Here is a 57,500-nt window from a genome sequence, read left to right as displayed (position 1 = left end):
CGAGTCGCATTACAAAAATATCTCACCTCACAGACAAGGAAATGATAAGCCCATGAACCTGATGACGTGGCTAACAGGAAAAACACTGGCGGAGCTGGTGAAAAAAGGGCAGTTGATCCCGCCAGAAATTAAGTTACCTGTGTATCCGGCCAGCCACTACAAAAAAAACTGGTATGAACAAGGTATTCCTCACGGAGGCGTTATTGGGCTTACGGCGATCATGATGACCATGACATGGATCGTCAGTATAAACATGGTTATTGCGCAGTTTGAGCTGCACAATAAAAAGCATCTGGAGCTGGTCTTCTTCCTGGCCGTGGGCTATATCGCTTTTCTTACCCCGTCAAATCAGCTGCTGCTTAAAGGAAGAATGAGCGGGGTCATTATTTACCGGTATGCGCTATTGCTGGCCATTATTTCCGTTACGTTGGCAACGTTCTGTACCCTGTCATCAGTATCCATGGGCGAGTTTAACGAAGTGCTCCTGCTGCTGTTTAGCTGGTCATTGCTGCTTTTTTCCCGCTTACAGATGAATACGTCTTTTTTCTCAGCATATGTTTATTTTTACCGGATAAAACGCGTTGTGCTGGAAAGCGAAAACGCGTCTGCTTAAATTTATTTCGCCATCGCCCGCTCGTTTTTCGCCCGCAGCTTCTTCGCCCGGCTTTCCAGGATCAGGTAGCACACCAGCGCCAGCAACAGGGGAATAAAATAGTAAAGCACGCGGTACGCGAGCAGGGCGGCGATAATCGTGCCTTGCGACGTATGTTCGCCCGCCAGCAACGCGATGAATACGGCCTCCAGCACGCCGATGCCTGCCGGAATATGCACGATGACGCCCGCGATACTGCTCACCAGCAGTACGCCCAGCACAAAGAAATAGTTCACATCCTGGCCCATCAGCAGCCAGATGATAGCGCCCATCGCCATCCAGTTCGCGCTGGAGAGCGCCATCTGCGCCAGCGCGAATTTCCATGATGGCAGCACCAGTTTCTGTCCTTTAATCGTCATATGCCGCCGCTTCGCAAAGGCGCAAAACCACAAATAGACCGCGATAATCAACAACAAAACGATACCGAGAATACGTAGCGTGCCTTCATCGATATACCAGTGGTCGGGAAGCTGGACAACGCCGAAGGTAAAAATGATGCCGCCAAGCAGAATATAGCCCAGCCAGTTAGTGGTAATGCTGAGCGAGAAAATGCGCGTGATAGTACTGCCGGGCAACCCGAGGCGAGAGTATAGTCGGTAACGCATCCCGATCCCGCCGACCCAGGTGCTGAGCGTCAGGTTAAAGGCATAGCAGACGAACGATACCAACATCACCTGCCGCTTCGCCAGCTTATGGCCGCAATAAAGCCGTCCAAGCAGGTCGTAGCAGCCGTACAGAAGATAGCTAACGATCACCAGTCCCACAGCGCTTAAAAGCGCCGTGCGGTTATAGTCGCGGATGACGGTCCAGACATCGCCCCAGTCGACCTTTTTAGCATAAACCACCAGCAGAACGACGACCGCAATAAAAAACAGCCAGGTCAGCACTTTTTTAGCCAGCCGCCAGCGCGGATGCGATTTAGCCATTAGGGCTTCACTCCTGTATTTTCTGGATCAACGCGATCCTGGGTTTCCATTTCTGGCTGGGCAGGCGGGGGAACCTGCGCCAGATGCGGGGTATGCGCAGGTAGCCAGCCGACCAGCGCCGGGAAATGACGTAAAAAGTGGAACGCCAGCACGCTTTTGGTCAGGTTCCACCAGGTGCGTTTTGGCAGCATAGACTCATCGACCTGCTTACAATCATTCACGATGATGCCTTGTAAATTATCGCGCAGGGTCTGGTTAAAGGTACGATCGTGAATGATCAGGTTAGCTTCAAGGTTAAGCGACAGGCTGAGCGGATCGAGATTACTCGACCCTACCGTGGCCCAGTGATCGTCCATCAGCGCCACTTTGCCATGCAGCGGACGGCGTCGGTATTCATAAACCTGCACGCCGCCCTTCACCAGATAGTTATAGAGCAACCGCGCGCCGACTTTGACTATCGGCATGTCTGGTTCCCCCTGGACAATCAGTTTTACGCTCACGCCACGGCGGGCGGCTTTACGCATTGCGTGGAGCAAGCGATAGCCGGGGAAAAAATAGGCGTTAGCGATAATCACTTCACGCTTTGCCTGGGTCAGCATTTTCAGATAATGACGTTCGATATCGTCGCGGTGCTCTTCATTATCCCGCCAGACAAACAGCGCCTGCGCTTCGCCGGGGTGACGGTTTTCTTCAGCCTGGTGATGGCGCTTCCACCAGCGGCGCGCGGGGCTTTGCCCCGGCAGATTCTCGACTTCGAATTGCAGGATATCGGCCACTACAGGCCCTTCGACCCGTACCGCGTAGTCTTGTTTCGCCTGCGGGCCGTAATCCGACATATGTTCGGCGGAGTAGTTAATGCCGCCGACAAAGGCAATACGATCATCAATCACCACAATTTTGCGGTGCATTCGGCGGAAGATATTAGTTCGCAACCCCAGTAGACGCGGGCGGGGGTCGTAATAGCGAAAAATCACGCCCGCCGAGGTTAATTCGCCGACAAACGCGTCGCTGAGATCGGGAGAGCCGTAGCCGTCGAGTAATACTTCGGCTTTTACGCCGCGCTGTGCGGCTTTTAGCAGAGCGGCATGGAGTTTTTTACCCACCTCATCTTCAAACAAGATAAAGGTTTCCAGAATGATTTTTTGCTGTGCCTGAGCGATAGCCTCAAACACGGCAGGATAGAACTGGTCGCCGTTTTCCAGTAGCTGAATTTGATTACCTTCACGCCAGCCGCATTTCATAGATGGATCTCCGCGCTAAGGGGGGCATGGTCTGATAAATGTCGCCAGTTCCGCAGCGGTAGCGCCGTAGGAGAACTGGCGTTCGCATTCTTGACGTAAATACGATCGAGTCGCAGCAGCGGCATACTCACCGGGAATGTGCGCGCCGGTCGGCCATGGGCACGGGTGAATATCTCCTCCAGCCCGGCCGCGTTTAATGGCGGGCCGGCCTTTTGCCGCCAGTCATTAAAGTCTCCGGCCACCAGCACCGGTTCTGATTCCGGCAAGGCATTCACCCATCCCGCCAGCATGGTTAACTGTGCCTGGCGGTGGCTCTCCCGCAGGCCGAGATGTACGCACATGACGTGGATAGGGCGGTTGAGCATGGGCGGCGTAATGCGGCAATAGAGCACGCCGCGTTTTTCGCTACCGCCGACCGAGACGTCGCGATTTTCATAATGTTCAATGGGATAGCGAGAAAGAACCGCGTTACCGTGGTGGCCTTCCGGATAGACCGCATTGCGGCCATAGGCGAAATCGCTCCACATGGTGTCGGCCAAAAATTCATAGTGGGTAGTGTCCGGCCAGTTTTCGATATGCAGCGGATGTACTTCATGCGCGCCCATCACTTCTTGCAGACAGACGATATCGGCGCCGACCGTTCTGACGGCGTCGCGCAGCTCCGGCAGGATGAAGCGTTTATTAAAGGCGGTAAAACCTTTGTGCGTATTAATTGTGAGCACTTTGAATGAAAAATTTCGCGTGTGTTGAGTCATTTTCTTCCTGTCCGCGTCACTATCCTGATTGAAATAGTGTAGTCGTCGTCACAAAAAGATGCGGTCTTACGGAATTTTCCGTAAAGTTCGGTACTCTGAATAATGAGAGAAAAATGCTTCAGGAGAAAAGCCATGAAGTGGCAACAACGCGTTCGTGTCGCAACCGGCCTCGGTTGTTGGCAGATTATGTTGCATTTACTGGTAGTGGCGATGCTGGTAATAGGCTGGATGAGCGGCACATTAGTGCGCGTCGGCCTGGGATTATGCGTGCTTTATGGCGTGACGGTACTGCTGATGCTGGCGTTGCAGCGCCATCATGAGCAACGCTGGCGCGATGTGGCGGATGTGCTGGAAGAGCTGACTACCACCTGGTACTTCGGCACCGCGCTGATTGTCCTCTGGCTGCTATCCCGCGTATTGCAAAACAATGTCTTGCTGGCGCTGGCGGGGCTGGCTATCCTGGCCGGGCCCGCCGTGGTCTCGCTACTGGCGAAAGATAAAAAGCTACATCACTTTGCGTCTAAACATCGCATACGCCGCTGACCCCGTGGTGGCCGCTATCACCAGTAGCGGCCACAAACTTCCCCAGACAATTCCCAGACTCGCATCCTTAAGATAAATTTGCTTGGTAATATCAGTAAAGTGGCGGATAGGGTTTATCCACGTCAGGTTTTGCAGCCAGACCGGCATGTTTTCCACCGGCGAGACATAACCCGAGAGCAAAATCGCCGGCATCATAAAGACAAAGACGCCGATAAACGCCTGCTGTTGCGTGGCGCAAAGCGATGATATCAGCAAGCCAAAGCCTACCAGCGACAGCCCGTAAATCACCATCGTGAAATAAAACAGCGCTAACGAACCGGCGAAGGGAATTTGGTATGCCCAAATGCCGATAGCCAGCACGATCGTGGCTTGGAAGGTCGCGACAATCAGCGCCGGCACCGCTTTACCAACGAAAATCTGCCAGGTGGTGAGCGGAGAGACCAGCAGCTGATCCAGAGTGCCTTGTTCACGCTCGCGGGCGACGGACAGCGAAGTGACGATCATCACGCCGATAGTGGTGATCATGGCGATCAGCGAGGGCACCACAAACCACTTGTAGTCCAGATTTGGGTTATACCAGTTGCGTACCACCAGTTCGCTATTGTTGGGCTTTGGCTTGCCGTCCATCAATGTCTGCTGATACTCCTTGACGATCTGTTGCAGATAATTGGCGGCGATTTGCGCGCTGTTGGAGTTACGTCCATCAAGAATGAGTTGCATCGGCGCTGGCTGGAAGGTATCCAGATTCCGCGAGAAATCCGCCGGGAAGCGTACCAGCAGCAGCGCTTTTTGCGTATCGATAGTCGGCTGGATCTCCTGCGGACTGTTCAGCAATAGCACATGGGTAAACGCTTTCGCGCGGGCAAAGCGCTGGGTAAGTTCTACCGAATGTTTGCCGTTATCTTCGTTATAGATGGCGATAGTCGCGTTAGTGACTTCAAGCGTCGCGGCGAACGGAAACAGGATGACCTGAATCAGCACCGGCAGAATCAGGATCGCGCGCGTTTGCGGTTCGCGTAAAAGCGATTGCAGTTCTTTGCGAATTAACGTCCATAAACGATGAAACATGCCCGTCCTCTCAGTCCAGTTTGTAGGCCTGATAAGCAAAGCGCATCAGGCATAATGCCGGATGGCGGCGTGAACGCCTTATCCGGCCTACGACGACTACATGGCCCGTAGGCCCGGTAAGCATAGCGCCACCGGGCAAAATACGAGCGCCAGAGTTAATCCAGCCGTCGTTTGGTTTTTAGCCACGTCAGGCCAATAAACATCACCGCCGAGGCGATTAAAAACAGTACGTTAACGCCTAACACGACCGGAATATTGCCAGCCAGAAACAGACTTTGCAGGGTGCTAACAAAATAGCGCGCCGGAATAATATAGGTCACCGCGCGGATCACCGCAGGCATACTGTCTATCTGGAAGATAAACCCGGACAGCATAATTGAGGGCAAAAAGGCGGCGTTCAGCGCCACCTGCGCGGCGTTAAACTGGTTGCGAGTGATGGTGGAAATCAACAGCCCCATCCCCAGCGTACTCAGTAAAAACAGGCTGGTGATGATAAACAGAATCACCAGCGAACCGCGATACGGCACGCCGAGAATAAACACCGATACCAGCATACAGAGCAGCATCGCCAGCATACCGAGAAAGTAATAGGGAATAAGCTTACACAGCAGCAGTTCAACACGCGTCACTTCGGTTGAGAGCAGCGCCTCCATCGTGCCGCGCTCCCATTCGCGGGCAACGACCAGCGAGGTGAGGATTGCGCCAATTACCGTCATGATAATGGTCACCGCCCCAGGAATAATAAAATGCTGACTGATCGCCGCCGGGTTAAACCAGTAGCGCGTCTGGACGTCGATGAGCGGTTCAAAGGTGTCGCCGCGATCTTCCGCCCGCTGCTGTTGCCAGATTTGCCAGATGCCTTCAACATAACCCTGAACGAAGTTGGCGGTGTTTGGCTCGCTGCCGTCGGTAATCACCTGAATCGGCGCGCTGTCACCGGCGCGCGCCATTTGCTGCGCGAAATCCACCGGAATCACCACCAGTCCGCGAATGCGTCCGGCCTGCATTTTTTCAATTAATTCATGGCGGTTATCGCTAATGGTCGCGTCGATATAGGGTGAACCGGTCATCGCATGAGTGAAATCCAGCGCCTCCTGGCTTTGTTGTTCAAGCAGAATCCCCACCCGCAGCTTGCTGGAGTCGAGGTTAATGCCGTAACCAAAAATAAACAGCAACAGCAGCGGGATCACCACCGCAATCAGCCAGCTACTGGGATCGCGCACGATCTGGCGCGTCTCTTTGACGCACAACGCACGCACGCGGCGCCAGGAGAGAGACTTACTCATGCGTATGCTCCTTATCCCAGTCATTGATGAGAGTGATAAAGGCCTGCTCCATCGTCGGATCGGCCTGTTGCTCATCGGCGGCCTGCGCTTTGAGATCGTCCGGCGTACCGCTGGCGATAAGCTTCCCGCGATAAACCAGTCCGATGCGATCGCAATATTCCGCCTCATCCATAAAGTGGGTCGTCACCATTACCGTGACCCCTTTTTCCACCATGCTATTAATATGCAGCCAAAATTCACGGCGGGTGAGGGGATCAACCCCGGACGTGGGTTCATCAAGGAATAAAATATCCGGTTCGTGCATCAGCGAGCAGGCCAGCGCCAGTCGCTGTTTAAAGCCCAGCGGTAGCGCATCGGTGGGATGCGACGCGATGCTTTTCAGACCAAACGCTTCACTCATACGCTGAATTTTTTCATTTTGCGCGCGGCCCCGCAAACCGTAGACGCCGGAGAAAAAACGCAGGTTCTGCTCAACCGTCAGGTTGCCGTAAAGCGAAAATTTTTGCGCCATATAGCCCAGATGCTGACGGGCTTTGCCGGAGCTGACTTTCAGGTCCATATCCAGCACCAGCGCCTTGCCGGATGTCGGCACCAGCAGGCCGCACATCATTTTAAAGGTGGTTGATTTACCCGCGCCGTTCGGGCCGAGCAGGCCAAAAATCTCGCCGCGTTGTACGACGAAATTAACATGGTCCGTGGCCGCGAAATCACCAAATTTTTTCGTCAGTTCCTGCGCTTCAATCACCGTTTCGCCGGCAGTGCCTTCAACCGTATGCAGGATTGAACCCAGCGGAGACTCCGAGGTTCCCGCTCCGCCAAGCAGATCGATAAACGCATCTTCGAAGCGCGGCGCGGTCTCATTGAGGGTGATTTCCGGCATTCCTTCGGCCTGACGAATATCTGCTGCGGTCGCCTCTTTTTTCAGGATCAGGCGTACCGAACGTCCCTGAATCATGCCGTCGCTCACCTGCGGCAGTCTGAGCGCTCTCTGTAGCAACTTACGGTTGTTTTCCTGTGGACTGCTCATCAGAAAGCTGCGCCCGGCCATCGTTTGCGTCAGCGCTTTAGGTTCGCCCTGATAGAGTAGCTCGCCTTCATTCATCAGCAGCACATCGCGACACTGTTCGGCTTCATCCAGATAGGAGGTGCTCCATAAAATTAGCATCCCGTCGCCCGCCAGTTCGTGGACCATTTGCCACAACTCGCGCCGTGAAATCGGGTCAACGCCAACGCCCGGTTCATCCAACAGCAGCACTTTCGGTTCGCCGACCAGCGTACAGGCCAGCCCCAGTTTTTGCTTCATCCCGCCGGACAATTTTCCCGCCAGACGGCCAGTGAAAGGGCCGAGGGCGGTAAACTCCAACAAACGGGCAAAGGTCTTTTCCCGTATCTCGCCGGTAACGCTGCGCAAATCGGCATAGAGATTAAGGTTCTCCATGACGGTAAGATCTTCATACAGACCGAATTTCTGCGGCATATAGCCCAGAACCGCGTGCAGCTCGCTGTCGTTTTGTATCGGGTCGAAGCCCAATACGGACTCGCTGCCGCCATCGGCTTTGAGCAGGCCTGCCAGCATACGCATCAGCGTGGTTTTTCCTGCGCCGTCCGGCCCTACCAGCCCGGTGACATAACCGGAATGAATGGTACAGTCGAGCGGCGCGACGGCGGGTTTATCCATTCCCGCAAAGCGCTTCGTCAGACCGTGCAGCGTAATAACGGCCTCACTCATGCCGTGCCTCGTCATTAAATTTCACCGTGACTGGCATCCCCTGGCGTAACGCATCGTCCGCATCGGTGACAATAATGCGCAGGCGATAGACAAGATCGGTACGCAGATCCGGCGTTTCGACGGTTTTCGGCGTAAATTCCGCGGTGGGCGAAACGAAACCAATCTTGCCGTGGTAAGGTTTGTCAGGACGACCGTCGGTATACAACAGAATGTCGCGCCCCGGTTGCGTCTGACTGAGGTTGCGTTCATCGACATAGGCGCGCACCCAGACGGGGCGGGTCAGCGAGAGCGTTAATACCGTGCTGCCGGCGTTCAGCATACTGCCAGGCTCGACCGCGCGGGTGAGCAAGGTTCCGTTGGCAGGCGCGATAAGCGTGGTGTCCTGCAAATCAAGCTGCGCCTGCGCCAGCTGGGCCTTTGCCTGTTCCAGGCTGGCTTTCGCCTGGGCGATATCCTGTTCACGATTACCGGTACGGTACTGGCTCAGTTTATCCTGCGCGGACTTCAGCGTCGCCTGTGCCTGATCGCGCGATGAGCGGGCGTTTTCCAGATCGTTAGCGGAAATGGTGCGGCTTTTCCACAATCCTTGCTGACGGTTATAAAAATTTTGCGCGTAGTCATAAGCGGCTTGCGCCTGTCTGACGGCGGCGGCGGCCTGGGCTATCTCTTCATCGCGATAGCCTGCCAGCATCAAATCATATTGCGCCTGCGCGACCGACACGCCAGCTTTCGCCTGCATTAGCGCGTTTTCGTATGGCGCGTGATCCAGTTCGCCGAGCACCTGTCCGGCTTTGATAGTATCGCCTTCATCAACATTCAGCGACGCCAGCCTGCCGCCGACGCGAAAGCTGATATTGACGGTACGGATATCGACATTACCGTATAGCGTCAGCCCATCGTCCTGCCGACTTTGATACCACCAGGTTCCACCGGCAATCACAGCGACGATCGCTGCGATTGCCAGTCCGATAACGACAGGTTTTTTCATCAGTCCAGACTCCTTTGCGTTAAACCGTGCAGAATAAGATCGATGTGGCAGGTTACCGTCTGGTAAATCAGCTCCGCTTTTTCTTCATCAAACTGCGGCCAGCCGGTACGTAACAGAATAGTTTCTTTGCCGAGACGGAACGCCAGCACTTCGCCCAGTAAGGCATGGGTATGCAAAATCATGCGCGTATCATTGGCGTCGCAGCCGGTATAAGCGGCAACCAATCTTGTCAGATGGGTGTGCAACGGATCGATAACCTGTTCATGAACCAATTGATAGGCCGACGTGGGTGAGAGCTGCTCGCGTGAAATAAATTTGCTCAGGTTAACGGTATCTTCCTGCGTCAGCAGCATAATCATGTTCTTGCAGGCGAGCAGAATGAGCTCGCGTATGGCGTCCCGGTCAGGGACAGGCTGGCTAAAAAGACGTTCCGCTTTTTCAGCATGGGGGCGAAATTTTTCGCCAAGAAAATCGGCAATCCACTGGGCGCAGGCGAGGTATAAATCCTCTTTTGAGCCGAAATAGTAAGTAATGGCGGCAATATTTTGCCCCGCCAGCGCGGCGATATCGCGCGTGGTGGCATGGAGGCCATACTCGCCAAACTGTGCCAGCGCGGCGGCAATGAGCTGACTTTTCGCCTGCTCGCCTTTGGTGGTCGTGGTAGGAATATTCATCACACGCCCTAATTTTTAATCAATCGATTGATTAAGATTATGACTCATGATGGCTCTTGTCCAGTGTGGTCGATTAATTTGTCTTTGCCACCATTCGGGATAATTTATGCGCCGCATCACAAAAACTGCTACACTCCGCCCCTTCATGACATTGTGGTTTTTGTCATTCCAAATTTGAGCATCTCCCTGAAAACTACACCGGCAACGGTCGGGGCGGTCCGGAGTAGTTATGTCTTTTGATTCCCTGGGATTAAACCCTGATATCCTGCGCGCCATTGCCGAGCAGGGTTACCGTGAACCTACCCCTATTCAGCAACAGGCGATTCCCGCCGTGCTGGAAGGCCGCGATCTGATGGCCAGCGCCCAGACCGGAACCGGTAAAACGGCGGGTTTTACCCTGCCATTGTTGCAGCATCTGATTACCCATCAGCCGCACGCTAAAGGTCGTCGCCCGGTGCGCGCGTTGATCCTCACGCCAACCCGCGAGCTGGCGGCGCAAATTGGCGAAAACGTTAGAGATTACAGTAAATACCTCAACATTCGCTCGCTGGTGGTGTTTGGCGGCGTAAGCATCAATCCGCAGATGATGAAACTGCGCGGCGGCGTGGATGTGCTGGTGGCGACGCCGGGACGTCTGCTCGACCTGGAACATCAAAATGCCGTGAAGCTGGATCAGATTGAGATTCTGGTACTGGATGAAGCCGACCGTATGCTGGATATGGGCTTCATTCATGACATTCGTCGCGTGCTGGCGAAACTGCCGGCGAAGCGTCAGAATCTGCTGTTCTCCGCCACGTTCTCTGACGACATCAAAGCGCTCGCCGAAAAGCTGTTGCGCAACCCGCTGGAAATCGAAGTGGCGCGCCGCAACACGGCCTCAGAGCAGGTAACGCAGCACGTGCACTTTGTCGATAAAAAACGTAAGCGCGAACTGCTGTCACAAATGATTGGCCAGGGCAACTGGCAGCAGGTGTTGGTCTTCACCCGCACCAAGCATGGCGCGAACCATCTGGCGGAACAGCTTAATAAAGACGGTATTCGCAGCGCGGCGATCCACGGTAATAAATCGCAGGGCGCACGTACCCGCGCGCTGGCCGATTTTAAATCCGGCGATATTCGCGTGCTGGTAGCGACGGATATTGCGGCGCGTGGTCTGGATATTGAAGAGCTGCCGCACGTGGTCAACTATGAACTGCCGAACGTGCCGGAAGATTATGTACACCGTATTGGCCGTACCGGTCGCGCGGCGGCAACTGGCGAGGCGCTGTCGCTGGTTTGTGTTGACGAGCATAAACTGTTGCGTGATATCGAAAAATTGCTGAAAAAAGAGATCCCACGCATTACGACGCCGGGCTATGAGCCCGACCCGTCGATTAAAGCGGAGCCGATTCAGAATGGCCGTCAGCAGCGCGGCGGCGGCGGCGGTCGTGGACGCGGACAAAATCAGGGGGGAGCGGGGCGCAGTCAGCAGCCGCGACGTCAGGATAGCGGGGCGGCGAAGGCGAAACCAAAACCGCGCACAGGCGAGGGGAAACCCGCTGGCGACAAAGCACGTCCGCCGCGTCGCCCGCGCAGAATCACGCCTGCCCAGTAAATTTTATCCGGCAACATGCCCGGTAGCGCGACGCTTACCGGGCCTACGGACTATGCAAATACGTAGGCCGGATAAGGTGCTTGCACCGTCATCCGGCAAAATACACATCGCGTTGCGAGCCGCCTTCCAGAACCGGTAAAAAAGGTACTTCCCGCCCCTGAAATGTGACACAATAGTGGCTGTTTATACAGTACTTCAGGTTTTCTCATGGCATTGACCGCTGCGCTGAAAGCGCAAATCGCCGCCTGGTATAAGGCGCTTCAGGACCAGATTCCCGACTTTATTCCCCGTGCGCCGCAGCGGCAGATGATTGCTGACGTCGCCAGAACGCTGGCCGGGGAAGAAGGGAGACATCTGGCTATCGAAGCGCCGACCGGCGTCGGGAAAACCCTCTCCTATCTTATTCCCGGTATCGCCATTGCCCGGGAAGAGCAAAAAACACTGGTGGTCAGTACCGCTAACGTGGCGTTACAGGATCAGATCTTTAGCAAAGATTTGCCGCTGCTACGAAAAATCATCCCCGATCTGCGCTTTACCGCCGCCTTTGGCCGCGGGCGTTACGTGTGTCCGCGAAACCTGGCGGCGCTCGCCAGTAGCGAGCCTACGCAGCAGGATCTGCTCGCCTTTCTTGATGACGAACTGACGCCTAACAACCAGGAAGAGCAAAAGCGCTGCGCCAGGCTGAAAGGGGATCTTGACGGTTACAAATGGGATGGTCTGCGGGATCATACCGACATTGCTATTGACGACGATCTGTGGCGGCGATTAAGTACCGATAAAGCCAGTTGTCTGAACCGCAACTGTCACTATTACCGCGAATGTCCATTCTTTGTCGCCCGACGTGAAATACAGGAAGCGGAAGTCGTGGTGGCGAATCACGCGCTGGTAATGGCGGCGATGGAAAGTGAAGCCGTACTGCCGGAACCAAAGCATCTGCTGTTGGTACTGGATGAAGGTCATCATCTGCCCGATGTCGCTCGCGATGCGCTGGAGATGAGCGCGGAAATTACCGCCTCCTGGTATCGCTTGCAACTGGATCTGTTCAGCAAACTGGTGGCGACCTGCATGGAGCAATTTCGCCCTAAGACCACGCCGCCGTTAGCGAATCCTGAGCGACTTAACGCCCATTGCGAGGAGGTGTACGAACTGATCGCCTCGCTCAATGCCATTCTTAATCTGTATATGCCCGCAGCGCAGGAGGCGGAGCACCGTTTTGCAATGGGCGAGTTGCCTGATGAGGTCATGGAAATCTGCCAGCGACTGGCGAAGCTGACCGAGACGCTGCGTGGGCTGGCGGAATCCTTTCTCAACGATCTCAGCGAAAAAACCGGGTCGCACGATATTGTGCGTTTGCATCGGGTGATTTTACAGATGAACCGGGCGCTGGGAATGTTCGAGGCGCAAAGTAAATTATGGCGACTGGCTTCGATGGCGCAGTCTTCAGGCGCGCCGGTGTCCAAATGGGCGACGCGTGAAATACGCGAAGGGCAGCTCCACGTCTGGTTCCATTGTGTCGGTATCCGCGTCAGCGAGCAGCTGGAAAGATTGTTATGGCGCAGCGTACCGCACATTATTGTCACCTCGGCGACACTGCGCTCGCTCAATAGCTTTTCGCGTCTGCAGGAAATGAGCGGCTTAAAAGAAAAAGCCGGCGACCGCTTTGTGGCGCTGGATTCGCCGTTTAATCATGTGGAACAGGGGAAACTGGTGATTCCTCAAATGCGCTACGAACCCACCATTGATAACGAAGAGCAGCATATTGCCGAAATGGCGGCCTATTTTCGTGAGCAACTGGAGAGCAAAAAACATCATGGTATGCTGGTACTGTTCGCCAGCGGGCGGGCGATGCAGCGTTTTCTGGAGCATGTCGCTGATGTGCGCTTACTCCTCCTGGTCCAGGGCGACCAGCCGCGTTACCGGCTGGTAGAGCTGCACCGTAAACGGGTGGAGAGCGGCGAACGCAGCGTGCTGGTTGGGCTTCAGTCTTTTGCCGAAGGGCTGGATCTTAAAGGCGAGCTGCTGACGCAGGTCCATATCCATAAAATTGCCTTCCCGCCGATCGACAGCCCGGTCGTGATCACCGAAGGCGAATGGCTAAAAAGTCTGAATCGTTATCCGTTTGAGGTACAAAGCTTACCAAGCGCGTCTTTTAATTTAATTCAGCAGGTAGGGCGATTGATTCGTAGCCACGCCTGTCGGGGAGAAGTGGTCATTTATGATAAGCGGTTGTTGACCAAAAACTACGGACAGCGTTTACTGAATGCCTTACCTGTTTTTCCGATAGAGCAGCCTGCCGTGCCAGACGTTATAGTAAAACCAAAAGCAAAACCTGCACGCCGCCGACGGCGTTAATGCTGTGAGCACACTTCAAGGAGCTTTCAATGGATTATCGCAAGATCATCAAAGAGATCGGGCGAGGTAAAAATCACGCCCGCGATCTGGATCTGGATACCGCGCGTGGTTTGTATACCCGAATGCTGAATGGCGACATCCCCGACCTGGAAATGGGCAGTATATTGATGGCGCTGCGTATTAAAGGCGAAGGCGAAGCCGAAATGCTGGGCTTTTATGAGGCCATGCAGAATCATACCATCAAACTGACACCGCCCGCAGATAGGCCGTTGCCGGTCGTTATTCCCAGCTATAACGGCGCGCGTAAACAGGCGAATTTAACGCCGTTGCTGGCTATCCTGCTGCATAAATTGGGCTTTCCAGTTGTAGTACACGGCGTCAGTGAAGATCCGACCCGCGTACTGACGGAAACAATATTTGCGCTGATGGGGATTGTTCCCACCCTACACGGCGGACAAGCACAGGCTAAACTGGACGGGCACCAGCCGATGTTTATCCCGGTGAGCGCACTCTGCCCGCCGCTGGAAAAACAGCTGGCGATGCGCTGGCGGATGGGCGTGCGCAACAGCGCACATTCACTGGCCAAGCTGGCGACGCCATTTGCTGAGGATGCCGCGCTGCGTTTATCAAGCGTTTCTCACCCTGAATATGTCCCGCGTGTGGCGACCTTTTTTAGCCGCATTGGCGGGCGGGCTTTGCTGATGCATGGTACCGAAGGCGAAGTCTATGCCAACCCGCAACGCTGTCCGCAAATCAGCCTGATTGATAGCCGTGGCGTGCAGGTACTGCATGAGCGTCAGAGCGACACGCACGACGAGCCGCTTTCACTGCCTGCGACTAAAGATCCTGAAATCACCGCGCGCTGGATTGAGCGCTGCCTTGCCGGCCACGAGCCGGTGCCGCAATCATTAAAAACGCAAATGGCCTGTTGTCTGGTTGCGACGGGAGAGGCGGCGACGTTAGAAGACGGGCTTGCGCGCGTCGAACAGGCTTTTAGCGAATAAAAAAAGCCCGTCCAGTGGCGGACGGGCAAATAAGGGTAACAAACAGGGTTAATGAGGGTTGGAGCAGTGGGTCTGTTGGCAAACAGACGAGAGTAATACCCGTCAGAATTCAAACAACAGCGATGTTACAGCCTGAAATCTGGCGGGCAGGTAAATTATTTATAAATCACCGCAGTGCCGCTCATTTTGTCATTACCCACGGCGGAGGTGATGTTATAAGCGCTTGCGCCAGCAGCGGCAGCTTTTTCAGCCAGTTTAGCTTCCAGGCCATCCAGCGTGGTGGCGCCGTCGGCAGACACTACGCCGATTTTATGCAGGTTTTGCGTCTGAGACGCGCTAACCGGTTCTGCGGCAAAAGCGCCAAAAGAAAGGGTGGAAAGCGCGATGGCTGCAACAGCATATTTAATGGTTTTCATGATTAATCTCTCGCAGGTTATTCTGTTTATGGGACGATGTTCCGTCGATGTGATGAGTATCACGGTTTTTTGCGAAAGATAAAATCGAATAGAATTGACGGCCTTGCTCAAAATTTTTGAATGACAAATAACCTATTGATTATTAATTAATTCAACGGTGGAATTTACCGTTCTTGTCATCTGGCTTTACAGAGTCGAGGTTAACGGCACATTCTGCGACGCAGAACGCTAAAAAGCATGAGCGTAAAGGAATGGATGATACTGGCGGTTTCGGTAAAGAAAAGTCAGCGTAACTGGCTGTCTTTTGAACCTCTGCGATTATATCCTGAAAATGTTGCGTTATGTAAATCTTTCTCCTGTTGGCAGGATATGCATAACCGAACGCCCGGTACGGCTTTACGCCGCGCTTCAGGGATAGGGTCGCCGCAAGATTCGCATTCATCGCGACTTTCGCCGTGGGGAAGTTCGCCGCGAGCGCGGGCAACGGCATCTTCAATGGTATTGTTGATTTGTTCATTCACTGCGTCGTCATTTGCCCAGCCGGATGCCATCACGCTCTCCTGATTTTAGGGTACCTGAGGTTAAGTGTAGCGCCGTCAGGTGAAAAAATCGCATCGCGCGATCTTTTCAGACCATGAGCAGAGCCAATGTCATTCAGATATCCGATCAAACGAGCGAGGCAGGGAATTCGCGGTGGTATATTTACCCCGTGGCGTTATACGGGTATCTTACGCCGCTGCTAAAAGGAGAATGCCATGTCCGCCCAGAAACCGGGGTTACACCCGCGCAACCGCCATCAACACCGTTATGATCTCGCCGCACTGTGTCAGACCACGCCGGAATTGACGTCCTTTCTTATCCGCACGCCCGCCGGTGAACAGAGCGTTGATTTTGCTAATCCGCAAGCGGTAAAAGCGCTCAATAAGGCGTTGCTGGCGCATTTTTATGCCGTTACACACTGGGACATTCCGCCAGGGTTTTTATGTCCGCCAGTGCCTGGTCGTGCGGATTATATCCATCATCTGGCGGATCTGCTTGGCGAAACGACAGGGAGTATTCCGGCGCAGGCAACTATTCTGGACGTAGGCGTGGGCGCCAATTGTATTTATCCGCTTATCGGCGTCCATGAATATGGCTGGCGATTTACCGGTAGTGAAGTCAGCGACGCAGCGATGTCCAGCGCGCAGGCTATCATTCAGGCTAATACGGGGTTAAGCCGCGCCATTCGTCTGCGTCGGCAAAAAGATCCGGCGGCCATTTTTACCGGTATCATTCATAAAAATGAATTTTATGACGCAACGCTTTGTAACCCGCCTTTTCACGACTCCGCCGCCGCAGCCCGCGCGGGCAGCGAGCGTAAGCGCCGCAATTTGGGGCAGAATAAAGATGATGCGCTGAACTTTGGCGGTCAACAGCAGGAGCTATGGTGCGAAGGCGGCGAAGTCGCCTTTATTAAAAAAATGATTGCTGAAAGCCAAACCTTCCGCCGTCAGGTGTTGTGGTTTACGACGTTGGTGTCGCGCGGCGAGAATTTACCGCCGCTTTATCGGGCACTGACGGAGGCTGGCGCGGTGAAAGTGGTGAAAAAAGAGATGGCCCAGGGGCAAAAGCAAAGCCGCTTTATTGCCTGGACCTTTATGGATGACGACCAGCGTCGCCGTTTTATCACCCGCAAACGCTAAATCGTCGGTTCGCGCGGCGGCGGCGAATCAGGCGACGGGCCGCCGGCGGGGGCGGGCAGAACCTGATACGTTTGCACCGGCGCGCGCACATTGGCCAGATCAAAATGCTTTTTCACCTGGCTATCAAGGGCAAAACGCACCGTCCACTGCTTGAGCGGTAGGGTGGTGAACGATACGCGTAAAGTAAACGCCGTGTTCGTTAAACCGACAATACCGGCGAACGTGGGTTCGCCGATAATCAGCCCGCGAATATCCTCCGTCTCCATCAGCGCCGTTACCGCGTCTTTCAGCGCCTGATTCGCTTTATCCGCATCCTCATGGCGATCCACGTCATAGTTGGCGACAACTGAGCCGATACCGCGCACAAAGTTGGCGAAAGTGGTGATCGAGGACCACGGGATAATATGGTATGCCCCGGTATCCTGCCGCACGCCGACGGAACGAATCGACATTCTCTCGACCGTCCCCGTCAGTGGGCCTATGGTGACTAAGTCGCCGGTATTCATCCCGTTTTCAAACTGAATAAAGACGCCGGTAATAATATCTTTCACCAGGGTTTGCGAACCGAAAGAGATAGCCAGACCTAACGCCCCCGCGCCAGCCAGCAATGGCGCGATATTGACGCCGATTTCCGATAACACGATCATGATGGTTATGGTACTGATAATCACTGCCAGCGCATTGCGGAACAGCGTCAGCAGCGTGCGCGTGCGGGCGCTGGGTAGCGGGCGACCATGAATATCGGAGGCCAGGCGATTCTCAATCAGACTGGCGAGAATCGTCCATCCCACGGCGGAGAAGAATAAGATTAACGCGATACGGATGAGGATATCGACCATCTTTTCCCCCGCGCCATAATGTAGCCAGTGCCAGAAATCGAATAATCCCCAGGCGTTGAGCAACAGCATAACGGCGACGCAGACGGTCAAAAAGCGTGCGACTTTTAGCGCCGAGGAGAGCCAGCCGTTAAGCCGCTTTTGTAATTCCGGGTAATTGCGCTGCGTATGGGGCGACAGGGTGATGGTTTTCGCTATCCAGCGGGTAAACATACCGGAGATAAACGCCGCGATGCCAATAATCGCCAGACTGCGCACGGTCGCGCCCATCATAAACTTCAGGCTATTGCCTGGGTCGAATAACGAGAAGAAAAACAGCACGATAAAGTAAGCGCTGGCCAGCCAGTGCCACACCAGCGTAAAGGCGCGGATAAACAGGCTAAAAAAGGCTAATGATCGTTCCGCCAGACTTAATAAATGTTGCGTAATCTCCGCTTTGTTTTTAAAGATCAGGTACAGCGCCCAGATGGTGATGCAGAGCATGATCGCCACATTCGCCATCGCGCCAACCTGAACATTCACCTGGTTGGAAATAATCGGAACGGCAACAATCAGCCCGTAGCCAATCAAGCTGCTAAGGGAACTCATACGGCGATTCCAGTAACGCGCTGTCGCATCCTGAATCGCGAATGGGCGTAACTCCGGTACATTAGGGCAAAAAATAAGCCGCAGAATCGCTTTAAAGAACTCTATCAGCGCGAAGGCATTCAGGAACAGGCTTTGCTGAAAAGCGATAGTTCGACTTCCCGCATGGAAATTATCACTGAGCATCTGACCGATAAATAAGGTGAGCGCCAGTAGCAGCAGGTCGATAATAAACGCGCCGACGATCATCGCCGGGAGCTGTAACCAGTTGCTGCGTTCACGGTTTTTCTTGCGCGCCCACAGGCCCATTTTTCGATATAACGGCAGGGCGCAAAGCCGTATCACGCTATAAAAACCAAATACCGCGACGGCCAGAAATAAAAAGTGGGTTAACGCGTTGGTGAAGGTTTGCGAGTTAAACGGTTTGTGCGGCGCATCGGTGATGTTGCGATAAAGCTGGGCGAAACGGGTAGCGAAAGCATCGCCGTACTGACGGGTAACGGTGGTGACGTTCTCCAGTACCGTTTTCTCATCTTTGGCCGCAGGCGGCGCAAGCGCTGGCGCTGGCTCGGTCGGCGGCGTGGTTGAGGCTTCGCGGAGTTGCGCTATCAATTCGTTACGTGAAGCCTCGTTCTCCAGTACGTCAGCCAGGGCCGCATAGGCCGCTTTTTTTTGTTCAGGACTGGGCTCTGGCGCGGCTTGCTGGCTGGTTGATGTCCCCGTGGTCACGCCGGGTATGGCGACCGCATGGGCAGGCGCGCCCAGTAGACAAAAAAGGATGAACAGGGTCCACCGCATGACTCCTCCAGTGAGAAAAGAGACGCAAAACACTAAGTATAGATGGCGCAGGGGAGGGAAAATGAAATGGGACTATTCCATGATGCCCTTCCTGCCGTAGGGCAGGAAGGGCGATATCTCAGGAGACGTGCTGTAAAAATTCCTGTAAACGTGGGCTTGGCGGGTTTTCGATCAACGCCTGCGGACTGCCATCTTCGGCAATACGGCCTTTATCGATAAAAATCAGCCGTGAGGCGACTTTTTCGGCAAAGCCGATTTCGTGAGTGACAATGACCATGGTCATGCCTTCTTCCGCCAGATCCTGCATGACTTTCAGCACTTCATGGCGCAGTTCAGGGTCCAGAGCGGAGGTTGGCTCGTCAAAGAGCATCATTTTCGGCTTCACTGCCAGCGCTCGGGCAATGGCGACGCGCTGTTGTTGACCGCCGGAAAGCTCGGAGGGGTAGTGGTGCGCCCGTTCCGCCAGTCCAACTTTCGCTAACAGAGCTTTCGCCTGTTTTTCCGCTTCTTCTTTCTTTACGCCGCGCACGCGCAGAGGACCGAACATCACGTTTTCGAGCGCGGTCAGATGCGGGAACAGATAAAACTGTTGAAACACCATGCCGGCTTCCTGGCGAATCAGCCGTTCGTCTACTTTAGGATCGTTGACTTTCAGACCATCGACAATCAGATCGCCGGAGGTGATCTCTTCCAGTTTATTGATACAGCGTAATAACGTGGATTTACCCGAACCGGAAGGGCCGATAATCACAACCACTTCGCCCTGACGGATGTTTAAATCAATGTTATGCAGCACCTGGGTGGGGCCAAAGTGCTTGGAGACGTTTTTAAATTCAATCACAGGATTTTCATCCTTCTTTCAAGACGACGCAAAATAAAGCTCAGCACCAGCGTAATGATCAAATAGAAGACGGCCACGGCGCTCCAGATTTCCAGGGCGCGAAAGTTACCGGCAATAATTTCCTGGCCCTGACGGGTCAGCTCGGCTACGCCGATAACAATAAACAACGAGGTGTCTTTGATGCTAATGATCCACTGGTTGCCCAGCGGCGGCAGCATACGGCGCAGAGCAAGCGGTAAAATAACATGACGGATGGTTTCCCGGCGAGAAAGGCCCAGCGCCAGACCCGCTTCGCGAAAACCTTTGTGAATGGATAGTACTGCGCCACGAGTAATCTCCGCGATATAAGCGCCGGAGTTAATCATAATTGTCACGACCGCTGCGCTGAACGGATCAATACGCAAATCATTAAATGCCATCGGCAGGGCAAAGTAGATAAACATGACCTGGACAACGATGGGCGTGCCGCGAATAATTTCAATGAAAACCAGGGCGATATGGTTGGCGAACCAGCCGCCAAACGTACGGGCAAAACCTGCCGCCAGTCCAATAACCAGGCCGCCAGCCAGACCGAGGACCGAGATCCACAGGGTCATTTTAGCGCCCTCAAGTAAAAGCGGAATGGCGGGCCAGATGGCGCTCCAGTCAAACTGCATATGTCGTTCCTGTTACCGTGGTGTAAATAGTCAAATGCTCTATCCGGCGCGGAAATGGCGTGAAAGTGTCTTATCCGTCACGGAAAAGAGCTGTAGGCCCGGTGAGCGTCCTCACTACCGGGCCACAAGCCAACATCAGGTTGTTTTATTTAGGTTCTGTACCGAACCATTTTTTGTAGATTTCGTTATAGGTGCCATTCTCACGCAGCGTTTTCAGCGCGCCGTTGACTTTCTCGCGCAGTTCATCGCTGCCTTTCGGGAAGGCAACTCCGTATTGCTGTGCTTCCAGCGATTCGCCTACCGCCTTGAACTGGCCGTTGCCTGCGGTTTTGATAAAGTACAGGATGTTCGGCGTATCGTGCAGAACGGCGTCTGCGCGGTTGGTGCCTAATTCCATGTACGCGTTATCAATGTTCGGGAACTGACGCAGGTCTTTGGTTTTGATATTCGCTTTCGCGTAATCCACCGACCCGGTTCCGCTCTTCACGGCAACGACTTTGCCATCGAGGTCTTTAACGCTTTTAATATCGTTATTGTTGGCTTTCACCATCACGAGCAGACCGCTTTTGTAATAGCCATCGGAAAAGTCGATCGCTTTTTTACGCTCGTCCGTAATCGTAATACCCGCCAGCGCCAGATCGATATTTTTGGTTTGTAATGCCGGAATAATGCCGCTGAAATCCATCGGTTTCAGGGTGTAGTCCAGCTTCAGTTCTTTCGCGATAGCGTCCCACAGATCAACATCAAAACCGACGTATTTGTCGCCCTGTTTAAATTCAAACGGAACGAACGCCGTATCGGTTGCCACAACGAGTTTCTTATCCGCAGCGTGCGAAGACACCGCAAAAGCCAGGGTAAGTGCAGCCAGTGAAACTTTTAATAGAGACTTCATAGCATTTCCTTTTCTATCCACGGGGCGATCCCCTGCGAGAACATGTAGCGTAATGAAAAAATCATGCCAATTATGTAACTCATTGTTTTAACAGAAGCGTGAATCATTCCTGTACACAATAAGTCGGGCAAAACCAGTATGGCGCACCGTTTTGGGGCACTGATTTAGTGCATGAATAACAAAGTAGAGATGCAGGGTCTATTTAGCGTAAAAATTGTTGTTAAAACAATCTTTAATTAACGATTGTGTGATGTAATTATTACAAATAATTCACTTTTATCGGAGGGGAGTACAAGACGTGTGCACTATTTAAGTGCAAAACCCCTGTAACAGGCAGGGGTATAGGGATGACTTATATACCTGTGTACATCAAGTTGCAGGTGCGTTCGCTTCAGTGACTGACGGAAGTCAGGCTTCTGCGGATTCGCTGCGTTTGTACCTTCCTGCAACTCGAAGTATTCAGGGTAGAGATAGATTTATTCGATGTTGGATTCGATAAACCACAGGAATTTATCGAGGTCGCGTGATGCGGCGGTAAAGATATCGGCAGTGTCTTCATCTTTGGCTTCACCGATAGCTTTGCGAACATCATTAGCGACAACAGCGTAGCGATCGGCCAGTTCTTTTAAGTGATCCTGCACGTTATGAATGTCGAGCGGATAGCTTTTCAGCGGAGTTTTGCTGTTGATAACTTGCGTGGTGCCTAACGCCACACCGCCAAGCTGTACGGCGCGCTCGGCCATAGTATCCAGATGATCGGTCAGTGCGGTACGGAAGCCATCCAGCATCTCATGAACGGCAATAAAGTTAGCACCGCGCATGTTCCAGTGGGCCTGTTTCGTGATCAGCGACAGGTCAATGAACTGGATCACCTGACGATTAAGCAACTCAACCGTCGCTTTTTTATCGCTTTCTGATACATCGTTACGGGTATAAAGCAGATTAGACGCTTTTGTTTTTACCAGTTTAGCGGTACTCATAATCTCATATCCTCTTGATGTTTGTGTCCCAGGTAATTAACGAAAATAAGTATAGCACCGGTTTTTAACTTTGCTTTTTTGAATTTACCTATCACTTTAATAGTACAGACAAGATTTAATATTTATTTTTATTATAAATCAATTGGTTAGGTTGGTTTGTTGTTTTGTGGGTAATAATTCTCATTTTAATGTAAAAAATGAGAAAAAATATGACAAAAAATGACGAAGTAATAGCGCGATAATAAAAGGTGAATAACGAGGTGATATTCTGCATGATTATGCACATCATGCAGAATAAGAAACTATTTTACGTCAACTTGTTTAATTTGCGGTTCGCGGCGAATCGTTAGGGTAGAACCCATTGAGGCGGCAATGATGGCGCACAGGGCCAGGATTTGTATGCCCGTAAGCGTTTCGCCCAGAAAAATCATCCCGGAAACGGCGGCCAGCGCGGGTTCCATGCTCATCAGCGTACCGAAGGTGCGGGTTGGCAGGCGCGTCAGCGCAATCATTTCCAGTGAATAAGGCAGCGCCGTAGAAAGCACAGCGACCGCTAACCCTAAGGGAAGAATCGACCAGTGCCATAGCGCGTCGCCAGCCTGAACTGCGCCAATCGGCACGAAAATGATGGCGGCAATCAGCGAGCCTACCGCCACCGTGGCCGGACCATGTTCCGCGCCTGCTCGCTGGCCGGTAAGAATATAGACAGCCCAACAGGCGCCAGCGCCGAGCGCTAACGCGGCCCCGGTAAGATCGACGTGAGACATATCTTGTCCTAATGGCAGCAGGAACCAGAGCCCAAGCACAGCCAGTACGACCCAAATAAAATCTACCGGCCGCCGGGATGAAAACAGCGCGACCGCCAGAGGACCGGTAAATTCCAGCGCGACCGCAATACCCAACGGCACCGTCTGAATCGACAGATAGAATAGATAGTTCATCCCGCCCAGCGACAGACCATAAAACAGTAAAGGCAACCGCTGCTCTTTGGCAAAACGCAAACGCCAGGGTTTGAAAAAGGCGATAAGGATAAGCGTTCCCAACGCCAGACGAAGCGCCGTTACGCCCGGCGCGCCGACAAGAGGAAATAACGATTTCGCCAGTGAAGCGCCACTCTGAATAGAGGACATGGCAATGAGCAAAACCAAAATGGGCAACCAGACTGGTAGTTTACGTGTTGACCCCGGCATCCTTTCTCCTGTCAAAAAATGTCAGTACGAGTAAAGGTGGCAGTGTAATGGAAATTCCCCGCAGCGGTTGAGGATTCGTTGAAAAAAATTTCCAGGATTCCATAAAATGAACTTTAATTGATGGATAAATAGACTGTTAGTTTAGGAATAATCTGGATGAATGTATCGCGCCGCACGCGCATTATTGGTGCAATCAGCCGGAAAAGTGATGTTAATTGAATAAGATAGCGCGATATGGAAACGTTCTGTTACATGAAAGGCGCTGTTAGACACCGTGAATCGCAAAGAGTTTCCCATTAATTTTTGATATATTTAAAACTTAGGACTTACTTGAAGCACATTTGAGGTGGTTATGAAAAAAATTGCATGTCTTTCAGCACTGGCCGCTGTTCTGGCTTTTTCCGCAGGTACTGCAGTAGCTGCTACTTCTACCGTTACCGGTGGTTACGCTCAGAGCGACGCGCAGGGCGTAGCGAATAAAATGAGCGGTTTCAACCTGAAGTATCGTTACGAGCAGGACAACAACCCGCTGGGCGTAATCGGTTCCTTCACCTACACCGAAAAAGATCGTACTAACGGTGCGGGCGATTACAACAAAGGTCAGTACTACGGCATCACTGCCGGCCCGGCTTACCGTCTGAACGATTGGGCGAGCATCTACGGTGTAGTCGGTGTGGGTTACGGTAAATTCCAGACGACCGATTACCCAACCTACAAACATGACACCAGCGATTATGGCTTCTCCTATGGCGCTGGTCTGCAATTCAACCCGATGGAAAATGTTGCTCTGGACTTCTCTTACGAGCAGAGCCGTATTCGTAGCGTTGACGTTGGCACCTGGATTGCTGGCGTGGGTTACCGCTTCTAATCACGTCGGTGAAAATGAAAAATCCGCCTTTCGAGGCGGATTTTTTTTGCCTGAAACGTGCATTATTTTAGTGAAAAAATATCGCTGCCCAGATGGTTATAGTCCACTTTCTGTAATTTGAAATTGGTGATATAAACGGGCCCGGCTTTCTGCTCCGAAATAAATCGATAGCGATTTTTGATCTCTTTAGCGCTAATTCCTGTCCATTGCGAGAAAAAACTCAGGAAATCGTTCGCGGAACGGCGAGCTTTAATGATCCGATGCGCTTTACTGTCGCTGGATAGCACCATAAACGGCACCTGGAAGTTTTGCTGGAATTTGTCGTCATGCGCCAGGTACTGTACCGCTTTGCCGCGCTCTTTAAACGCCAGCCCGTGATCGGAGAAATAGACGAGCGAAAAACTGTCGCCGCTATGACGAAGCTGAGTATAGAGCTGACGGAGCAAATCGTCGGTTTGCGTCATGGTGTATAAATAACAAGACGTCTCTTTCGACTGGACAAACGTCGCGTATTTTCCCTGAGTACGGTCGCAGGCCTGGGGATGCGACCCCATTAAATGCAACACAATCAACTGTGGTTGCGTGCGTTCTGTCGCCAATACCTGCGCCGTCATGGTTAACAGCGCGTCGTCGCGAGTATTTTTATCCGCTTCAAAATCGCCGTTTTTCAGGAAATGCGCTTCATCGGCGCGTTTGGCGATACTGGCGATGGCCGTGTCGTATTCGCCGATTTGCCCCTGATTGGAAAACCACCATGTCTGAAAACCGGCGCGGTTAGCCAGCGTGACGAAGTTATCCTGATACTGCGGTTTGTTATCCACCACGCGATTGAGCGTTAAACCGAGCGATTTTTGCGTTGAGCCGCTGGCGGCGATGTAATCCATAAAGAAGTCGCCATTCACATGGCTGGCGAAGGGGGTATTATCCCAGTGGCCGCCGAAAGCGCCCATGGCATCCCGTCGCGCGCTTTCACCAATCACCACGACATAGATGTGATATCTGGGTTTCACCGCAGTAACCGTCCAGCTATCTTTTATGCCGGATAGCTGCGCCATACGGTGCTGCTCTTCAATGACTTCGTTGTTATTGACGATAACGTCTTTGGCGAAGCGAAAAACCGGATAGCCGGTATCAATAACCTTAAAAACGCCGCCCCACGCCAGATTTTGTACCGGCGCGACGAAAAATGCCGCGACGCTAATCAGCAGGCACAGGCTGTCGAGGCTATTCCAGCGCGGCCTGGCCTCTTCTTTTCGGCGGCGAAGCGCAATAATACCCAGCGCAAAAATAAAAAGTCCGGTCAGGTAGCTATACCACGGGAAAATGGTCAGCATTTCGCTCGACTCTTCCATATTGGTGGAGTGCAGCGCCAGCAGCGTATTAAAGTTCGGCGCGCCGTAAGCCTGGCCAAAGGGAAAATAGCAAGCAGCTACCAGCGAACAGATGCCGAGCAGCGCTTTTTGTCCGCGGGGCAGGTAGCGCCAGAGCAGCAGCAACAGGCAGGTAAACGCCGCGGTATAAAGCAGGCTAAAGGGGTAGCCGAGCGCGAGGTTAATCAGCAGCGACTGTAAAAAGTAGAGGCCCGCCCACGGGCTTACAGCCCGACGACGGGCCAGAAGTGAATCGATAAGGGTTGAATTCATATGCCACTATTGCAAAAACGCCATGTGCTAACCCTGGCGCGAAGGGTCATTACCTGCCTGATTATGCGTAAAAAAGGTATTGAGTTCGCAACGGCGAGTCGCAAAATATTCAGGGCTGCCAGAAGATAGAGCGTGCGGATAAGAAGGTCAACCGCCGGAAAGAAAATGTTTTGCGAAGAGAATAGCAAAACCACAAAAAAAACAGGGGAAACGGGCGCCATTTCCGTTGAGGATGCAAAATAAAGCGGCGTACCGCACCGCCGCGTTATTTCGTGGAAGGGTTATCCTGTTCCGGTTTGCCGTTGATCATATCGCACAACATAGAGAGCAGCATTAACCGGACTTTAAAGGGAGAGTGACTGAACACGCGTATACACCTCTTAAATTCGTTCATATAAACCTCCTGATGTTTCTATCCCATCGATCCGTGAGGGATGTCTGCATTACATACAGATATAGCACAGGCTATGTTTTATAGCTATTGCTAAAACGTTAATTTTTTGTGCCCGGACAACTCTGGTTTACAATGAGCGCTCTGTCAGCTGACGCGTTAACGCGTCACAGAAACGAGGAAGCAAAATGGGTCGTCGCGCAGGTACGCCAACAACAAAAAAAGTGACGCAATTGGTGAACGTAGAAGAACACGTTGAAGGATTTCGTCAGGTCAGAGAGGCGCATCGCCGTGAGTTGATAGACGATTACGTTGAGCTGATTTCCGATTTAATTATTGAGGTAGGGGAAGCGCGTCAGGTGGATATGGCGGCGCGGCTCGGCGTCTCCCAGCCGACTGTGGCCAAAATGCTTAAGCGCCTGGCATCGTTAGGATTTATTCAAATGATCCCCTGGCGCGGCGTTTTTCTGACGCCGGAAGGGGAGAAGCTGGCGCAGGAAAGCCGCGAGCGGCATCAAATTGTCGAAAATTTTTTACTGGTATTAGGCGTAAGCCCGGAAATCGCGCGTCGTGATGCGGAAGGGATGGAACACCATGTCAGCCAGGAGACATTGGATGCCTTTTTGGCCTTCACGCAACAGCATGGAACATCTGCAGAATGAATCTGGCCTTTTTACGGGCGCTGCGGCGTGACCGTTTTTTTCAGTTGTTGATCATTGTGGGGATGGCGCTAAGCCTGTTTGTTCCTTTTGCGCCCCGCGCCTGGCCTGGCGCGATTGACTGGCACACCATTATTACCCTCAGTGGGTTAATGTTGCTCACTAAAGGCGTTGAGCTGAGCGGCTATTTTGATGTGCTGGGACGCAAGATGACGCGCCGATTTCATACCGAGCGGCAACTGGCGATGTTCCTGGTGCTGGCTGCGGCGGTGCTGTCGACCTTTCTGACAAACGATGTCGCGCTGTTTATCGTTGTGCCGCTGACGATAACGTTGAAAAAACTGTGTGCGATTCCGGTCAACCGATTGATTATTTTTGAGGCGTTGGCGGTGAACGCCGGTTCGCTGCTGACGCCTGTCGGTAATCCGCAAAATATTCTGTTGTGGGGACGCTCCGGCTTAAGCTTTGCTGAATTTAGCGGGCAAATGGCGCCGCTTGCCGTCATGATGATGCTGACGTTACTGCTCCTGTGCTGGTTTTGTTTTCCGGGTAGGGCGTTACAGTATCATACCGGTACGCGTTCGCCGCAGTGGCAGCCCCGTCTGGTGTGGAGTTGCCTGGGATTATATGTCGTTTTTCTTACCGCGCTGGAGCTCAGGCAAGAGTTATGGGGACTGGTGTTGGTGGCGGCTGGGTTTATTGTGCTGGCGCGCAGGGTGATAGTCAGCGTGGACTGGACGCTGCTGCTGGTATTTATGGCGATGTTTATTGATGTCCATCTGCTAACGCAATTGCCGGCGTTGCAGGGCGTTTTCAACCAGGTTGGCGCACTGTCTCACCTGGGACTTTGGCTAACCGCTATCGGCTTGTCTCAGGTTATCAGTAATGTGCCCAGTACCATTCTCCTGCTGAACTATGTACCGGCCTCGACGCTGCTGGCGTGGGCGGTGAATATCGGCGGGTTTGGTCTGCTGCCGGGGTCGCTGGCAAATCTTATTGCTTTACGGATGGCGAACGATCGCCGAATCTGGTGGCGATTTCATTTCTATTCGTTGCCGATGCTGGCATGGGCGGCGCTGGTGGGATATGGATTATTGCAACTGGTGCCGTAAGAGAAGCCCGATAGTATCTATCGGGCTTCGCAGGCAGAGTCTGTCAGTTCAGACGAACCGGCATCCCGGAACGATCCTGAACCGCCTGTTGTACGACGGTCTGATCAACGTCAGGCTCGTTGGTGACGGCCAGGATACTCTTATTAAGCGTGATCGGCACCGCTTCCTTACCTTCAAACTGCGCTTCCGTCGTTGACAGCGGGTTATGCACCTCAATGTAACGGCTACCGTCCGGCTCGGTGGTGGCTTTTACCGGTTCATCGATAAACTGCACGCGGGTACCGACCGGCACATTTTCAAACAGGAATTTGATATCGTCGTTGCGCAGACGCACACAGCCGTGGCTCACGCGAAGCCCGATGCCGAAGTTGGCGTTGGTGCCGTGAATAGCATACAGGCGACCAATGTACAGCGCGTACAGGCCCATCGGGTTATCCGGACCCGCAGGCACGACGGCAGGCAGCGGCTCGCCGGCGGCGCGATATTCAGCGTGCATTTTCGCCGTAGGCGTCCAGGTCGGACCGGCTTTTTTACGTTCAACTTTGGTCGTCCAGTTGATAGGCGTGTCTTTACCTAACTGACCGATCCCAATCGGCAGGACGATAACGGTGTTTGTGCCTTTCGGGTAGTAATAGAGGCGCATTTCCGCGCTATTGATGATAATGCCTTCGTGTACGGTATCCGGCAGGATCAGCTGCTGCGGAATATTCAGCACGGTACCGCCCTTCGGCAGGAAGGTATCCACGCCAGGGTTGGCTTCCAGCATGTTGGAGAGCCCCATCTGATACTCCGCGGCAAAATACTCCAGCGGCTGGGTATTGCCCTCCGGAACGGTGATGACCTGATTTTGCCCAATTAAACGGCTACCATCGGTAGGCAGCGGGTAAGTGACTGCTGAGGCTGTTTTACAAAAACCAACTACAGCGAAAGCCGCCGCGAAAAGCGTTATTAATTTCATATTCATGTTATGCGAGATTCTGTGCCAAGCAGGCTAGTAGGTTGAGAATTCTGTCATGTTGGGAGCGCATTATAGGTGCATTCCAGTAAACAGGGAATTCAGATGTGTACGAAATCACGTTTTTTTCCCTTACGGTTCAGTGTAGCCCTTTGTACAGGGCGCGATCTTATTTCAGACTTGTGGCATAATAAGCGGTTTGTCACATCTTTTTTCAGGATAAGCCTGTGTTAGTTTCCAGCAACGTTACCATGCAGTTCGGCAGTAAGCCGCTGTTCGAAAACATTTCCGTCAAATTTGGCGGCGGCAACCGTTACGGCCTGATCGGCGCCAACGGTAGCGGAAAGTCCACTTTTATGAAAATCCTCGGCGGCGACCTGGAGCCGACGCTGGGCAATGTTTCCCTCGATCCGAATGAGCGCATCGGTAAGCTGCGTCAGGACCAGTTCGCTTTTGAAACATTCACCGTACTTGATACTGTCATTATGGGGCATGGCGAACTGTGGGAAGTCAAGCAGGAGCGCGACCGTATCTACGCCTTGCCGGAAATGAGCGAAGAAGACGGTTATAAAGTCGCCGATCTGGAAGTAAAATACGGCGAGATGGACGGTTATTCCGCTGAGGCGCGCGCGGGCGAACTGCTGTTGGGGGTGGGCATCCCGCTGGAGCAGCATTACGGTCTGATGAGTGAAGTCGCGCCAGGCTGGAAATTGCGTGTGCTGCTGGCGCAGGCGTTATTCTCTAATCCGGACATCCTGTTGCTCGACGAACCGACCAACAACCTGGATATTGATACTATCCGTTGGCTGGAGCAGGTGCTGAACGAGCGCGATAGCACGATGATCATCATTTCGCACGACCGTCACTTCCTGAACATGGTTTGTACGCATATGGCGGATCTGGATTACGGCGACTTGCGCGTCTATCCGGGTAACTATGATGAGTATATGACGGCGGCGACCCAGGCGCGTGAACGTCTGTTGGCCGATAATGCGAAGAAAAAAGCGCAAATTGCCGAGCTGCAATCTTTTGTTAGCCGTTTTAGCGCCAATGCCTCTAAATCGCGTCAGGCAACGTCGCGCGCGCGGCAGATTGATAAAATCAAGCTGGAAGAGGTGAAAGCCTCCAGCCGTCAGAACCCGTTCATCCGTTTTGAGCAGGATAAAAAACTGTTCCGTAACGCTCTGGAAGTGGAGGCGCTGACGAAAGGTTTTGATAACGGTCCGCTGTTTAAAAATGTCAATTTGCTGCTCGAAGTCGGCGAGAAGCTGGCGGTACTCGGCACCAATGGCGTGGGTAAATCTACGCTGCTGAAGACGCTGGTTGGCGATCTGGACGCCGATCATGGCACCGTTAAATGGTCGGAAAACGCGCGTATTGGTTACTACGCGCAGGACCACGAATATGAATTCGAAAATGACCTGACGGTGTTTGAATGGATGAGTCAGTGGAAGCAGGAAGGCGACGACGAGCAGGCAGTGCGCAGTATTCTGGGTCGCCTGCTATTTAGCCAGGATGATATCAAAAAGCCTGCGAAAGTCCTCTCCGGTGGCGAGAAGGGCCGTATGCTGTTCGGCAAACTGATGATGCAAAAGCCGAATATCCTGATCATGGACGAACCGACTAACCACCTGGATATGGAGTCGATCGAATCGCTGAATATGGCGCTGGAGCTGTATCAGGGCACGCTGATCTTTGTTTCGCACGACCGTGAGTTCGTCAGCTCGCTGGCAACCCGCGTCATTGAAATTACGCCGGAGCGCGTGGTGGACTTCAGCGGCAACTACGACGATTATTTGCGTAGTAAAGGGATTGAAAGCTAAACACTGACGCCCGGTGGCGCTGTGCTTACCGGGCCTACGTATCCTGGCGCGTAGGTTCGGTAAGACGGGTGCGCCCAGGCAAAGGGCACACCGCAGGTGAGCGGGCAGGGCGGTACGACCGTCAAACGTCCATACCTAATGCCCGTTTACCGTGAATATTCAGATCGCGCAGCGTGAAGCGCCCTTCCCAGGTGGTTTCATAGTCCTCGCGCGGGAAATCGCCCGGTGATGCGCCTGTCTCCAGCGCCGCTTTCACCTTACGCGCATAGGCCAGATTTTTCTCACACATTGGCGCGGCAGGAATGTACATCACATTGCCCCAGCCCTGCTGGTTTTCGACGGGGGCGACGGAGTGGATGACATCGCAATGCCACCACACGGAATCCCCGGCTTCCAGCGGCGGAATGCTGGTTAACGCCGCCATCAGTAAAGGATGCCACTGTTCAGAAATCGGCAGCACCCGGCCCGGCGCGACGCCGCATAATTCATCTTCCGGGACATCATCCAGCAGCGGGCGCAGCAGAATATACGCCATCGCCTCCGGGATAGGGACGACATGAAGCAACCCCTGACCGGGCAGCATATCGGAGAGCGCGGTCCAGCCCTGGAAGGTGCGAAATACCGAGCATTTGGTGGTGTTATCCACCGTATACTCTTCAACTTCGGTACGGTGCGCCGCATTCCACGGATCGTACTGCTCGACGTTGCCGTTAAACACGCTGGCGAATACCTGCTGATAGGCTGGTAGCAGCCAGCGTTCCAGCGCGCCGGAGTCGGTATGCGCTCCCAGTCCTTTGGATGTGGTGCCCGGCGGGCGGCGACGGATGCGATCCGGGTAAATGATGCTGATATCCGGATTAAACCATCGCTTGCCGTCGTGCTCTACCTGCCACAGACGGTTGAGGAACGACTGCGCCAGCGCCATCTCTTCACTTTGACGGGCCTGCATTTGCGCCTGCGACCAGTAGACAGGATAGATTTCAGGCCGGGAGGCGCTCAGCGTACCGAAAAAATTATCCCCCGGTCCTTTATACACCTCGTCAAAATGGTTCTTGTCCAGATAGTCGAGCATCGACTGGTCCCATGCCAGCGCCTGTTCGCGTGGAAAATGACCTTTAATCACCGCGCACCCGCGGCGCTTAACCTCGGCGCGGGTGGCATCGCTAATGTTGCCCGTCGCCAGTTCGCTAAAAGGGATAATTGGCCATACCGGCTGTCCCTGCGCCTTCAGATCGTTAATTTCCGCCACCCGGGCTGCTATGGTGGCGCTCAAACGGTCGAACACCGCCTGTACGTCGCCGATTTGCGCGCGTAGCGCCTGCTTCATCTGACGAATGGCCGCTTTTGGGTCGGCGGGCAGCGTTTCGTGGGTAAAAGGAGTCGTTATATCAACCTCACCATCTTTCGTTCGAAAGTAAAATTAGTTACATGTGATACTTTAAGTTAAAATAAGGTTAATGCAAGTTTAAAATATTGCAGGGGCGCACAAGGAGGGAAGCGAGAGGAAAACGTAAGGTGGCCAGGACGCCTTAATGTCTTATGCGGCTATTCCTTTCGTTCAGCCACTTTTCATTCGAAATAAATTTGTGGTTCTGCTCACATTGTTATTAAAATGTTTCTGGTCGCAGTTACAGCCAGGAGCTTAAGTATGACCGTTAACGTTGTCGTTACCGATATGGACGGCACTTTTCTCGACGATGCCAGGCAGTACGATCGTGTACGCTTCATGGCGCAATACCAGGAACTGAAAAAACGTAATATCGAATTTGTGGTCGCCAGCGGTAATCAGTACTACCAGTTGATCTCCTTCTTCCCCGAGCTGAAAGACGAAATTTCCTTCGTCGCAGAAAATGGCGCGCTGGTGTATGAACATGGCAAGCAGTTGTTTCACGGGGAGCTAACCCGGCATGAGTCGCGTATTGTGATTGGCGAACTGCTGAAGGATAAGCAGCTTAACTTCGTCGCCTGTGGTCTGAAAAGCGCTTATGTCAGCAAAAACGCTCCCGAGACTTTCGTGGCGCTGATGGCCAAACATTATCACCGCCTGCAGCCGGTAAACGATTATCACGATATTGACGATATCCTGTTTAAGTTCTCCCTGAATTTGCCCGATGAACAAATTCCGCTGGTTATCGACAAACTGCACGTATCTCTGGATGGCATCATGAAGCCCGTCACCAGCGGCTTCGGTTTTATCGACCTGATTATCCCGGGACTGCATAAAGCGAATGGCATCAGTCGTCTGTTAAAGCGCTGGAACAGGTCGCCACAGAATGTCGTCGCCATTGGCGACAGCGGTAATGATGCGGAAATGTTGAAAATGGCGCATTACTCTTTTGCTATGGGCAATGCCGCAGACAATATCAAAGCGCTTTCACGCTATCACACTGATGATAATAACCATCAAGGCGCGCTCAACGTCATTCAGGCCGTGCTTGACGGCACCGATCCCTTCTGATTAACAGGCCTGCGCAGGCCTGTTAAGCGTAGCGCCATCAGGCAGTTCGGGCATATTGCCGATGGCGCTTGGGCAAATTACAGCATATGTTCGGTACGGGCGATGATATCGTCCTGCGCGTCCGGCGACAGCGCGGTGAAGAAGGCGGAGTAGCCTGCCACACGCACGACCAGATCGCGGTACTGGTCCGGATGTTTTTTCGCATCCAGCAGCGTTTCGCGTGACACGATGTTGTACTGAATATGCCAGCCTTTATGCACCTCAAAGAACGTCCGTAGCAGAACCATCAGTTTCTGTTTGTCGGATTCGTTTTCCAGCGTCGTTGGGTTCAGTTTCTGGTTGAGCAGCACGCCGCCGAGAATGGAACCGGTAGGTAATTTGCCTACGGAACCAATCACCGCCGTCGGGCCGAGATGATCCGTACCCGATGCAGGGCTTGCGCCTTCCGCCAGCGGTGTATGCGCTTTGCGACCATCCGGGGTAGCCATAGTCGCGGCGCCAAATGGCACGTTTGCTGAGATAGAGGACGTACCGGCGTAATAGTTGCCGCCCACAGGGCCACGACCGTAGCGCGGGTTATGGTACTGCTTCAGTTCGTCGATATAAGTCTGATAAGCGCGCGCCAGCAGGGTATCGACACTGTCATCGTCGTTACCGTACTTCGGCGCGCCGTTAATCAGACGCTGGCGCAGCTGCTCATGGGTCAGCCCGTCAAAGTCATCGGCCAGCGCGGCGGCAAGCTGCTGTTGACCGATAACGCCCTGTTCGAAGACCAGTTTTTTCACGGCAGCGAGGCTGTTGCCCAGGTTGGCGATACCGACCTGCAGACCGGATACCCAGTCATATTTAGCGCCGCCTTGCTTGATACTCTTCGCGCGTTCAATACAGTCGTCTACCAGCGCTGAGCAGAGAATATCGTGGACGTTCTCTTCCAACATGGTGTCGACCACATACTCAATTTCGATCGATTTGCGCGTGTAGTAGCGAATTTGGGTATCCCAGGCGGCCATCACTTCGTCAAAATTGTTAAAGTTGCCTGCGGAGAGCGCCTTTTCCTGCGGCAGAAATACCTTGCCGCTGGTGGCGTCGCGACCGCCTTCCAGCGCCGCCAGCATGACGCGGGCGAAGTTAATAAAGCTCATGCCGGTGCAGCGATAACCCCATTTCCCGCCAACGGCGGTTTCGATACAGCCGATCGCCGCGTAATCGTAAGCGTCCTGCGGTTCGATCCCCAACTTGATAAATTCCGGGATGACGATTTCATCATTGTTAAACGCCGGCATCCCAAAGCCGCAGCGGATGACCTGGACGCAGGCGTCAAGGAAGTCGTTACTCATTCCGGCGTGATAACGCACACTGAGGTTGGGCTGGGTAGAACGCAGACGTCCACAGGACTCCAGAATGGCGTAAGACAGCGGATTCACTGCGTCCATTGGCTGACCGTTGATGAGATTCTGACCGCCAATGGTGACGTTTTGATACAGCGGGCTGCCCGCGGAAGCTTTAGAGTGCGAACCGGAACGGATCTTGTTTACTTCCAGCAGTTTCAGCCAGCAGCTGTGCAGCAGTTCAATGGCGAGCTCACGATCCAGCGTCTGGTTTAGTTCGACATCGCGACGATAATAGGGGTAAAGATACTGGTCCATACGACCAAATGACACCGAGTGACCGTTAGACTCAATTTGTAGAATCAGTTGGATGAAGTAGCACAATTGCAGTGCTTGCCAGAAGGTCTGCGGCGGTTGGTGGGCGATCACCTCGCAGTTTTCGGCGATGGTAAGTAGCTCTTTACGACGGCTTTCACGGGACTCTTCGCCTGCCATCTGGCGCGCCAGCGCGGCAAAGCGCGTGATGTGCTGGCTTACCGCGTCCAGCACAATATCAATCGCCTTCAGGAACTGCTCGCCATGCAGATCTTCCAGCACGGTCAGGTTGATGCGTGAGCGGCGCTCGGCGACTTTATCGCGCAGGCCATCAAGCCCTTTTTCCAGCAGCAGCGGGAAGTTCACCGCCAGGTGCGCGTCACCGGAGGTCATATTGCCTTCGGCTTTGATAATGCCAGTCGCCAGAAGCCCTTTTTGTTCATCGGTAAACATGCCGTAGCAGCGATCCTGGACGGTTTGACCGCGCCACCACGGACAGACGTCGTGCAGAATACGCTTGTTTTCTTCACTTACGGAAAAACCTGCGCCAGGCCGGTCTGCCAGGTCGTCGATCTCTTTTTCAATCCACGAGACGGTATATTCCGGGAAAATCGGCGCGGCGCGGACTTCACTTGCCTGGTTGCCGACGATCAGTTCATCGTGTTTTATCCAGATAGTGCGTTCCGCCAGGTGATGGGCCAGCGCCAGCGCGCGGCGTACCGGAATCGGTTTATCCAGATGCTGCTGGTACATTTCGGTATAATGCTGCGCGCGCTCGGTACAGACCGGCGGTTTCACGATATGTACCAGCGCGGTTTTGTGCGCCTTAATGCGGTCGCTGAGCGTGTCCAGTTTCAGTTGGGTCATGATAATTATCCTCGTAGGGTCGCGGTTAAACCTTTTTGGCTGGCGTACTTCTGGGCAAAATCAAGTAACGCCGGCGCATCCAGTGGTTTATCCGGGGCATGATAGGGCTGACTGAGTAAGTGGTATTTATTGATGCCCAGCGTGTGGTAGGGCAGAAAATGAATTTCCCCGACGTGCAGTTCGTCGGCGGCAAAGTCGGTAATGGCTTTAATGGCCTCCTCATCGGCATTAAATCCCTGAATCAGCGGGACGCGAATCACCATTTTTTTGCCCGCGGCGGCGAGTTTCCTGAGATTTTCCAGCACCCGCGAGGCGCTGCCATCGGTCCACTGCTTAAACGGCCCGTCGGCGACATGTTTCAAATCAGCCAGAAACAGATCGATATAAGGCAGTGAGGGCGCAATGTATTTCCATGGGACATGCAGACAGGTCTCAACCGCTGTATGAATACCGGCGTCATGGCTGGCTTTAAACAGCTCTGCCGCTAGTTCCGGCTGCATAAACGGTTCGCCGCCGGAAAGCGTAAGACCGCCGCCGCTGCGATCGTAAAAAGGTTTATCGCGCAGTACCGTCGCCATGATCTCATCCACGCTTTTTATTTCGCCGCACACGGTTAACGCCTGTGTGGGGCAGCAATGCGCCAGGACGGAAAAATGGGCGTCGGTCAGTTTCTCGCGATGGATGAGCAGGCCGTTTAGCGCGCGCTCAATGACGTCCGGCGCGGCTTGCGCGCACAGGTCGCATCCTTCGAGACACAGCCGCGCGTCGTATAACAGATCCTGAGCGCGGGCGCGGCTTTCCGGGTTCTGGCACCAGCGACAGCCCAACGAACAGCCTTTGAGAAATACTACGGTACGGATACCGGGGCCATCGTGGGTAGAATAGCGCTGAATATTGAAGATCATAAACGGCCTCTCTTATTTCATATAAAGATTAAATTACTTTCGAATGAAAGTTATCTTGATGTGCGTCAACGAATGGAGAGGTTCTGACAAAGAGGCGTTAAATGAGGTACAACATCACGGGTTGAGGCTGTGATATGGCGTTTAAGATGATGCCGCGCTGCTTGAGCCGATCGTCAGTCGGAGCTTGGGTAAGCTGGCTTTGCGTCTGATGACAGTAATTATCTGTTGATACAGCACGGCCATAAACCGTGCTTCGGTATGTTTATCCGTAAAGTGGCTACTGCCCGCAGACCTCACAGCCGGGGTTGCGCATCAACTTCATTTCGCGGAACTGACAGGTCATCGCATCGTACATGACGATTTTTCCGCTGGCAGGCTGACCGTAATGCGCCAGCAGCTTAATGGCCTCCATTGCCTGTAGCGAACCGATCACACCAATCAGCGGCGCCATCACCCCTGCCTCTACGCAGGTCAGAGCGTTTTCGCCAAACAGACGGCTCAGGCAGCGGTAACAGGGTTCGTTTTCCCGATACGTAAAGACGGTAACTTGTCCTTCCATACGAATTGCCGCGCCGGAGATTAGCGGCACTTTCGCGGTATAGCACCCGGCGTTAAGTTGATTACGTACGCTAACGTTATCGGTACAGTCCAGTACCAGCGAATGCCCGGCAATCAGGCTGGTCATAGCGTCGTCGTCCAGCCGCGCGTTAACGGGCGTAATGGTAATATGCGGGTTGATTCGCGCCAGCGCGTCGCGGGCGGACTCTACCTTTGGCTGCCCGACCGTGGCGTCGCTGTGCAAGGTTTGACGCTGGAGATTGGAAACGGAAACGGTATCAAAATCGAGTAGCGTCAGTTGCCCGACGCCAGCGCCGGCCAGATACTGCGTTGCCGCGCAGCCGAGTCCGCCTAGCCCGACCACTAATACCCGCGCATCTTTTAACGCTTCCTGCCCTTCAAAATCGAAGCCGCGCAGAATAATTTGTCGGTTATAGCGCAGCATCTCCTGGTCGCTAAGTTCCGCCATTACAGGCCTCCGAACAGAGCATTAAACGGCTCGACTTCCACCCATTCTCCCGGCTCAACATTGCCGCGTTCACGCTCCAGCACAATAAAGCAGTTGCCCAGACTAAACGAGCTGAAAATATGTGAACCCTGGTGCCCGGTGGTCGTGACCTCCAGTTCGCCGTTGGCGCTACGTTGCAGGATGCCGCGCTGGAAATCGAGACGCCCCGGCGTTTTCTTCAGGCGAGATGTTGTGCGTACACGCTGGCGCGGCGGTACAGCGCTTGCCGTGTTGCCGCCAAGCTTCGCCAGTAAAGGCTGAACCAGTTGATAAAAAGTGAGCGCCGCAGAGACTGGATTCCCCGGCAGGCCACAGAACCAGCTATTACTGAGTTTGCCGAAGGCAAACGGTTTGCCTGGCTTGATAGCCAGCTTCCAGAAGGCGATTTCGCCCAACTCCTCAAGGATGGTTTTGGTATAGTCCGCTTCACCAACCGAGACGCCGCCGGAGCTTATCACTACATCGGCCTGGCTGTCGGCGTCGATAAACGCGGCGCGAAGCTTACCGGGATCGTCAGGAATAATGCCTAAATTGATCACTTCGCAGCCAAGCTGTTGCAGCATCAAATGTATAGTTAGACGGTTAGTGTCATAAATTTGTCCCGCCTCCAGCGGCTGGCCCGGAAGCTGGAGCTCGTCGCCGGTCGAGAACAGCGCTACGCGCACTTTACGTACAACCTGCGCATCGGCAATTCCCAGCGACGCCAGCACCGGCAGTTCGGCAGTAGTCAGGCGTGTACCGGCCGGAAAGACCACCGCATCCTGGCGAATATCCTCGCCGCGGCGGCGGATGTTTTGTCCGCAACGAACATCGGCGGTAAAACGCACGCCGTCATCGGTTTGTTCCGTCTGCTCTTGCATAACTACCGCCTCGCAACCTGTCGGCACCGGGGCGCCGGTCATAATGCGAATGCAGGTGCCCGCAGGCCACTCTCCCTGGTAAGGCTGACCGGCAAATGCTTTGCCGGCGACGGGCAGCGGCTTATCGGCGGACAAATCCGCCACGCGTACCGCATAACCATCCATAGCTGAATTATCAAAGCCGGGAACATCGAGGGGAGAAACGATATCGGTCGCCAGGATGCGGCCAAAGCAGTTCACCAGCGGCAACGTTTCTACGGCGGTGAGCGGGGTAATACGTGAAAGCATCTGGGTCAGCGCCGTTTCAAGCGGCATCAATCCGGCGGAAAATTCCATGAACATACTCCTGCGAGGCAAAATCGAATCCGGCTATTATGTCAGAAAACAGTGGCGGGCAGTATGCTACCTCGGTCTTAGAGACGGCCTTGCGCCTTTACATACCTTACGCATCTTTCTATATTCAAAAATCGAATGAATAACTCACAACAATTCTGATAGTTATAGTAAAAGTTGTGTGCCACCGTGAACAGCGCCTGAATAGGGATACGCCTGGCACAGGAATTTACCGGGAATAAGGAGCCGCAGGTGCCGCACAGCGATGAACTGGATAGCCGCGATGTTCTGTCCGTCAGTAGCCTGAATATCGCGTTTCACCACGAAGGGCAACAGGTAGACGCCGTGCGTAATGTGTCATTACGCCTGAAGCGTGGAGAGACTCTGGCGATTGTCGGCGAGTCGGGATCGGGAAAATCGGTGACGGCGCTGGCGTTAATGCGGCTGATTGAGCAGTCGGGCGCAAACGTGCGCTGCGGCGAAATGCTGTTGCGTCGGCGTAATCGCCAGGTGATTGAGTTGTCTGAGCAGAGTGACGCGCAGATGCGGCGTGTGCGCGGCGCGGATATCGCCATGATTTTCCAGGAGCCAATGACCTCGCTCAACCCGGTATTTACCGTTGGCGAGCAAATTGCCGAATCTATTCGTTTGCATCAGGGCGCCAGCCACGAAGAGGCGCTGGCGGAAGCGAAACGTATGCTCGATCAGGTACGGATCCCGGAGTCGCAGGCGATTTTATCGCGTTATCCGCATCAGCTTTCCGGCGGGATGCGCCAGCGAGTCATGATCGCGATGGCGCTATCCTGCCGTCCGGCGGTATTGATTGCCGATGAACCCACCACGGCGCTGGATGTCACTATCCAGGCGCAAATTCTGCAACTTATCAAAGTGTTGCAGCAAGAGATGTCGATGGGCGTGATTTTTATCACCCACGACATGGGCGTCGTGGCGGATATTGCCGATCGCGTGCTGGTGATGTATCAGGGCGAGGCCGTGGAAACCGGCAGCGTAGAGCAGATTTTCCATGCGCCGACGCATCCTTATACCCAAACGTTGCTGGCCGCCGTCCCTCAGCTTGGCGCGATGCGCGGCCACTCGCTGCCACGCCGTTTCCCGTTGATTTCCGCTGACGAACCAGCCCTTTATGAATCGCAGATTGAGCAAGACACGGTGGTGGAAGGCGAGCCTATTCTCCAGGTTCGGGGGCTGGTGACGCGATTCCCGCTGCGTAGCGGTCTCTTTAATCGCGTTACGCGTGAAGTTCATGCCGTTGAGAATATCAGTTTCGATCTCTGGCCTGGCGAAACGTTATCGCTGGTGGGCGAGTCCGGTAGCGGAAAATCGACGACCGGACGCGCGCTGCTGCGGTTGGTTGAATCCCGGCAGGGGGAGATTATCTTTAACGGCCAGCGCATTGACACGCTGTCTGCGGGTAAACTCCAGCCGTTGCGCCGCGATATTCAGTGTATTTTCCAGGACCCTTACGCCTCGCTCGACCCGCGCCAGACCGTGGGGTATTCCATTATGGAACCTTTACGGATTCATGGTCTGGGGCAGGGGGACGCTGCGGCAAAGCGCGTGGCCTGGTTGCTTGAGCGTGTCGGATTACGTCCTGAACATGCCTGGCGTTATCCGCACGAGTTTTCCGGCGGTCAACGTCAGCGCATCTGCATTGCTCGCGCGCTGGCATTGAATCCTAAAGTGATTATTGCCGATGAGGCGGTCTCCGCGCTGGATGTTTCCGTTCGCGGACAGATCATTAATTTACTGCTCGATTTACAACGGGAAATGGGGATCGCCTACCTGTTTATTTCGCATGATATGGCGGTCGTGGAGCGAATTAGCCATCGCGTGGCGGTGATGTATCTTGGTCAAATTGTTGAGATGGGGCCGCGGCGCGCCGTTTTTGAAAATCCGCAGCATCCTTATACGCGTAAATTGATGGCGGCGGTGCCGGTTGCCGATCCTTCCAGACACCGGCCGCGGCGCGTTCTGCTATCAGATGATATACCCAGCAATATTCATAAACGTGGCGAAGAGACGCCCGCCGTTTCATTACAGTTGGTCGGGCCGGGACATTATGTTGCGCGGCCGCTGCAGGATAATGCGCTCTCGCGCTTATAACATTCAGACAGGCAGGGTTTCAGGAGAACAACATGACGCAATTTATTACGCATAAATGGCTGGCGGCGCTGGGACTGGCCTCATCCATTGCGGCTTTTCCGGCCCTGGCGGCCAAAGATGTGGTGGTGGCTGTAGGGTCTAATTTCACCACGCTCGATCCGTATGACGCCAACGATACACTCTCGCAGGCGGTGGCGAAGTCATTTTATCAGGGGCTGTTTGGCCTGGATAAAGACATGAAGGTAAAAAACGTCCTGGCGGAAGGCTATACCGTTTCTGATGACGGTCTGACCTACACCATTACCCTACGGCAGGGGGTGAAATTTCAGGACGGCGCGGATTTTAATGCGGCGGCGGTAAAAGCGAATCTCGATCGCGCCAGCAATCCGGATAACCACCTCAAGCGTTATAACCTGTATAAAAATATCGCAAAAACGGAGGTTGTCGACCCGGCAACGGTAAAAATTACCCTGAAACAGCCGTTCTCCGCTTTCATTAATATTCTGGCGCACCCGGCGACGGCGATGATCTCGCCGCAAGCGCTGGAAAAATATGGCAAGGATATTGGTTTTCATCCGGTCGGTACCGGTCCATACCAGCTTGAAACCTGGAATCAGACCGACTTTGTCAAAGTGAAGAAGTTCGCCGGTTACTGGCAGCAGGGCTTACCCAAGCTGGATTCTATTACCTGGCGTCCGGTTACTGACAACAATACCCGCGCGGCGATGCTGCAAACTGGCGAAGCGCAATTTGCTTTTCCTATCCCTTATGAGCAGGCCGCGTTACTGGCGAAAAATAAAAACCTCGAACTGGTCGCCAGCCCGTCCATTATGCAGCGTTATATCAGTATGAATGTGACGCAGAAGCCGTTTGATAATCCTAAGGTGCGTGAGGCGTTGAATTACGCTATCAATCGTCAGGCGCTGGTTAAAGTGGCGTTTGCCGGATACGCCACGCCGGCGACGGGCGTGGTGCCGCCGTCGATAGCCTATGCGCAAAGCTATCAGCCGTGGCCCTATGATCCGGCTAAAGCGCGCGAACTGTTGAAAGAGGCGGGGTATCCAGACGGTTTCAGTACCACGCTGTGGTCATCGCACAACCATAGCACCGCGCAAAAAGTGTTGCAGTTTACCCAACAGCAACTGGCGCAGATTGGCATTAAAGCCCGGATAACCGCGATGGACGCCGGCCAGCGCGCCGCGGAAGTCGAGGGCAAAGGGCAAAAAGAGAGCGGTGTGCGAATGTTCTATACCGGCTGGTCGGCGTCGACGGGCGAAGCTGACTGGGCGTTATCGCCGCTCTTCGCATCACAAAACTGGCCGCCGACGCAGTTTAATACCGCTTTTTACAGCAACAAGCAGGTCGACAGCGATTTGGCGGCGGCCTTAAAGACCAACGATCCGCAGGAGAAAACACGATTGTACAAAGAGGCGCAGGATATTATCTGGAAAGAGTCGCCCTGGATACCGTTGGTGGTGGAGAAATTGGTTTCTGCGCACAGTAAAAATTTGACCGGTTTCTGGATTATGCCGGATACCGGTTTCAGCTTTGACGATGCGGATTTGAAGTAAGTAATGCGATGGGGCTGGATGGCGCGCGCGTTGTCCGCCATCCGGTAAAAGGTTCGTGTGATGCTTAACTATGTTCTCAAGCGCCTGCTGGGATTAATTCCTACGCTGTTGATTGTGGCAGTGCTGGTGTTTTTATTTGTTCATTTGTTGCCCGGCGACCCGGCGCGGCTGATAGCCGGACCAGAAGCCGACGCGCAGGTGATCGCGCTGGTTCGTCAGCAGCTGGGGCTTGATCAGCCGCTTCATGTCCAGTTTTGGCGTTACATCACCCATGTTTTACAAGGCGATTTCGGTACGTCAATGGTTTCCCGCCGCCCGGTTTCTGAGGAGATCGCCAGCCGCTTTTTGCCGACGCTGTGGCTGACGATAACCAGTATGATATGGGCGGTTCTGTTTGGCATGGCGATCGGCATCGCCGCCGCCGTGTGGCGTAATCGCTGGCCTGACCGGGTAGGAATGACGCTTGCCGTGACCGGCATTTCTTTCCCGGCTTTTGCGCTGGGAATGTTGTTAATGCAGATTTTTTCCGTGGATCTGGGCTGGCTACCGACCGTGGGGGCGGATAGTTGGCAACATTATATTTTACCCTCCCTGACGCTTGGCGCGGCGGTGGCATCCGTCATGGCGCGTTTTACGCGCTCCTCGTTTGTCGATGTCCTGAGCGAGGATTACATGAGGACCGCGCGGGCGAAAGGCGTCAGTGAAACGTGGGTGGTGTTAAAACATGGCCTGCGCAATGCGATGATCCCGGTCGTCACCATGATGGGATTGCAATTTGGCTTTCTGCTTGGCGGATCGATCGTCGTCGAAAAAGTGTTTAACTGGCCGGGGCTTGGGCGATTACTGGTCGACTCCGTCGACATGCGCGACTACCCCGTGATTCAGGCGGAAGTGCTGCTGTTTTCTCTGGAATTTATTCTTATCAACTTAGTGGTGGATGTCCTCTATGCCGCCATTAATCCGGCTATCAGGTATAAGTAAGGATGCGATTATTTAACTGGCGCCGTCAGGCGATTTTACATGCTATGCCGGTGGTAAAACCCGACCAGATACGCACGCCGTGGCGGGAGTTCTGGCGTCGTTTTCGCCGCCAGCATGTCGCGTTGGTCGCCGGGGGATTCGTACTGGCGTTAATTCTGGTGGCGATTTTTGCCCGTTGGCTGACGCCCTACGATGCGGAAAACTATTTTGACTACGATAGCCTGAACAATGGCCCCTCTTTGCAGCACTGGTTTGGCGTTGACTCGCTGGGAAGAGACATCTTTAGCCGGGTTCTCGTTGGGGCACAGATCTCACTGGCGGCGGGCGTGTTCGCGGTATTTATCGGCGCGATAATCGGTACGGTGTTGGGATTGCTGGCGGGATATTATGAAGGCTGGTGGGATCGTTTCATTATGCGCATTTGCGATGTGCTGTTCGCCTTCCCCGGCATTTTGCTGGCGATTGCCGTTGTGGCGGTGTTAGGCAGCGGTATTGCTAACGTGATTGTTGCGGTGGCGATTTTCTCTATTCCGGCGTTTGCTCGTCTGGTGCGCGGAAATACTCTGGTCTTAAAACAGCAGACGTTTATTGAGTCTGCCCGCAGTATCGGCGCCAGCGACACGACGATTTTGTTTAGCCATATCTTGCCGGGAACGGTCTCGTCAATTGTGGTTTTCTTTACGATGCGTATCGGTACGTCAATTATTTCCGCGGCAAGCCTGTCATTTCTCGGATTAGGCGCGCAGCCGCCAACGCCGGAGTGGGGAGCGATGCTCAATGAAGCGCGGGCGGATATGGTCATCGCGCCGCACGTAGCGCTCTTCCCGGCGGTGGCGATTTTCCTGACTGTGCTGGCGTTTAACCTGTTAGGCGACGGGTTGCGCGATGCGCTGGACCCGAAGATTAAGGGGTAAGCCAGCCCGGTGGCGTTGACGCCTGGCGGGCCTGGAACGGGCTCGTCAGGCGGGATAACACATCCGGCACCCGCGCCGGGGGAGGTGGCGTTAAACCCGACTGCCCCACAAATCATATTCGTCGGCGTTTTCCACTTTCACGCGCACGATATCGCCCGGCTTGACGTTGGTTTCGCCGTTCAAATAGACCGCGCCGTCAATTTCCGGCGCATCCGCCATGCTACGCCCGATAGCGCCTTCTTCGTCAACCTCATCAACGATCACCAGAATTTCGCGGCCCACTTTTTCCTGCAAGCGCTCAGCGGAGATTTGCTGTTGCAGTTGCATAAAGCGGTTCCAGCGCTCTTCTTTCACCTCTTCCGGCACCTGATCCGGCAGCTCATTCGCGCCTGCGCCTTCCACCGGGCTGTACTTGAAGCAGCCTACACGATCGAGGCGCGCCTCTTTCAGGAAGTCGAGCAGCATCTGGAAGTCTTCTTCCGTTTCGCCGGGGAAGCCGACAATAAAGGTGGAGCGTAGGGTCAGTTCCGGGCAGATTTCGCGCCACTGCTTAATGCGCGCCAGCTGGCGGTCAACGGAACCAGGACGTTTCATCAGTTTAAGAATCCGCGGGCTGGCATGTTGCAGCGGAATGTCCAGATAAGGCAGGATTTTGCCTTCTGCCATTAGCGGAATCACATCATCAACGTGTGGGTAGGGGTAGACGTAGTGCAGACGTGTCCAGACGCCCAGTTTTGATAACTGCTCGCACAGGCTCACCATACTGGTTTTCACCGGTTCGCCATTATGGAATCCGGTGCGGTGCTTCACATCTACGCCGTAGGCGGAGGTATCTTGCGAAATCACCAGAATCTCTTTGACCCCGGCATCAACCAGACGTTTCGCTTCGCTTAATACGTCGCCAATCGGACGGCTGACCAGATCCCCGCGCATCGACGGGATGATGCAGAACGTGCAGCGATGATTACAGCCTTCAGAAATTTTCAGATACGCATAATGGCGCGGCGTCAGTTTTACACCCTGTTCCGGTACGAGGCTTAAAAATGGATTGTGCTTCGGCTTCGGTACGTAATGATGTACGTGCTGCAGAACTTGCTCATAGCTATGCGGCCCGGTGATTTCCAGTACTTTCGGATGCACTTCGCGGATCTGATCTTCTTTTGCGCCCAGGCAGCCGGTGACGATTACCTTACCGTTTTCGTTCAGCGCTTCGCCAATGGCTTCCAGTGACTCTTGTACCGCGCTGTCAATAAAGCCACAGGTATTAACGATAACCATATCCGCATCGTCATAGCGTGGCACAACGTCATAGCCTTCGGTACGCAGCTCAGTCAGGATGCGTTCCGAATCAACGAGGTTTTTCGGACAGCCCAGGGAAACGAAGCCGATCTTTGGCTGGGGGGGTACATTACTCATAGCTTAAAAAGTGTTCATTTATTGGAATGGTCAGGGCAGGGATTCTACAGATATCCGAACAAAAATTGTATCGCAATCTCATCGGGAGCGGCGGCATCAACCGTTGTGGTTATCAGCAAAAGGTGAAAAAGGGCAATTCTAAGAAAATTCTTGATCTCTGACACCCATTTGTCTAAAAAACGACCATACTATTAAGTTGAACCCTGGTAGAAAAGAGGAGGAAAAAAGGTATGGTCGTTGACAGACTGAGAACCGATCTTCTCAACAAGCTGATAAACGCGCGTATCGATCTTGCCGCTTATCTGCAATTGCGAAAAGCGAAGGGGTATATGTCAGTCAGCGAAAGTGACACTCTGCGTGACAATTTTTTTGAACTGAATCGCGAGCTCCACGATCACGCTTTACGGCAGGGACTGCATCTCGATCAGGAAGAGTGGAACGCGCTGCGCCGTGCCGAAGGCGCGCTTGCAGCCGCCGCCGTTTGTTTAATGAGCGGACACCATGATTGTCCGACCTTTATTGCCGTCAACGCAGATAAACTTGAAAACTGTCTGACAACTTTGACGCTGAGTATTCAGAGTCTGAAAGCACATTCACCGCTTACACAGGTCTGAATAAGGGGGAGGCGACTCCCCCTTTTTACCGAACCGCGCCGCTTAATGTTTTGTAAAAATAAACCCGACCTCTTGCGATGCTGACTACGCTTTAACGCAGAGCCCTGAAGGAGGCGGTATGCGTCGAATACTTCTCGCGGTAGTTTCATTCTCTCTTTTCTCTTCATGGGCGAACGCCAATCTTGCGCCGGTGAACGTTGAGGTGCTGCAAACCCGACTCGATCACCCGTGGTCGCTGGCTTTTTTGCCGGATAACCGTGGGATGCTCATTACCCTGAAAGGGGGACAACTGCGCCACTGGCAGGCGGGACGGGGACTTTCCGATCCGCTGGCTGGCGTACCGAAAGTGTGGGCAAACGGGCAGGGAGGTTTACTGGACGTCGTGCTGGCGCCTGATTTTGCCCAGTCTCGCCGCGTCTGGCTGAGTTATGCTGAAGCTGACCGCGAAGGAAACGCCGGTACGGCAGTCGGTTTTGGACGGCTGAGCGACGATCTTCAGCGTCTGGAGCATTTTCGTACCGTGTTTCGCCAGATGCCTAAGCTGTCTACCGGCAACCATTTTGGCGGACGTATGGTATTCGATGCGCAAGGATCTCTTTTTATTGCCCTGGGTGAAAATAACCAGCGCGCTACCGCGCAGGATTTGGATAAATTACAGGGTAAGCTGGTGCGCCTGACCGGGCAGGGCGAAATTCCGCCGGATAATCCGTTTGTGCATCAGGCGGGCGCGCGTCCGGAAATCTGGTCTTACGGTATTCGTAATCCGCAGGGGCTGGCCATCAATCCCTGGAGCGGCGCGCTATGGCTGCATGAACACGGTCCGCGCGGCGGCGATGAAATTAACATCCCGGAAAAAGGCAAAAATTATGGCTGGCCGCTGGCCACGTGGGGCGTCAACTATAGTGGTCTGAAAGTGCCGGAAGCCAAAGGTGAAATTGTCGAGGGAACGGAGCAACCGGTTTACTACTGGAAGGATTCTCCGGCGATCAGCGGGATGGCTTTTTATGCCAGCGACGTTTTTGCGCCGTGGCGGCACAAACTGTTTATCGGTGCGCTAAAAGATAAAGAGGTCATTGTGATGCGCGTCGATGGCAATACGGTGACGGAAGAAGACCGTATTCTGGGTGACAGAAAGCAGCGTATTCGGGATGTGCGTGTCGGACCTGACGGCTACTTATATGTGTTAACCGATGAGTCCGACGGGCAGTTACTCAAGGTAAGTCCTGCAGCCACGCGTTAGGTCACCGGGATCATCACCACTTTGCGAAAAGCAGGGCGCTCGGTAAGCTGCTGATACCAGCGTTCCAGATTCGGGCGCGGCGTCCACTTCAGACCCACGTTCAGCAGGTTATAGACGAAAGGCGCAATAGCGATATCACCGGTGCCAAAGTTATCCCCGGAGAACCACGGCTGGTGGGCCAGAGCGTCATCAAGAAGCGCAAACAGGCTGTCACACTTTTCGATACCGGCTTCAATTGCCGCCTGGTCGCGTTTTTCCGGCGGGGTTCTGACCAGTCCCATCAGGATCACGCGGTGCGCCGGGCTCAACGTTTGATTCGCCCAGTCCATCCATTTTTCGCCCTCCGCACGCCGCGCCGGATTATCAACCCATAGCCGGTTCTGGCCGTATTGCGCCGCCAGATAGCGGACAATGGCATTGGATTCCCACAATAACAGGTCGGTTTCATCATCTTTAAGCAGCGGCACCAGCCCATTGGGATTCATCGCCAGATAGTCGGCATCCTTGTTAACGCCGAATTTTCCGCCTGCCAGAATTTGATCGTATGGCAGTTCCAGCTCTTCAAGCGTCCACAACACTTTTTTAACATTAGTCGAGTTGTTCCGGCCCCACAGCGTAATCATATTAACCCCTTCTGTTTTATCAGGATGATGACAGTAATCGGCCTACCGTGAGATAAACCTAACATTTACACAATGGTCTGTAAAAAAATCGTTATGAAGGAAGCGTAACGGGATGTTATTGCATAAACTTTAAAAACTTTACCAAGTTACGGTTTCTTTAACGTCGTGAGTGCGTTATTACTCACCGCACTTATTACACGGTGGTGTGACGTGTGTTTTTGGAATGGATACTCGGGTGGTACTATGACGCAATACGCTTCTTCCCTTCGTAGCCTCGCGGCAGGTTCGGTTCTCTTATTCCTTTTCGCTTCGCCTGTAAAGGCAGAGGAACAAACGATCGCGCCGCCGGGCGTTGATGCGCGAGCCTGGATCTTAATGGATTACGCCAGCGGTAAAGTACTGGCGGAAGGCAACGCCGATGAGAAACTCGACCCTGCCAGTTTGACAAAAATTATGACCAGCTACGTGGTGGGCCAGGCGCTGAAGGCAGGGAAAATCAAGCTGACCGATATGGTGACGGTGGGCAAAGATGCCTGGGCGACGGGGAACCCGGCGCTACGTGGGTCGTCGGTGATGTTTCTCAAGCCAGGCGATCAGGTGTCGGTTGCGGATCTTAATAAAGGCATCATCATTCAGTCAGGTAATGATGCCTGTATCGCGCTTGCCGACTACGTCGCCGGAAGCCAGGAGTCCTTTATCGGCCTGATGAACGCTTATGCGAAACGACTGGGATTAACGAATACAACCTTCCAGACGGTACACGGTCTTGATGCGCCAGGGCAGTTCAGTACCGCTCGCGATATGGCGTTGCTCGGCAAGGCCTTGATTCACGATGTGCCTGACGAATACGCCATTCATAAAGAGAAAGAATTTACTTTTAATAATATTCGTCAACCGAACCGCAACCGCCTGTTGTGGAGCACCAATCTGCATGTCGACGGCATGAAAACGGGGACAACGGCTGGCGCTGGGTATAACCTTGTCGCCTCCGCCACCCAGGGCGATATGCGCCTGATCTCTGTCGTGCTGGGGGCGAAAACGGACCGTATTCGTTTTAATGAGTCAGAAAAACTGCTGACCTGGGGTTTCCGCTTCTTTGAAACGGTCACGCCGATTAAACCTGACGCGACATTCGTGACGCAACGGGTCTGGTTTGGCGATAAGCGTGAGGTCAATTTGGGGGCGGGCGATGCGGGGTCTGTGACGATTCCGCGTGGGCAGCTTAAAAACCTGAAGGCCAGCTTTACGCTGAACGAACCACAGCTCACGGCGCCGTTGAAGAAAGGGCAGGTTGTCGGCACTATCGATTTCCAGCTTAACGGAAAATCCATTGAGCAACGTCCGTTAATGGTGATGGAAAACGTCGACGAAGGCGGATTTTTCAGCCGGATGTGGGATTTTGTGCTGATGAAATTCCATCAGTGGTTTGGCAGTTGGTTCTCGTAAAATACCCCGTTGCCGGGTGCGCGCCGCATCCGGCAACGGGCGGTTAATACATCAGGTTAATATGTTGTTCTTTGGCGTAAGCTACAAAGGCATCATCGGGACGGCGGTCGCTGATAATCGTATCAAAGCGTGATAGTTCCCCCATCCGCGCCGGGCGTACCTTGCCGAATTTACTGTGATCCACCACCAGTACATGGCTCTGTGCCATTGTCATCGCCCAATGTTTTACCGGCAGTTCTTCCAGATTAAAGCAGGTAGCGCCTTTACTGGTATGAACGCCGGCGGCGGAATAAAACGCGATATCCGGACAAATATTGTTTAACGTTTCATGGAAATCAAGCGGTTTGAAAATGGCGTTGCTGGCGTGAAACTCCCCGCCGCTGAGGATGGCGCGGCAATGGGGTTTGTCCTGCAGCGCCAGAAAGGTATTAAGTGAATAGCACACTGCCGTAAAGGGAAGGTCGTTATCAATGGCTTCAATGATCCACGGCGTGGTGGTGCCACAGTCAATAAATACCGTTTGATGCGCTTGTACCAGGCCTGCAGCCAACTGAGCGGCACGGCGTTTTTCTTCCACCAGACGAGATTTTTGATCGCTTAACAGATAATGACTAACGCTGCGGGGCTCCAGTACGATATAGCCGCCCAGCAACACGACAGGCGCGCTTTTATGGTTCAGGTCGCGACGAATGGTCATTTCAGAGACGCCCAACAGGGTCGCGGCTTCTTTAAGGTGAAGTTTATCGCTGCGTTTTAAGGCCTGCAGCAATTGACCAATACGCTCGTCGCGTCGCGTTTCCATAGTTCCCCTGGAGAGTTAAATAAGCGCTCCGCACCATACAGAGCGCTTAATATTACTCTTTTTTTCGCTATTTAGTCACGTACCCAGCCTTTTCGAATGGGCAATGCGAAACAGAAACGGTAACAACGTTGCAGCGCCTGGTAGAGCGGCGCGCCGTACCATTGCCAGATCAGCTGTGCGCTCAGGCAGCCAAGCATCGCTACCAGCAGTGCGCCAATCATATCTAACGGCCAGTGTACGCCGAGATAGACGCGCGACCAGGCGATGGTCATGGCTATCGCCATCATCACGATGCCTGACCAGAGGCGGTGCCAGAACAAAAACGCCAGCGCAAAGGTAAAAATCACCGTGCCGTGATCGCTGGGGAACGAGTCATCGGCGGCATGATGCAGGAAGTTATAGCCGATATGATCGACAAATGGACGGTCGTGCGGGAAAAGGTGTCCCATTGTCCAGGAGACCGCCAGACTGATAATCAGCGCGATGCCGATTTTAACGATCAGCTGACGCTGGGCGCAGACCCGATCGCGGGGCCCCCACAGCCAGAGTACCACGGCTAAGAGCGGGACGATGTTGATGACATCTTTGGCGATAAAGATAGCGAGCGAAATCGTCCACTGCGCGGAATCAGGCGTGGCGTTAATAAAATTAAACAGCGAGTTGTTAAGGTTTTCCAGCATAACATCCAGGCTCGGAGCAATGAAATCAAAAGGGATAGCCAGCTCATCCCCGTGCAAACTGAGCATAAATGCAGCGTAACAGGGAGGAAAAGCAGTATTGTCTTATTTGGCGGCAACATGAAGAGATTTAAGACAATGGCATAAAATAACGCCGATGATAACGGCGCAAGCTTAAATTAACCTTAAAGTACGCAAGCGATAAGCGGCTTTCTGTAAAAATGTGCGCTATTTCCCTTGCAGCCTCATAATTCGCTATCTCAGTTCCCCGACTTTCATTACACTCTGCGCGGTTTTTATTGGCGAAGAGATGGTATGCAGAATCGTTTACAATCAGGCGGCAGGCTGGGACGTCAGGCGCTGCTTTTTCCTCTCTGTCTGGTGCTGTACGAATTTTCTACTTATATTGGCAACGACATGATCCAGCCGGGTATGCTGGCGGTGGTTGAGCAGTATCAGGCAGGCCTGGACTGGGTTCCGACGTCCATGACCGCTTATCTGGCGGGCGGTATGTTCTTACAGTGGCTGCTTGGCCCGTTGTCTGACCGTATTGGTCGTCGTCCTGTGATGCTGGCGGGCGTCGTGTGGTTTATTGTCACCTGCCTGGCGACGTTACTGGCGAAAAACATCGAACAATTTACCTTCCTGCGTTTTTTGCAAGGGATTAGCCTGTGTTTTATCGGTGCTGTAGGGTATGCCGCGATTCAGGAATCCTTTGAGGAAGCGGTGTGTATAAAAATTACCGCGCTGATGGCGAACGTGGCGTTAATCGCGCCGCTACTGGGACCACTGGTCGGGGCGGCATGGGTGCATGTTCTGCCGTGGGAGGGAATGTTTATTTTATTTGCCGCACTGGCCGCTATCGCCTTTTTCGGGCTACAGCGCGCAATGCCGGAGACCGCCACGCGGCGGGGCGAAACGCTGTCATTTAAGGCGCTGGGCCGTGACTATCGGCTGGTGATAAAAAATCGGCGGTTCGTCGCAGGGGCGTTAGCGCTGGGATTTGTCAGCCTGCCGCTGTTGGCCTGGATTGCGCAGTCGCCGATTATCATCATTAGCGGCGAACAGCTCAGCAGCTATGAATATGGTCTGCTGCAGGTGCCCGTTTTTGGCGCGCTCATTGCCGGTAATCTGGTGTTGGCGCGTTTAACCTCCCGACGTACGGTTCGCTCACTGATCGTGATGGGCGGCTGGCCTATCGTCGCGGGGCTGATCATCGCCGCGGCGGCGACGGTGGTTTCATCCCATGCTTATTTATGGATGACGGCGGGATTAAGCGTATACGCTTTTGGCATTGGGCTGGCGAATGCCGGACTGGTGCGTCTGACGCTCTTTTCCAGCGATATGAGTAAAGGAACGGTCTCGGCGGCGATGGGAATGCTACAAATGCTGATTTTTACCGTTGGTATTGAAGTCAGTAAACACGCCTGGTTAAGCGGCGGCAATGGGCTATTTAGCCTGTTTAATCTGGCAAACGGTATTCTTTGGCTACTGCTGATGCTGGTCTTCTTAAAAGATAAGCGGACGGGCAATTTGCAAACAGTCTGAGAGAGCGGCTACGCCTGATAAGCTTTCTGTTATCAGGCATAGAGAGGCATCCGCTAGACGTTGAACGGCGGCTCGTTGTTTAATACGCTGTCGATGATATCCAGCACGCCTTCCTGGTTGTTCGATCCGGCGCGGTATTTCGCCGCCGCCGCGACCGCTTCGCTGGCGTGCGACATGGCAAAACTAAACCCGGCCTGACGTAGCATCTCAATATCGTTGCCGCCGTCGCCGAATACCACCACTTCACTATCATGAATGCCCCAGCGCTGCTGTAACAGACGCAGGCCGTTGGCCTTATGCACGCCGGGAATTATTAAATCAATACTGCCATAGCCGGTATGAACGGGGACCATGATATCGCCAATGGCGTCGTGCAGCGCCGCCTGTACTTCCGGTATCCGTTCATCGGTAATATTAAGGCCGAATTTGAAAAAGACATCGTTGATGTTGTTAAAATTATCCACAAACTCCAGACGATGATAATACATTGCCGCAACGGCTTTTAACGCATCATTGTACCGTTTCAGCGTGTAGGCGCTGTTTTTTCCACAGGCGATAATCTCCACATCGGCGCGTGTGAGCAGGTGTTCGACAACCGTCTGGAAGTCGGCTTTTGTCAGCTCGCCGTTAAAAACATCCTCTCCTTCGCTGACCACCCAACCGCCGTTTTCCGCGACAAAAGCGATTTCGTGCGCAATTTCCGGAAAGAAGGAGATTAACTGGTAATACTGGTTGCCGCTGGCCACGACAAAGCGAATGCCTTGCCGCTTCATTTGTTGGTACTGCGCCATAAACCGGTCACGGTTATAGGTTTTTTGATCGCTCAGAAAAGTGCCGTCCATGTCGACGGCGATTAATTTGATACTCATGCGTTATGCTCCATCACCGGTTGCGGAGTCGATACAGGTTTGGCGACGGCCTTCGCCACCAGCGCCGCCAGAATAACCAGCGCCAGCACAACCATCATGGCGCTGCGTAATCCATAGTGCTCTCCCAGATAGCCCAACAGCGGCGGCCCGACCAAAAACGCCAGATAGCCGGTCGTGGCGACAACGCTCACGCGCGTCGGCGCGTCGGGACCGGTATCGCTGGCGGCGGAAATGGTCAGCGGGAAGCCGAGCGAAGCGCCCAAGCCCCAAAGAATGACCGAGACGCCGGCGACCCAGTCGCTATCGACAAAAATAATCAGGCCAATGCCCAGCGCTCCCATCAACGCGCTGGCGCGAACAACCGTCACCCGGCTATAGCGGTCAATAAACCAGCCGCCGGTAAAGCGGCCAACGGTCATACCTAGCGTGAAACCGGCGTAGATCAGAGAGCCGGAGGTTGGGCTAAAACCGTGTCCGTCTACCATCAGTAGCGGCAGCCAGTCATTCGCAGAGCCTTCGGCGAATGCCATTGCCAGCACCACCACGCCAATAAGCAAAAGCTGGATGTCCCGATAAAAAGGTAATCCTTTTTCCTGAAGGTGAGCATCTTCCGATGCGTTTTTACCCGTACCGTCAGGGATCGCCCGAATGGCGATAAAAATGGGCGCGATCGCCACGGCAGCCGCGAGGATGATATGGATGTTAGCTGGGACGCTTAATGCGGTTAACGCCATGCCGACACCAGCGCCCGCCAGCGTGCCGAAACTGTAGAAACCATGCATCATCGGCAGAACGGTTTTATTCAGCTCGCGTTCGACCGCCGCGCCTTCGACATTAATCGCCACTTCGGCGGCGCCAAAACTGGCGCCGAAAACAGCTAATCCAAGGGCAAAAATCAGCGGCGAGGCGCACCACAGCGCGACGCTAAGAATAACCATCCCGGTTACTGCGCAGGTCATCGTCGTGCGAATAACCTTTCGGGTGCCAAATCGTTTCACCAGCCAGGCGGAACAAAGAATACCGCTCATTGAACCGATAGAAAGCCCGAATAAGACCGCCCCCATTTCCGCGGTAGAGACGGAAAGAATATCCCGAATAGCAGGCGTTCGGGTTGCCCAGGAGGCCATCAGCAGTCCGGGTAAAAAGAAGAACATAAACAGCGCCCAGGTACGGCGTTTTAAGGCGTTACGTGAGGAGAGGACGGTCATAGCGTCAGGCCAGAAAATAGAAGCGAGAGGTAAACATTAGCAAGCTTGTGTACATTTGTACATATCGTCGTCATACTTCGTTGTGCAGACAGTTTTTACTGTCTGTTTTTTCAGCGTAAGCGGCAGGCTACTATAGCCTGCATCCTGAATGAGATGTGGAACTCATCATGAAAGAAAATGCCGTAAGACGCGCTAATGATCCTAAGCGACGGGAAAAAATAATTCAGGCCACACTGGAAGCGGTAAAGACCTATGGCGTTCATGCCGTGACGCACCGGAAAATCGCCGCTATCGCTCAGGTGCCGCTTGGCTCAATGACCTACTATTTTGCCGGTATGGATGCGTTATTGAGTGAAGCTTTTACACTTTTCACCGAAAACATGTCTCGTCAATACCAGGACTTTTTTGCGCAGGTGACGGATGCGGAGGGGGCGTGCCAGGCGATAACGGAAATGATTTACGGTTCGCAGGTTACGACTCCGGATAATATGGCGTTAATGTATCAGTTATATGCCTATGCCAGCGATAAGCCAGCGTTAAAAATAGTCATGCAAAACTGGATGCTACGTAGCCAGAATACGCTGGCGCAGTGGTTTGACGCGCAGACCGCCCGCGCGCTGGATGCGTTTATCGAGGGGATGACGCTGCATTTTGTGACGGATCGAACGCCGCTGGCGCGTGAAGCGATTTTACAGATGGTAAAGCGAATCGCCGGAGAGTCAATGTCGTGTCACTCTGCGTCGGGCAACAAAAAACCCACTTATGTAAATGGGTTTTGAAAAACAAACACTTACCTAATATTCAATAACTTAAAAAGGTGGTTAGGGGCGTCTAAGGGTGACGAGTGGTAACGCCTGCCGCCATTTTGTCGCCATTAGGTTATAAATTCTGAATCGCTAGAACATAACATGTGAGTTGTGGTATAGCGGTTTTGTAAGTAAACTATAGACAGTTAGTGGAAGTGTGACGTTTCCCGCTAGACTACCAATCTAGTAGGATTGTAAAAAAGCCCAACCTCACCAGTTGGGCTTTTTTACGTCTGAATACTACTTATTCGTTGAAACAATCGCTCATAACCTTATAATCCAAGGCGTTAGTGACGTGACGCATATGCTAAGCCAAAGTACTTACTACTCGAAAAGGAATTCGAATTTTCTGCATGGCTTGCGGAAATGTTTATAAGCCCTGGCTGATTACGAGTGGTGTCGGGTCAGACTTTTGGTTTGAGCGCGTCACACTTCCACTAACACTTGAAGTGAGGGTGATTATCCAGGCAACGTAAGGAGTATAATCATCTAAACGCGCTCCCTATTATGGGAGCAAACGGATGAAAGCAATTTTAGATATTGCAATCATTGCTCTGAAGGCGCTAACTGCCCTTCTTGAGCTGATTCGCGCGATCTGGTTCTAAGTGAGCGTGGAAACGTAAGTAAGGCCGCTGGGTTCACCTCCAGCGGCCTTTAATATTTGGTCGTTATGCCGCTTGCATTGTTGCCAGCGGGTTGAACCTCAGCGCGGTTTCAAGGTGATCTGGGGCTAGGTGGGCGTAACGCATTGTCATCTTTATATCATGGTGTCCCAGTATTTTTTGAAGCGCCAGTATGTTGCCACCGGACATCATAAAGTGAGCGGCGAAAGTATGGCGCAGGACATGTGTTAGCTGTCCACGAGGCAGAATGATGGATGTTTTATCCATCACCGAAGCAAACTGAAAGTAGTAATCGTCAAAGAATTTGAATCCTTTTAGCGCTGTGATCTCTTCATAAAGTTCTTTGCTGATAGGGATACTTCTATTTTTTTTACCCTTAGTCTTGGTGAACGTAATGCGGTACTTCGTTACCTGCGATCTTGTCAGGTTGACGGCTTCTCTCCACCTTGCCCCTGTGCTGAGGCAAATCTTAACAACTAGCGTTAATAGCTTGTTTTGGTGCTGGCAGTCATACAGCAATTCTGCAATCTGATCATGCGTAAGCCAGGCCATTTCCTTTTCAGCAATGGTAAATTTACGCATGTTTTCAAGAGGGTTTGGCTGAAGCCATTCGCCCAAGCGAATCAGTTCATTAAAGGCACCGCTTAAATAACTTTGCTCAAGATTAACCGTTACAGGGCTTGCGCCATTTTTCCATCTTTCGCTGAAATAAATCTTTCCAGTTAGGCGCTTATCGCGGTAGTGAGCAAACATCTTTGGGGTTAGCG

Annotated in this window: 52 protein-coding genes (1 of these 52 running past the window's edge); 21 read left to right on the top strand and 31 right to left on the bottom strand. The window is 53.4% G+C overall.

Annotated elements, in window-relative coordinates:
- Together ACLD4K_RS10575 and ACLD4K_RS10570 are read left to right on the top strand one after the other, a co-directional pair.
- A protein-coding gene (locus ACLD4K_RS10575; RefSeq protein ID WP_411011845.1) for a hypothetical protein crosses the window boundary here: on the top strand, nt 1-45 show its 3' end. The gene continues 564 nt to the left of window position 1, outside the view; the window shows 45 of its 609 coding nt (coding positions 565-609); its start codon lies beyond the left edge, outside the window; its stop codon occupies nt 43-45.
- Between the two features lie 7 nt (nt 46-52).
- A complete protein-coding gene (locus tag ACLD4K_RS10570; protein WP_411011823.1) occupies nt 53-613 on the top strand; it encodes a hypothetical protein in 561 nt (186 codons plus the stop codon).
- A gap of 2 nt (nt 614-615) precedes the next feature.
- Here the strand turns inward: ACLD4K_RS10570 and ACLD4K_RS10565 are convergent, their stop codons facing one another.
- From ACLD4K_RS10565 to ACLD4K_RS10555, 3 genes are read right to left on the bottom strand one after another with little or no spacing between them, the layout of a single operon-like run.
- The gene (locus ACLD4K_RS10565; protein ID WP_411011822.1) at nt 616-1,578 is read right to left on the bottom strand and encodes a lysylphosphatidylglycerol synthase transmembrane domain-containing protein; all 963 of its coding nucleotides are present in this window, start codon (nt 1,576-1,578) and stop codon (nt 616-618) included.
- Nucleotides 1,578-2,819, bottom strand: coding sequence for a cardiolipin synthase ClsB (gene clsB, locus ACLD4K_RS10560; RefSeq protein ID WP_000649639.1), 1,242 nt, complete (start codon nt 2,817-2,819; stop codon nt 1,578-1,580). The genes ACLD4K_RS10565 and clsB overlap by 1 nt, the downstream gene beginning before the upstream one ends.
- Nucleotides 2,816-3,574 carry an endonuclease/exonuclease/phosphatase family protein gene (locus tag ACLD4K_RS10555; RefSeq protein WP_000192039.1) on the bottom strand — a complete coding sequence of 253 codons (759 nt, stop codon included), beginning with the start codon at nt 3,572-3,574 and terminating at the stop codon, nt 2,816-2,818. Before ACLD4K_RS10555 ends, clsB begins: the two co-directional genes overlap by 4 nt.
- A gap of 132 nt (nt 3,575-3,706) precedes the next feature.
- Between ACLD4K_RS10555 and ACLD4K_RS10550 the strand changes: the two genes are divergently transcribed.
- The gene (locus ACLD4K_RS10550; protein ID WP_000871970.1) at nt 3,707-4,117 is read left to right on the top strand and encodes a YbhQ family protein; all 411 of its coding nucleotides are present in this window, start codon (nt 3,707-3,709) and stop codon (nt 4,115-4,117) included.
- On the opposite strand, the gene ACLD4K_RS10545 is transcribed toward ACLD4K_RS10550, so the two are convergent.
- The 5 genes from ACLD4K_RS10545 to cecR form a co-directional block, all read right to left on the bottom strand.
- Complete coding sequence (locus ACLD4K_RS10545) at nt 4,079-5,185, bottom strand: ABC transporter permease (protein ID WP_000469050.1); 1,107 nt, start codon at nt 5,183-5,185, stop codon at nt 4,079-4,081. The two genes, ACLD4K_RS10550 and ACLD4K_RS10545, sit on opposite strands and share 39 nt — an antisense overlap.
- Nucleotides 5,186-5,340: 155 nt before the next feature.
- Nucleotides 5,341-6,471, bottom strand: a complete 1,131-nt coding sequence (locus ACLD4K_RS10540; protein WP_000045762.1) for an ABC transporter permease — start codon at nt 6,469-6,471, stop codon at nt 5,341-5,343.
- Nucleotides 6,464-8,200 carry an ATP-binding cassette domain-containing protein gene (locus tag ACLD4K_RS10535; protein WP_411011821.1) on the bottom strand — a complete coding sequence of 579 codons (1,737 nt, stop codon included), beginning with the start codon at nt 8,198-8,200 and terminating at the stop codon, nt 6,464-6,466. Before ACLD4K_RS10535 ends, ACLD4K_RS10540 begins: the two co-directional genes overlap by 8 nt.
- The gene (gene hlyD, locus ACLD4K_RS10530; RefSeq protein ID WP_000743436.1) at nt 8,193-9,188 is read right to left on the bottom strand and encodes a secretion protein HlyD; all 996 of its coding nucleotides are present in this window, start codon (nt 9,186-9,188) and stop codon (nt 8,193-8,195) included. The genes ACLD4K_RS10535 and hlyD overlap by 8 nt, the downstream gene beginning before the upstream one ends.
- A complete protein-coding gene (cecR, locus tag ACLD4K_RS10525; protein ID WP_001025260.1) occupies nt 9,188-9,862 on the bottom strand; it encodes a transcriptional regulator CecR in 675 nt (224 codons plus the stop codon). Before cecR ends, hlyD begins: the two co-directional genes overlap by 1 nt.
- A 229-nt stretch (nt 9,863-10,091) precedes the next feature.
- On the opposite strand from cecR, the gene rhlE reads away from it, so the two are divergent.
- The 3 genes from rhlE to ybiB all read left to right on the top strand — a co-directional run bounded on the left by rhlE (nt 10,092) and on the right by ybiB (nt 14,812).
- Complete coding sequence (gene rhlE, locus ACLD4K_RS10520; protein WP_000007059.1) at nt 10,092-11,456, top strand: ATP-dependent RNA helicase RhlE; 1,365 nt, start codon at nt 10,092-10,094, stop codon at nt 11,454-11,456.
- A 207-nt stretch (nt 11,457-11,663) separates the two neighbouring features.
- Entirely contained in the window at nt 11,664-13,808 is a 2,145-nt protein-coding gene (gene dinG / locus ACLD4K_RS10515) for an ATP-dependent DNA helicase DinG (RefSeq protein ID WP_001218637.1), read from the top strand.
- Nucleotides 13,809-13,837: 29 nt separating this feature from the next.
- Nucleotides 13,838-14,812 (top strand): DNA-binding protein YbiB, encoded by a 975-nt coding sequence (ybiB, locus tag ACLD4K_RS10510; protein ID WP_411011820.1) that lies wholly within the window; start codon nt 13,838-13,840, stop codon nt 14,810-14,812.
- A gap of 155 nt (nt 14,813-14,967) precedes the next feature.
- Here ybiB and ybiJ read toward each other — a convergent pair whose 3' ends face one another.
- Both ybiJ and ACLD4K_RS10500 read right to left on the bottom strand, forming a co-directional pair.
- Nucleotides 14,968-15,228 (bottom strand): DUF1471 family protein YbiJ, encoded by a 261-nt coding sequence (ybiJ, locus tag ACLD4K_RS10505; protein ID WP_000849089.1) that lies wholly within the window; start codon nt 15,226-15,228, stop codon nt 14,968-14,970.
- 284 nt (nt 15,229-15,512) lie between these two features.
- Nucleotides 15,513-15,779: a DksA/TraR family C4-type zinc finger protein gene (locus ACLD4K_RS10500; RefSeq protein WP_000146332.1), complete on the bottom strand. Its 267-nt coding sequence runs from the start codon at nt 15,777-15,779 to the stop codon at nt 15,513-15,515.
- A 204-nt stretch (nt 15,780-15,983) separates the two neighbouring features.
- On the opposite strand from ACLD4K_RS10500, the gene rlmF reads away from it, so the two are divergent.
- Nucleotides 15,984-16,910: a 23S rRNA (adenine(1618)-N(6))-methyltransferase RlmF gene (rlmF, locus tag ACLD4K_RS10495; RefSeq protein ID WP_001275964.1), complete on the top strand. Its 927-nt coding sequence runs from the start codon at nt 15,984-15,986 to the stop codon at nt 16,908-16,910.
- On the opposite strand, the gene ybiO is transcribed toward rlmF, so the two are convergent.
- The 6 genes from ybiO to rhtA form a co-directional block, all read right to left on the bottom strand.
- Nucleotides 16,907-19,129: a mechanosensitive channel protein gene (ybiO, locus tag ACLD4K_RS10490; RefSeq protein ID WP_411011819.1), complete on the bottom strand. Its 2,223-nt coding sequence runs from the start codon at nt 19,127-19,129 to the stop codon at nt 16,907-16,909. The genes rlmF and ybiO overlap by 4 nt on opposite strands.
- 118 nt (nt 19,130-19,247) lie before the next feature.
- Nucleotides 19,248-19,970, bottom strand: a complete 723-nt coding sequence (glnQ, locus tag ACLD4K_RS10485; RefSeq protein WP_000569093.1) for a glutamine ABC transporter ATP-binding protein GlnQ — start codon at nt 19,968-19,970, stop codon at nt 19,248-19,250.
- The gene (gene glnP, locus ACLD4K_RS10480) at nt 19,967-20,626 is read right to left on the bottom strand and encodes a glutamine ABC transporter permease GlnP (RefSeq protein ID WP_001159076.1); all 660 of its coding nucleotides are present in this window, start codon (nt 20,624-20,626) and stop codon (nt 19,967-19,969) included. Before glnP ends, glnQ begins: the two co-directional genes overlap by 4 nt.
- A gap of 145 nt (nt 20,627-20,771) precedes the next feature.
- Nucleotides 20,772-21,518 (bottom strand): glutamine ABC transporter substrate-binding protein GlnH, encoded by a 747-nt coding sequence (gene glnH / locus ACLD4K_RS10475; protein ID WP_000838671.1) that lies wholly within the window; start codon nt 21,516-21,518, stop codon nt 20,772-20,774.
- Nucleotides 21,519-21,994: 476 nt separating this feature from the next.
- Nucleotides 21,995-22,498 carry a DNA starvation/stationary phase protection protein Dps gene (gene dps, locus ACLD4K_RS10470; protein WP_000100805.1) on the bottom strand — a complete coding sequence of 168 codons (504 nt, stop codon included), beginning with the start codon at nt 22,496-22,498 and terminating at the stop codon, nt 21,995-21,997.
- A gap of 302 nt (nt 22,499-22,800) precedes the next feature.
- Nucleotides 22,801-23,688: a threonine/homoserine exporter RhtA gene (gene rhtA, locus ACLD4K_RS10465; protein ID WP_001119554.1), complete on the bottom strand. Its 888-nt coding sequence runs from the start codon at nt 23,686-23,688 to the stop codon at nt 22,801-22,803.
- A 352-nt stretch (nt 23,689-24,040) separates the two neighbouring features.
- Here rhtA and ompX point away from each other — a divergent pair, with 352 nt between their 5' ends.
- Complete coding sequence (ompX, locus tag ACLD4K_RS10460; RefSeq protein WP_411011818.1) at nt 24,041-24,556, top strand: outer membrane protein OmpX; 516 nt, start codon at nt 24,041-24,043, stop codon at nt 24,554-24,556.
- A 62-nt stretch (nt 24,557-24,618) separates the two neighbouring features.
- Here ompX and ACLD4K_RS10455 read toward each other — a convergent pair whose 3' ends face one another.
- Together ACLD4K_RS10455 and mntS are read right to left on the bottom strand one after the other, a co-directional pair.
- Entirely contained in the window at nt 24,619-26,199 is a 1,581-nt protein-coding gene (locus ACLD4K_RS10455) for a phosphoethanolamine transferase (protein WP_411011817.1), read from the bottom strand.
- 265 nt (nt 26,200-26,464) lie between these two features.
- Nucleotides 26,465-26,593, bottom strand: coding sequence for a manganase accumulation protein MntS (mntS, locus tag ACLD4K_RS10450; protein WP_001001755.1), 129 nt, complete (start codon nt 26,591-26,593; stop codon nt 26,465-26,467).
- 185 nt (nt 26,594-26,778) lie between these two features.
- Here mntS and mntR point away from each other — a divergent pair, with 185 nt between their 5' ends.
- Nucleotides 26,779-27,252, top strand: a complete 474-nt coding sequence (mntR, locus tag ACLD4K_RS10445; protein WP_000533542.1) for a manganese-binding transcriptional regulator MntR — start codon at nt 26,779-26,781, stop codon at nt 27,250-27,252.
- Nucleotides 27,249-28,361 carry an anion transporter gene (locus ACLD4K_RS10440; RefSeq protein ID WP_411011816.1) on the top strand — a complete coding sequence of 371 codons (1,113 nt, stop codon included), beginning with the start codon at nt 27,249-27,251 and terminating at the stop codon, nt 28,359-28,361. Before mntR ends, ACLD4K_RS10440 begins: the two co-directional genes overlap by 4 nt.
- A 43-nt stretch (nt 28,362-28,404) precedes the next feature.
- On the opposite strand, the gene ldtB is transcribed toward ACLD4K_RS10440, so the two are convergent.
- Nucleotides 28,405-29,325, bottom strand: coding sequence for a L,D-transpeptidase (gene ldtB, locus ACLD4K_RS10435; RefSeq protein ID WP_411011815.1), 921 nt, complete (start codon nt 29,323-29,325; stop codon nt 28,405-28,407).
- A 218-nt stretch (nt 29,326-29,543) separates the two neighbouring features.
- Here ldtB and ACLD4K_RS10430 point away from each other — a divergent pair, with 218 nt between their 5' ends.
- Nucleotides 29,544-31,139, top strand: a complete 1,596-nt coding sequence (locus tag ACLD4K_RS10430; RefSeq protein ID WP_000961480.1) for an ABC-F family ATPase — start codon at nt 29,544-29,546, stop codon at nt 31,137-31,139.
- Nucleotides 31,140-31,260: 121 nt separating this feature from the next.
- On the opposite strand, the gene ACLD4K_RS10425 is transcribed toward ACLD4K_RS10430, so the two are convergent.
- Nucleotides 31,261-32,526, bottom strand: a complete 1,266-nt coding sequence (locus tag ACLD4K_RS10425; protein WP_048591578.1) for a DUF1479 domain-containing protein — start codon at nt 32,524-32,526, stop codon at nt 31,261-31,263.
- A gap of 261 nt (nt 32,527-32,787) precedes the next feature.
- Between ACLD4K_RS10425 and ACLD4K_RS10420 the strand changes: the two genes are divergently transcribed.
- Entirely contained in the window at nt 32,788-33,597 is an 810-nt protein-coding gene (locus ACLD4K_RS10420; RefSeq protein WP_058109547.1) for a Cof-type HAD-IIB family hydrolase, read from the top strand.
- 77 nt (nt 33,598-33,674) lie between these two features.
- Here ACLD4K_RS10420 and ACLD4K_RS10415 read toward each other — a convergent pair whose 3' ends face one another.
- From ACLD4K_RS10415 to moeA, 4 genes are all read right to left on the bottom strand, one after another.
- On the bottom strand, nt 33,675-36,107 hold the full coding sequence (locus tag ACLD4K_RS10415) for a glycyl radical protein (RefSeq protein WP_411011814.1): 2,433 nt from the start codon (nt 36,105-36,107) through the stop codon (nt 33,675-33,677).
- A 5-nt stretch (nt 36,108-36,112) separates the two neighbouring features.
- Nucleotides 36,113-37,012: a glycyl-radical enzyme activating protein gene (locus tag ACLD4K_RS10410; RefSeq protein WP_350387354.1), complete on the bottom strand. Its 900-nt coding sequence runs from the start codon at nt 37,010-37,012 to the stop codon at nt 36,113-36,115.
- A 277-nt stretch (nt 37,013-37,289) separates the two neighbouring features.
- A complete protein-coding gene (gene moeB / locus ACLD4K_RS10405) occupies nt 37,290-38,039 on the bottom strand; it encodes a molybdopterin-synthase adenylyltransferase MoeB (RefSeq protein WP_000829280.1) in 750 nt (249 codons plus the stop codon).
- A complete protein-coding gene (moeA, locus tag ACLD4K_RS10400) occupies nt 38,039-39,274 on the bottom strand; it encodes a molybdopterin molybdotransferase MoeA (protein ID WP_001522974.1) in 1,236 nt (411 codons plus the stop codon). The genes moeB and moeA overlap by 1 nt, the downstream gene beginning before the upstream one ends.
- A 249-nt stretch (nt 39,275-39,523) precedes the next feature.
- Between moeA and gsiA the strand changes: the two genes are divergently transcribed.
- Genes gsiA through gsiD form a run of 4 tightly spaced genes read left to right on the top strand, consistent with a single transcriptional unit; the run spans nt 39,524 to nt 44,861 of the window.
- A complete protein-coding gene (gene gsiA, locus ACLD4K_RS10395; RefSeq protein ID WP_411011813.1) occupies nt 39,524-41,395 on the top strand; it encodes a glutathione ABC transporter ATP-binding protein GsiA in 1,872 nt (623 codons plus the stop codon).
- A gap of 32 nt (nt 41,396-41,427) precedes the next feature.
- Nucleotides 41,428-42,966 (top strand): glutathione ABC transporter substrate-binding protein GsiB, encoded by a 1,539-nt coding sequence (gene gsiB / locus ACLD4K_RS10390; RefSeq protein ID WP_000191432.1) that lies wholly within the window; start codon nt 41,428-41,430, stop codon nt 42,964-42,966.
- Nucleotides 42,967-43,026: 60 nt separating this feature from the next.
- Nucleotides 43,027-43,947 (top strand): glutathione ABC transporter permease GsiC, encoded by a 921-nt coding sequence (gsiC, locus tag ACLD4K_RS10385; protein ID WP_000936069.1) that lies wholly within the window; start codon nt 43,027-43,029, stop codon nt 43,945-43,947.
- A 2-nt stretch (nt 43,948-43,949) separates the two neighbouring features.
- On the top strand, nt 43,950-44,861 hold the full coding sequence (gsiD, locus tag ACLD4K_RS10380) for a glutathione ABC transporter permease GsiD (RefSeq protein ID WP_001236024.1): 912 nt from the start codon (nt 43,950-43,952) through the stop codon (nt 44,859-44,861).
- A gap of 90 nt (nt 44,862-44,951) precedes the next feature.
- On the opposite strand, the gene rimO is transcribed toward gsiD, so the two are convergent.
- Complete coding sequence (rimO, locus tag ACLD4K_RS10375; protein WP_411011812.1) at nt 44,952-46,277, bottom strand: 30S ribosomal protein S12 methylthiotransferase RimO; 1,326 nt, start codon at nt 46,275-46,277, stop codon at nt 44,952-44,954.
- Nucleotides 46,278-46,507: 230 nt separating this feature from the next.
- On the opposite strand from rimO, the gene bssR reads away from it, so the two are divergent.
- Both bssR and ACLD4K_RS10365 read left to right on the top strand, forming a co-directional pair.
- The gene (gene bssR / locus ACLD4K_RS10370) at nt 46,508-46,891 is read left to right on the top strand and encodes a biofilm formation regulator BssR (protein WP_000259651.1); all 384 of its coding nucleotides are present in this window, start codon (nt 46,508-46,510) and stop codon (nt 46,889-46,891) included.
- 118 nt (nt 46,892-47,009) lie between these two features.
- Nucleotides 47,010-48,131 carry a PQQ-dependent sugar dehydrogenase gene (locus ACLD4K_RS10365; protein WP_088730826.1) on the top strand — a complete coding sequence of 374 codons (1,122 nt, stop codon included), beginning with the start codon at nt 47,010-47,012 and terminating at the stop codon, nt 48,129-48,131.
- On the opposite strand, the gene ACLD4K_RS10360 is transcribed toward ACLD4K_RS10365, so the two are convergent.
- Entirely contained in the window at nt 48,128-48,754 is a 627-nt protein-coding gene (locus ACLD4K_RS10360; RefSeq protein WP_411011811.1) for a glutathione S-transferase family protein, read from the bottom strand. The genes ACLD4K_RS10365 and ACLD4K_RS10360 overlap by 4 nt on opposite strands.
- Nucleotides 48,755-48,997: 243 nt before the next feature.
- Here ACLD4K_RS10360 and dacC point away from each other — a divergent pair, with 243 nt between their 5' ends.
- A complete protein-coding gene (dacC, locus tag ACLD4K_RS10355; protein WP_111752986.1) occupies nt 48,998-50,200 on the top strand; it encodes a serine-type D-Ala-D-Ala carboxypeptidase in 1,203 nt (400 codons plus the stop codon).
- Nucleotides 50,201-50,243: 43 nt separating this feature from the next.
- Here the strand turns inward: dacC and deoR are convergent, their stop codons facing one another.
- The gene (gene deoR / locus ACLD4K_RS10350; RefSeq protein ID WP_411011810.1) at nt 50,244-51,002 is read right to left on the bottom strand and encodes a DNA-binding transcriptional repressor DeoR; all 759 of its coding nucleotides are present in this window, start codon (nt 51,000-51,002) and stop codon (nt 50,244-50,246) included.
- A gap of 71 nt (nt 51,003-51,073) precedes the next feature.
- Nucleotides 51,074-51,682: an undecaprenyl-diphosphate phosphatase gene (ybjG, locus tag ACLD4K_RS10345; RefSeq protein WP_411011844.1), complete on the bottom strand. Its 609-nt coding sequence runs from the start codon at nt 51,680-51,682 to the stop codon at nt 51,074-51,076.
- A 312-nt stretch (nt 51,683-51,994) separates the two neighbouring features.
- On the opposite strand from ybjG, the gene ACLD4K_RS10340 reads away from it, so the two are divergent.
- The gene (locus tag ACLD4K_RS10340; protein WP_001181284.1) at nt 51,995-53,227 is read left to right on the top strand and encodes an MFS transporter; all 1,233 of its coding nucleotides are present in this window, start codon (nt 51,995-51,997) and stop codon (nt 53,225-53,227) included.
- A gap of 53 nt (nt 53,228-53,280) precedes the next feature.
- On the opposite strand, the gene ACLD4K_RS10335 is transcribed toward ACLD4K_RS10340, so the two are convergent.
- Nucleotides 53,281-54,096 carry a Cof-type HAD-IIB family hydrolase gene (locus tag ACLD4K_RS10335; protein WP_411011809.1) on the bottom strand — a complete coding sequence of 272 codons (816 nt, stop codon included), beginning with the start codon at nt 54,094-54,096 and terminating at the stop codon, nt 53,281-53,283.
- Entirely contained in the window at nt 54,093-55,304 is a 1,212-nt protein-coding gene (locus ACLD4K_RS10330) for an MFS transporter (protein ID WP_000217430.1), read from the bottom strand. Before ACLD4K_RS10330 ends, ACLD4K_RS10335 begins: the two co-directional genes overlap by 4 nt.
- Nucleotides 55,305-55,471: 167 nt before the next feature.
- Here ACLD4K_RS10330 and ACLD4K_RS10325 point away from each other — a divergent pair, with 167 nt between their 5' ends.
- Nucleotides 55,472-56,083, top strand: a complete 612-nt coding sequence (locus tag ACLD4K_RS10325; RefSeq protein ID WP_411011808.1) for a TetR/AcrR family transcriptional regulator — start codon at nt 55,472-55,474, stop codon at nt 56,081-56,083.
- 695 nt (nt 56,084-56,778) lie between these two features.
- On the opposite strand, the gene ACLD4K_RS10320 is transcribed toward ACLD4K_RS10325, so the two are convergent.
- Nucleotides 56,779-57,500 (bottom strand): tyrosine-type recombinase/integrase (locus ACLD4K_RS10320; RefSeq protein ID WP_411011807.1); only part of this gene is annotated, 722 nt, incomplete at its 5' end.

Origin of the sequence: Salmonella sp. 741265055_HSA, assembly GCF_046569525.1 — a bacterium.
Lineage (GTDB): Bacteria > Pseudomonadota > Gammaproteobacteria > Enterobacterales > Enterobacteriaceae > Salmonella > Salmonella enterica.
Note: the sequence above shows the minus strand (reverse complement) of the source record. Positions and strands in the feature narration are given on the sequence as shown.

Bases quoted from the DNA above. Each gene is read 5' to 3' on its own strand.
- ACLD4K_RS10570 (WP_411011823.1), top strand. From the start codon at position 53: ATGAACCTGATGACGTGGCTAACAGGAAAAACACTGGCGGAGCTGGTG.
- ACLD4K_RS10565 (WP_411011822.1), bottom strand. From the start codon at position 1,578: ATGGCTAAATCGCATCCGCGCTGGCGGCTGGCTAAAAAAGTGCTGACC.
- clsB (WP_000649639.1), bottom strand. From the start codon at position 2,819: ATGAAATGCGGCTGGCGTGAAGGTAATCAAATTCAGCTACTGGAAAAC.
- ACLD4K_RS10555 (WP_000192039.1), bottom strand. From the start codon at position 3,574: ATGACTCAACACACGCGAAATTTTTCATTCAAAGTGCTCACAATTAAT.
- ACLD4K_RS10550 (WP_000871970.1), top strand. From the start codon at position 3,707: ATGAAGTGGCAACAACGCGTTCGTGTCGCAACCGGCCTCGGTTGTTGG.
- ACLD4K_RS10545 (WP_000469050.1), bottom strand. From the start codon at position 5,185: ATGTTTCATCGTTTATGGACGTTAATTCGCAAAGAACTGCAATCGCTT.
- ACLD4K_RS10540 (WP_000045762.1), bottom strand. From the start codon at position 6,471: ATGAGTAAGTCTCTCTCCTGGCGCCGCGTGCGTGCGTTGTGCGTCAAA.
- ACLD4K_RS10535 (WP_411011821.1), bottom strand. From the start codon at position 8,200: ATGAGTGAGGCCGTTATTACGCTGCACGGTCTGACGAAGCGCTTTGCG.
- hlyD (WP_000743436.1), bottom strand. From the start codon at position 9,188: ATGAAAAAACCTGTCGTTATCGGACTGGCAATCGCAGCGATCGTCGCT.
- cecR (WP_001025260.1), bottom strand. From the start codon at position 9,862: ATGAATATTCCTACCACGACCACCAAAGGCGAGCAGGCGAAAAGTCAG.
- rhlE (WP_000007059.1), top strand. From the start codon at position 10,092: ATGTCTTTTGATTCCCTGGGATTAAACCCTGATATCCTGCGCGCCATT.
- dinG (WP_001218637.1), top strand. From the start codon at position 11,664: ATGGCATTGACCGCTGCGCTGAAAGCGCAAATCGCCGCCTGGTATAAG.
- ybiB (WP_411011820.1), top strand. From the start codon at position 13,838: ATGGATTATCGCAAGATCATCAAAGAGATCGGGCGAGGTAAAAATCAC.
- ybiJ (WP_000849089.1), bottom strand. From the start codon at position 15,228: ATGAAAACCATTAAATATGCTGTTGCAGCCATCGCGCTTTCCACCCTT.
- ACLD4K_RS10500 (WP_000146332.1), bottom strand. From the start codon at position 15,779: ATGGCATCCGGCTGGGCAAATGACGACGCAGTGAATGAACAAATCAAC.
- rlmF (WP_001275964.1), top strand. From the start codon at position 15,984: ATGTCCGCCCAGAAACCGGGGTTACACCCGCGCAACCGCCATCAACAC.
- ybiO (WP_411011819.1), bottom strand. From the start codon at position 19,129: ATGCGGTGGACCCTGTTCATCCTTTTTTGTCTACTGGGCGCGCCTGCC.
- glnP (WP_001159076.1), bottom strand. From the start codon at position 20,626: ATGCAGTTTGACTGGAGCGCCATCTGGCCCGCCATTCCGCTTTTACTT.
- glnH (WP_000838671.1), bottom strand. From the start codon at position 21,518: ATGAAGTCTCTATTAAAAGTTTCACTGGCTGCACTTACCCTGGCTTTT.
- dps (WP_000100805.1), bottom strand. From the start codon at position 22,498: ATGAGTACCGCTAAACTGGTAAAAACAAAAGCGTCTAATCTGCTTTAT.
- rhtA (WP_001119554.1), bottom strand. From the start codon at position 23,688: ATGCCGGGGTCAACACGTAAACTACCAGTCTGGTTGCCCATTTTGGTT.
- ompX (WP_411011818.1), top strand. From the start codon at position 24,041: ATGAAAAAAATTGCATGTCTTTCAGCACTGGCCGCTGTTCTGGCTTTT.
- ACLD4K_RS10455 (WP_411011817.1), bottom strand. From the start codon at position 26,199: ATGAATTCAACCCTTATCGATTCACTTCTGGCCCGTCGTCGGGCTGTA.
- mntS (WP_001001755.1), bottom strand. From the start codon at position 26,593: ATGAACGAATTTAAGAGGTGTATACGCGTGTTCAGTCACTCTCCCTTT.
- mntR (WP_000533542.1), top strand. From the start codon at position 26,779: ATGGGTCGTCGCGCAGGTACGCCAACAACAAAAAAAGTGACGCAATTG.
- ACLD4K_RS10440 (WP_411011816.1), top strand. From the start codon at position 27,249: ATGAATCTGGCCTTTTTACGGGCGCTGCGGCGTGACCGTTTTTTTCAG.
- ldtB (WP_411011815.1), bottom strand. From the start codon at position 29,325: ATGAATATGAAATTAATAACGCTTTTCGCGGCGGCTTTCGCTGTAGTT.
- ACLD4K_RS10420 (WP_058109547.1), top strand. From the start codon at position 32,788: ATGACCGTTAACGTTGTCGTTACCGATATGGACGGCACTTTTCTCGAC.
- ACLD4K_RS10415 (WP_411011814.1), bottom strand. From the start codon at position 36,107: ATGACCCAACTGAAACTGGACACGCTCAGCGACCGCATTAAGGCGCAC.
- ACLD4K_RS10410 (WP_350387354.1), bottom strand. From the start codon at position 37,012: ATGATCTTCAATATTCAGCGCTATTCTACCCACGATGGCCCCGGTATC.
- moeB (WP_000829280.1), bottom strand. From the start codon at position 38,039: ATGGCGGAACTTAGCGACCAGGAGATGCTGCGCTATAACCGACAAATT.
- moeA (WP_001522974.1), bottom strand. From the start codon at position 39,274: ATGGAATTTTCCGCCGGATTGATGCCGCTTGAAACGGCGCTGACCCAG.
- gsiB (WP_000191432.1), top strand. From the start codon at position 41,428: ATGACGCAATTTATTACGCATAAATGGCTGGCGGCGCTGGGACTGGCC.
- gsiC (WP_000936069.1), top strand. From the start codon at position 43,027: ATGCTTAACTATGTTCTCAAGCGCCTGCTGGGATTAATTCCTACGCTG.
- gsiD (WP_001236024.1), top strand. From the start codon at position 43,950: ATGCGATTATTTAACTGGCGCCGTCAGGCGATTTTACATGCTATGCCG.
- rimO (WP_411011812.1), bottom strand. From the start codon at position 46,277: ATGAGTAATGTACCCCCCCAGCCAAAGATCGGCTTCGTTTCCCTGGGC.
- bssR (WP_000259651.1), top strand. From the start codon at position 46,508: ATGGTCGTTGACAGACTGAGAACCGATCTTCTCAACAAGCTGATAAAC.
- ACLD4K_RS10365 (WP_088730826.1), top strand. From the start codon at position 47,010: ATGCGTCGAATACTTCTCGCGGTAGTTTCATTCTCTCTTTTCTCTTCA.
- ACLD4K_RS10360 (WP_411011811.1), bottom strand. From the start codon at position 48,754: ATGATTACGCTGTGGGGCCGGAACAACTCGACTAATGTTAAAAAAGTG.
- dacC (WP_111752986.1), top strand. From the start codon at position 48,998: ATGACGCAATACGCTTCTTCCCTTCGTAGCCTCGCGGCAGGTTCGGTT.
- deoR (WP_411011810.1), bottom strand. From the start codon at position 51,002: ATGGAAACGCGACGCGACGAGCGTATTGGTCAATTGCTGCAGGCCTTA.
- ybjG (WP_411011844.1), bottom strand. From the start codon at position 51,682: ATGCTGGAAAACCTTAACAACTCGCTGTTTAATTTTATTAACGCCACG.
- ACLD4K_RS10340 (WP_001181284.1), top strand. From the start codon at position 51,995: ATGCAGAATCGTTTACAATCAGGCGGCAGGCTGGGACGTCAGGCGCTG.
- ACLD4K_RS10335 (WP_411011809.1), bottom strand. From the start codon at position 54,096: ATGAGTATCAAATTAATCGCCGTCGACATGGACGGCACTTTTCTGAGC.
- ACLD4K_RS10330 (WP_000217430.1), bottom strand. From the start codon at position 55,304: ATGACCGTCCTCTCCTCACGTAACGCCTTAAAACGCCGTACCTGGGCG.
- ACLD4K_RS10325 (WP_411011808.1), top strand. From the start codon at position 55,472: ATGAAAGAAAATGCCGTAAGACGCGCTAATGATCCTAAGCGACGGGAA.